This window comes from Candidatus Poribacteria bacterium, from assembly GCA_021295755.1.
GTDB lineage: Bacteria > Poribacteria > WGA-4E > WGA-4E > PCPOR2b > PCPOR2b.
This window is the reverse complement of sequence record JAGWBT010000069.1, coordinates 1-42465: the sequence shown is the minus strand read 5'-3', so window position 1 is coordinate 42465 and position 42465 is coordinate 1. Positions and strand designations below refer to the sequence as shown.

The window sequence follows — 42465 nt, the reverse complement described above, 5'->3', positions numbered from 1 at the left end:
TCAGAATTATTTAGACACTCCCAATGCACAGCCAACCCCCTAAATCCCCCTTATCAGGGGGACTTATGAACGCGCTGCGCAAGTCCTATTATTAAAAGATTAACAGGATTATCCTATGAAACTGACCATAACACTAATGAAGCGAATCAGTATGGCTATTACATTCCACACCACTACGATTCAGCAGTTTGGCAGGGCCCTGTCAGGTCCCAGAAAAAATTTCAACCCCATATCGGGGGTTCATCTTTGGTGGATGTCTCTTTGAACCCTGATGAGGCGTAGCTTCAGGGCGTTTGTAGATTTGTACCACGCAACAGAAGGGGCGTGTAGACGGCTTGCTGACCTGACATATACGCAGCATTTATGAACCGCTTTTCACTTAAATAGCAACATAACCTCGCCAAATGTCAGGGATTTGTCAGGGCACTGACAGGTCAAAACTCTGGCGTATGTCCCGCAGAATTTAACCTGCGGCTTCTTCTTGATCTGCGTGTTCTTCCTGTTCGGCTCTAGCTTCAGCCATCGCTTCCTCATTATTTTCCAAGTCTGTTTTGGTGAAGAGTTTCTTCAGGAAGGGCACACTTGTTCGTTTTGCAACTGTCTGCGTTTTAATTTTTTCCTGCAGCTTCATCAAGCCTTCAAGCACAGCCTCCGGACGGGGCGGGCAACCGGGAACATAAACATCAACGGGAATAATTCTGTCTACGCCTTTGAGGACATGATAGCCGTGCTGCCAGTATGGGCCACCGCTCGTGGCGCAACTTCCCATGGAGATAACATATTTCGGTTCGGGCATTTGTTCATAAAGGCGTTTAATTCGAGTCGCCATTTTTAACGTTACTGTGCCCGAGACAATGATCAGATCAGACTGACGCGGGGTCGCACGCGGGACTCCTGCGCCGAAGCGGTCTAAATCATAATTTGAGGCGGCGGTAGCCATAAACTCAATCGCACAACAAGCGAGCCCAAAGGTCATGGGCCATAAAGAAGACGCACGCGCCCAGTTGGCGACAGCATCAATAGAGGTGACGATAATATTCTTGTCCAGTTTCTCCTCGATTATCATTGTTCAATTTCCTCCCTTACAGACTGAATCGAGCGGATCCATTGGAGGTCCCCTTTCACCCAGACATAGGCAAGGCCGACCAGCAGTATGAAGATGAAAATCAGCATTTCGACAAATGCGAGCAGCCCGATTTCACGGAAAACGACACCCCATGGAAATAGGAACACAATCTCAACATCGAAGATTAAGAAAATAAGCGCAATGACGTAGAAGCGGGCGTTAAACTTAATGCGGGTATCACCAATCGGATCCTCACCGCACTCATAGGGCATATACTTTTCGTCGGTGAAAAGTCGGGTCTGGAGCAGGCGAGAGACGACGAGGTTAAGTGTGACAAATAGACACCCAACAACCAAAAAGAGTAGCACGTTCGCGAAATTAAAAAGCATTTATTCCACAGGGCAAATTCCCTTGTATCTTTACTATAGGTCGAAAATTTGCCTCATCCTTTCGAGGGGGCTTGTGAAATTTCTCACAAACTAAAGGCTAAAGAGAATCGTGTCAAACTGTGCAATCAGCGCAATCATAAGTTAATAACGATCTTCAGAGCATAATTATATATCAGATCCAGATTATTTGCAACAAAAAACCTGACGGACGGTTGCCTGTATGGCATGTAACCTTTTTCCGCCTCAGTCCCCGCCAACACTGGGATTGAACAACATCGGCGAATCAATCGGTCAATTCTAAATTTGAAATAGTCACGGAATTCCGTAACCTAATTGAGTTCAGTGTATGCCCATCTCCCCTTGATTACATGAACACAACGTTAAAGGTTCGCTAAGAACCTTTGGTGCTAGTTAGTGAGCAAGTCGTTTGCACATTGTTCAAGTCGCTTTGGATCCCGATTTACCGGGGAGCTCAGTGAATTCAAAAAAATAAATAGACACTTTCGCTCCCCGTGTTGGGTAGGCGCTGTTTCCAACTGCGCCGATGCGGTGCGGTTAAAAACCGCACCTACCGGGGTCGTAGCGCGGATTTTTCCATCCCCGGTAGGCGAGGTTTCCTAACCTCGCCGATTTGCAGTGTCTAATTAATTCTAAAATCTACCATAACTAAGAAAATCGGTTCTGACAGCCAAAGTGAGAGTTATGGCATGTTTTCTATCCGTAAGGATTTTCTAACGAAAGAATAGATTTCTTTTCAAAGATAGGTTATAATAGCAGTTTCTGAAGTTATAAATTAAAAAGGTAAGCATTGTCAGCTGCCACTAACTTGCATTAACACTAAGGAGAACACACTTATGAAAGGTGGAGATATTCTTATTGAGTGTTTGAAAGCGCAGGGGGTACGCTGTGTTTTCGGTATGCCTGGAACACAGAACATACAGATCTACGATTCACTCCTTCGTCATGGAGCAGGCGCGATTGATCACTATCTCGTCCGCCATGAATATGCTTCGACGCAGATGGCGGATGGTTATGCACGTTCTACCGGGGAGGTCGGTGTTGCGTTGACGGTCCCGGGTCCCGGCGCAAGTAATGCATCGACAGGGATTGTGGAGGCATTCACAGATTGCGTGCCGGTGCTGTTGATTACTGGTCAAAGCGACTCCGAATTTTATGCCAGAGATCCAAGCAAGATGTTTCACGGCTTGGATCAGATGAGTTTCTTTGAATCTGTCACCAAGTATTGTGCCATCGCACAGACGATAGAGGAAATCCCAACGGTTGTCGAGAATGCGTTCTGCGCTATGCGATCAGGGCGTCCCGGACCTGTTGTACTAGAATTTCCGATGGATGTGGTTACCGGTGAGGGAGAAGTTGCCATCCCACCCCGCGTTGAACGACAGCCGGCCATTGCTCCCAATCCTGCTGATCTAAAATCCGCAGCGGAAGCCCTAAGAAACGCAGAGAGGCCGGTCCTGTTTGCAGGTTCCGCGGTCATCCATTCCGATGCACGTGAGGAATTGCAGCAACTCGCTGAGAGACTCAACGCCCCGGTTGTTGTGGCGCGATGCGCAAAGGGTGTTCTGCCCGAAGATCACCCACTCGCCTTGCAGATTGTTTACGGTTATCCGGGTTATCAAGCGATGCAGATTGCGGATTGTACAGTTGCCATTGGTCCCCGTTTCACATCAATTGACACACGAACTTGGAGTCTCCAACCGCCACGTCCACTAATTCAATTGGATGAGGACGCGCAGGAAATAGGGCGAGAGTATCCGTGCGACGTGGGTGTTGTCGGTGATCTTAAATTGACGTTGCAAGCATTAATCGAAGAGGTTGATGGAGGCAAAGACTCATGGACGCAGCCGTTGGCACGGATTCGCGAGAGATTTGCTGCGCAACCGCCCTTGCCCCTGTTGCCGGAGATTCGAGAAGTGCTTCCAGACGATGGAATCCTCTCCGTCGATGTTCATGGCATTGGCTACGCTTCGTTCGCTGAATACCCGGTGTTGGATCCGAAAACTTTCCTTTATCCAAACATCGGTGTTGCGCTCGGCTACGCGTTCCCTGCAGCACTCGGCGCGAAGGTTGCGAATCCGGACAAGCCAGTTGTGTGCTTCAGCGGAGATGGCGGGTTCATGATGGGCTCCCCTGAGTTAGCCACTGCAATGATGTACGGTATCAATGTCGTAACAATCGTTGTAAACGACGGTGCATTGAGCGCGATAAAGGGGTCTCAGCAAAAGGGATGTAATGGGCGTACTATTGATACGGACTTGAGTAACCCGGATTTCATTCAGTTTGCCAAATCCTTCGGCGCTTACGCCGTGCGGGTTGATGAAGTAGCAGACTTCAAGGGTGTGCTACAAGACGCACTCGCCGCAGACAGCCCCGCTCTCATCGAGGTGTCAATGGAGGGTCGGCAGGAAGAGATCATTGGTATGATTGGCTGGCTTCAGACGGATCCATTGCGAAGAGGATGAGACTCATGTTAAGAAGGCAGCCAACAGAAACCGAGTTTTTGACAAAAACTCGGTTTCTCTTTGCGTCTCAGGCTACGCGAAATGCTTACCTTTATGAGGGTTTGATTGATCATGAACATTCGTGCCTTGTTGTTCGACTTTGGCGGCACACTCGATGGAAACGGAGTTCATTGGCGAGACCGAACATACCGGTTCCTCCAGCAGGCGTACCCGGAGATTGATCGAGAGACGTTTGATCGGGTGGATCGTGCCGCTGTCTATAGACTTATTGACAGTAGAAGTGCTCCCCAGCTTACGCTGCGCGAAACGATGGATGTCATCGCCACCGGCATCTACGAAGCACTCGGTTTAGATTCTGACGTTAAGGACCGGTATGTAGACTTTTTCTGCGAGGGAGCGAAGGAATGTCTTGGCCGTAACCGACAGTGGCTCGCAACGCTTCGAGATCGATACCGGCTCGGCGTTATCAGCAACAATTTTGGAAACACGCGAGGCTGGTGTGACGAATACAACCTCTCACCTCTGCTTGATATCGTGGTAGATTCAACGGTTGTCGGTGTGTCGAAGCCGGAGGCGGGCATATTTCATGCAGCATTGACAGGAATAAGTATCGTCCCTGAAGCAGCAATCTATGTCGGAGATACATATTCGGACGATGTGGTTGGTGCAAAAGGCGTGGGGATGCGGGCTGCTTGGTTAGTCGGCGAGGAAGACAAGGAGTGTCCCGACGCGTCAATCGTCGATGTTCAACTTACAACCCTTCAGGAACTTAATAGTTTTTTGGAGTTAGAAAATTGAACTTAAAATATGAGTGAAATTGAATCCTGTAGGGGTTACGCAGTTGAACGCTCAACGCCTCCGTCCCGATCACGATTCTCGTAGACTCCGATCCTATCAGAGGAGTCTTGAATTTGTCGTTCGGCGATTTATCGCCGATGGACACGATTGTTAATGTCCGATGAATCGGGCAACTACAACAGAAGTCTCATCAAGGGGTTCGTAGTGAACAACGATCGTTGTTCACTACTGAAGTGCGTAAGTCCTATTCTTGTTAACATAGTCTTAAGAAAGGCTTACAGTTATTGGATCTCTAAACCTCACCTATCCCTCTGCGTCTACCTATGCACACAACGAATTCCCAGCAAAAAACTGGGAGGATGAAGGGGTATCCAAAAAATGCGCAATGCGGTGGGGAAGTCACTAGTACAACTGATACTGGATTCAAATTTAATCTCCGATGATGAGCATCAACAGGTTCTTGAAGAAATTGAAACAACAGGTGTTACCCATACTCAAGCCCTCTCAAAGTTTGTGGACTCCAAGTCTCTCGCACTCGCTGAACAGGCTCTAGAGTACGGAGTGCTGTGCACATTGCTTGAAGATGTTATTCCGGAGGCTGAAGTAACTGAGCGGGTTTCAGCGAGTTTTGCTTATCGGAGCAAGGTCTTGCCAATTCGCCTGAGCGAAGGAACACTTATGGTCGCTATGGCGGATGTGCTGGATATCCGGTTAATTGATGAGATGCGGTTGGTTACGGAATGCGAGATTGAACCGGTGCTTGCGGACGAAGGGGACATCGAAGCGGCCATTATCCGTGCCTATGGAAAGACCGCCGCTGCCATTCTCAGCGAAGGAATCAAGGGCCCCGTTGGTGCCGTCGCCACGCTTGAGCGTGAAACGATTGACGATTTTGGCATCAGCGAGCAGGACTTAAGCCAAGATCCGACAGTCATCAACGCTGTAGATCAGATTATCATTGACGCTGTCCGCCTCGGTGCCAGTGATATCCATATAGAACCGTTCCCCGGTGAACTCAAAATCCGTTACCGCATTGACGGTGTTTTGGAAGACCAGCCCAACCCCCCTCCCCATCTCCAGTCTGCAATTACCTCCCGTGTCAAGATCATGGCAAGCATGAACGTAGCAGAACGGCGTCGTCCTTTGGACGGAAAGATCGGCGTGACCGTTCAGAGCGTTGGCAACCGCCAGATTGACCTACGTGTTTCGACCGTGCCCACAGTGCATGGCGAAAGTGTCGTCCTGCGAATCCTTGACAGGCAATCCATCTCGTTCGGTCTAGAACAACTTGGCTTGCTAGAGGACAATTTGGATCAGTTTTTTCGAATGATCCAGAAACCACACGGCATTATCTTGGCAACGGGCCCAACGGGCAGCGGTAAAACGACAACACTGTATGCCTGTCTGAAAGAGATCAATACCCCGGAGGTCAAAATTATTACGATAGAAGATCCGGTTGAGTATGAATTGGAAGGGATAAACCAGATTCAGGTGAATCCGGAGATAAATGTGACCTTTGCAGCGGGATTGAGGCACATCCTCCGCCAAGACCCGGATAAAGTGCTAGTCGGTGAAATCCGAGACTATGAAACAGCAGAAATGGGGATCCATACCTCTTTGACCGGGCACCTTGTCTTTAGCTCACTGCATACCAACGACGCATCAAGTGCGGTTACTCGCTTGGTGGATATGGGCGTAGAACCGTACTTAGTTGCCTCAACGCTGGAGGGCATTATTGCCCAACGGCTTGCGCGTCGGGTTTGCCCACATTGTTATGAGATGTACACCCCGGAACCAGAGCGCGTCCAAGACCTGCTCGGCAGCCAAACTGGGATAATCACCGCTGATCTGCTTATCCCTCGTGCGGTCGGTTGCAAGGAGTGTCGTGGTCGTGGTTATAAGGGACGCATTGGACTCTTTGAGGTCATCCTAATAAGTGAGGAATTGCGCGAGATGACCATCCAAAGAGCGTCGGCAAGCCAACTGAAACGCGCCGCAATGCGACTGGGGATGAAAACGTTGCGGGAGGATGGTTGGAGAAAAGTGGTTGCCGGTTACACGACCATCGAGGAAGTTGTACGACTCACACAAGAGGATGAGTTTGACATCGGCGAAGTCGTATGAAAGGTGAAGCGTAACGCGTAAAAGTGTTGCGTATTGCAGGAAAGGACTCCTGATGCCAAGATTCCGTTACGAAGCTCTGACGACCACTGGAACGGTGGTCACCAATACACAAGAAGCGAGCAGTAAGGCTGAACTTGTGTCGAAACTGAAGGTGATGGGATATTGGCCCACAAGCATCGTTGAGGATAGTGCAGAAACTCAAGATCGAAAAGGGATTCATATTCCTTTCTTACCTACTCGGATTAAGGCGACAGAGGTTGAGTTTTTCACCTATCAGATGGCGACGTTGATTAACGCCCACGTTCCGTTATCTCGCGCTTTGGGGGTGACGCTAGAACAGATTACGAGCGTCGAGCTCAAGCGGGTCGTTGAGCAGGTCAAATATGATGTCGAACACGGCTCACCGCTTAACGATGCACTTGCACAGCATCCGAGGGTATTTTCCGAGTTGTATGTCAATATGGTAAGAGCGGGCGAAGCGGGTGGGGTTCTCGGTGTCGTGTTGGAACGGCTCGCTGAGTTTGCCGAAAGACAACGGCTTCTCAAAACTGAAGTGACCTCTGCCTTGTTCTACCCCGCCATTTTGCTGGCGTTAAGCGTCGGTGCGGTGGCGGTTTTGATGACATTTGTTATCCCTAAATTCACCGGTATGTTCGCAGAGTTGGATGTTGCATTGCCCGGTCCGACACGATTTCTTATTGGCGTTACTAATTTCTTAAGTGTTTACTGGTGGATCATTTTAATTGCGATAATTGGCGGCGTCGTGGGACTCAGACAGTATATTCGCACGGAAAGCGGACAGCTGGCTTTTGATCGAGTGAAACTCAAACTCCCGATTATTGGGATAATCTTCAGTAACTTTGCACTGGTACGGTTTACGCGAACAATGGCAACGCTGCTTGAAAATGGCGTGATACTGCTGCCGGCACTTCGCGTTGTCAAGGATACCATCGGCAATTTGGTTTACGGGAACGCGGTCGCAAGTGCGGAACAAGAAATCGAGCGCGGATCGACTTTGTCACGAGAATTGGAGCGAAGTGCTGTCTTCCCGCCGCTACTGACCCACATGGTTGCGATTGGTGAGGAATCCGGCGATCCTGAACAGATGCTGACGAAACTATCAACATATTACGATCTGGAAATCAAGAAAAATCTAGAACGACTTACCAACTCAATTGGTCCCGTGGTGATTCTATTAATGGGGTTACTGATTGGATTTATTGCAGTTGCGATGATCCTTCCGATCTTTGAAGCCAGCACCTCGATCAGTGGATAGCCATTATCTGATAACCTTTGGTGCTAGTTAGTGAGAAAGCCGTTTCCGCATTGTTCAAGTCGCTTTGAATCCCGATTTATCGGTGAGTTCATTGATTCATTAGTCGGTTGGTTCATTTATTTTTCTGACGTTCCACCCTTCGGATACACATGTCGCCCCGCTAGGGCTAGATGAACCGCTGAACTGATGGTTTTGACGTTTCACGCATCATATTATCAATAACTGCAGGCTAGCACCATTGGTTTATAGATATCCACACGGGAGGTAGAAAATGTTCAAACAGTTAAAATCAGATGAATCGGGGCTGACGCTTATTGAAATTACGATTGTTATTGTTATTCTCGGTCTGTTGGCGAGCTTTATTGCACCGCGGGTCTTGAATGCGCCGGATAAGGCAAAGGTCGCCAAAGCCAAGATGGAGATTAGCGCTTTGGAAAACGCGTTAGAGATGTATGCGATCGAAATCGGAGACTATCCAACGGTAGAACAAAATCTACAGGCACTGTGGCAAATGCCCAATCCGCAACCCGAAAATTGGAGTGGTCCTTATATTAACAAACCAGTTTTCACAGATCCATGGGGCAACAATTACATCTATGTCTATCCCGGCCTTCATGAAGGTTACAGTTACGACCTCTATTCGTTTGGTAAGGATGGCAGGGAAGGAGGTACAGACTTCAACGCTGACATCACAAACTGGATTCAGGAGATAGATCAATAAGGCAGATTGGCACACACTGTCGTTCTTTATTGAACCGAACATTTGTCTCACTCCTTAAAGGTAAAGACATGCACTTACCCAACCGGATTTTGCGTTCAGAAAGGGGTTCAACCCGATGCAACAGTTGTTCCCTACATGGTAAGGAGGAGTTATATCCGCTCATCCCAAATGGCTTTACGCTGATTGAGATCATGATCGTGCTTGCGTTGATCGCAATTCTCTCCTCTATTGCGATGCCATCTCTACGTGGATTCGCCGCATCAACGCGCTTGAAATCCACCGCCCACGCCATCCGAGATATGCTCAACTTTGCGCGTGATATGGCAATTACTGAGCGGGCAGCTTACCTCGTTGTGTTTGATTTGACGACAAACCGCTACTGGCTTGCCTCCAACGAAACTTTCAATCTCGGAGACCCGTCCACGCCTCTAACCGCGAGTTCTTCAAGTTTGCGACCCGCCCAACAACCAACCGCAGATCAAGGCAACACAACATTGCAGCAAATGTCTCCTTCACGAACAAACGCAATCCTCGGAATACCACAGAAACCGGGGCATAACGTGAGTTTAGCACGCATGATCACGAATCATAATTTTCAGACTATTCAAATAAATACCGGTGTGGATTATATCTACTTTTCTCCAACAGGCTCGTCGGAGGACACCGTCCTATATATTCAAGATCAGCGCAGTAAAACAATGTCTATAACAGTCGAAAACGCAACGGGACGGGTGCGTCTTGAAAAAATTAACTCGCAGCAACTTGAAACGTTGGAGTTGACAGATGAATCCTCTGAATAATCTAATCTCACTTTTCCGCCGATCTGGGGACGACAAAAACGGCTTTACCCTAATCGAAATCGTCGTCACATTAGCCATTTTGTCACTAGCCCTGCCGACGTTACTCCGTTCCTTTACGGAAGCGGCCAAAGGGCAAGCACTGGCGGAAAACAGAACAACCGCCTTGTATCTCCTTAAATTTCGGTTGGCGGCGGTTGAGGCCGAGGGTTATCCGGATATCGGCGAAGAGAATGGTGAATTTGGAGAGGATTCACGGTTCCGTTGGCATTCAGATGTTCAAGATGTGGAATTGGATGAGATTGAAGGGCTACGCTCAGTTACCGTTACCGTCACATGGCAGGAGCGTGGCAGAGAAAGGCTAGTTTCAGCGAGCACCTATCTCGCAGACCGTCAGATACCACAGGATCAGGCACAGGGTGGTCAACAGGGACAAGGGAGCGGCGGATGAGATCTCACATTTCACGGCTTACGCTCCACGCCGACGGTTTTACCTTACTTGAATTGCTCGTCGCTGTCAGTATCCTAATCATTATTGGAGGTGCCTCCTACACGGCGTTTAATGTTGCCTTGGATGTTTATCAAAAATCTGAATCACGGATTGTAATGACACAGAAATGTCGAATAGCGTTGGAGCGCGTTGCCACAGACTTGAGCAATCTGCAAGCTGTACAAGGCGATGAGTCTCTTGTCATTGTGTCGCAGGATAATCCGATCGAGGAAGGGATTAATCGGGATTTAATCAGTTTTGTGACGTTGATTCATATCGATCCCGACCCGTTTCTCGCTGAATTGAATGCAGCAAACCAAACGGTGGTAGCAGATGAGGATCTCAATCAGGATAACTTTGTAAGCGATGTCCAGCGAATCGCTTACTATATTGGAGAAGATACCGCTCGACAGATTGGGAGCGAACAAGAAAATAGGACAGAGGTGGGTGGTGAGTTTTTGACAGCAGATAGTGAAGTGGAGAGTGGATTAGCCCTTTACCGACTTTCGACGACGGCGTTGGAGGTGGAAACCGTTATTCAACCGCTGCTTGATTCGCAGAGCCTCCCCACCGAGGATGAAGCGGGGAATCCAATCTATGTGAATATTGTTCCAATCATCGATCAGATTACTTCCTTCGATGTGCGATACTACGATGGCGAAGAGTGGTATGAGTCGTGGGACGACACCGAGATGATTCCGACATCTGTTGTTGTTTGGATAACTGTTGGGGGTGGAAACAGTCAGCAGAGCGAGAATACCAGCAGCAGTACAATAACCCAATCGACAATGGTTTATCTTCCAATGAGCGTGAACTTCAGTGAACAACCGCCCGGTGGAGCCGCCGCTGGACCAGGTGGATGAGGGCATAAAGAATGGAAAGCAGGAAAGGCGCACCATTTCATCTCAGATGCAAATCGCCGCTACACACCTGCGAGTGTGGACTTTCTCTTATTTCGACGCTCTGGCTGCTGACAGTTCTCTCCGTCCTTGCAACCCATTTTTTATATTCAATTCGTTTGGAGCAGCGGGCGCAGGCAAATTTCGCAGATCGAATAAAGCTCCATTACGCAGCAAAAGCGGGATTTGAAAGGGCAATTGTGATGCTGCGTGGGGATGAAACCCCTTACGATTCACTCGGCGAAAATTGGGCGGACGGGCTAGAGGAACAGATCGGAGATGCCGTCGCCTCCGTAAATGCTCTTACTTACCGTGTTAGAATCACTGACGAAGGTGCCAAGATCAACATCAACACCGTAGATGTCAGTATGATTGAAGGTCTATTGACTCTCATGGGTTATCAACAACCGGAGATAACAGAACAACCACTTTCTCAGGCGATTGAAGAGGGAAGACCCTACCGCACCGTGCGAGACCTAGCGCGAGTCCCAGGCGTGACACCAGATCTGTTATACGGAGCTGCAGGTCCCAGTGCAACCGAGGCTGTAGGTAGCGGGATAGCGGCGGAGGCAGCTGGGACCCAACAGAGCGTTCCCGGATTGGTCGATCTGGTAACAGTATATTCAATCGACAAAAATACCGATGCCAACGGCAATCCACGCGTTAATATTAACAATGCGGATGGACAACAGTTGACACAGATTCGAGGGAACAACAATCAGCTCGTCTTCTCTCAAGGGGAAAAGGACGCATTGGTCCAACAGCGTGAGTTCGATAGTATCAGCGATCTGATTGATGCAACAGCGGTCACGGAGCAGGTTTTTAACAACATTCGTGAACAGATTAGTGTGGAAAGCAATGAAGAAGAGGAGAATATCGTCAACATCAACACCGCCGATGCCGGGCGGTTGGAGACGTTAGACGGTATTGATGAGGGTATCGCCGATCGGATTATCGACCACCGTAACAGCCAAGGCAACTTCCAAAATGTTGATCAACTCAAAGAAGTTAAACTGATAACGGAGGAAGAGTTTAGCAGCATTGTGGATCAGATTACCACAAAGGATGAGGCAGTAGTCAGCGGTTTCATCAACATCAACACGGCACCGCAAGAGATATTACAACTGTTGCCCGGCATGGACGCGGACAAAGCGGGTGCAATTATCAGCCGTCGTGAATCGGAACCTGAAGACAGTGAGCGGGCAGAGACATTGGCGGAAGCAGGGACTGAGGGGAATCCTTTTGAGAGCATCAGTCAACTCCTTGAGGTCGAGGGGATTGATATGGACACTTTCCGTCAGATTGCAGAGTTAGTTACCTATCGCTCGCACGGTTTTCTCATTGAAACTGAAGGGATTGACAATCTCGGCAAAACAGTTGCCTCTTGCGCTGGTGCCCTTGATCGCACCGGGGAACAGATTGTGACTAAGTATTGGAGACAGAACTAGAGTGGAGATCGCTATGGAGAAGGCACCACGAAACCGAACAATAACACTATCAGATCAGGAAAGAGCGGACTACCGGCAGCATTTATTAAAAATCGCCGGTCCTGCTTCAGCGAATAGCATCTTGAACAGAGTCATCAACCAAGATCTTCACCATATCCTCAATTGGCTACCCTCACATTTTATCGATCTCCTCTTTCTCGATCCGCCGTATAATTTGACCAAGGATTTTAACACCTATTCTTTTAAGCAGCAGTCAGTCGAGGGTTATATGGAATGGATGGAGTCTTGGCTACCCAAACTGATCCGGTTGTTAAAGCCGGGTGCGTCGGTTTATATCTGTGGGGATTGGCGATCTTCCACAGCAATTCAGTTCGTTTGCGATAAGTATCTGATTGTCAGAAACAGAATCACTTTTGAGAGGGAAAAAGGACGCGGGGCAAAAAAGAATTGGAAGAATAATTCTGAGGATATTTGGTTTTGTACAGTTTCAAACGATTACTATTTTGATGCAGATGTTGTGAAATTAAAGCGACAAGCGATTGCGCCTTATCGGGAAGATGGAAAGCCAAAAGATTGGACAGAAGAGGCAGATGGAAACTTTCGACTCACTGCACCATCAAACATCTGGACAGATCTTACAATTCCTTTCTGGTCAATGCCGGAAAACACTCTCCATCCAACGCAAAAACCTGAAAAGCTGTTAGCGAAACTGATTCTTGCAAGTTCCAGAAGAGGAGACATCGTTTTCGATCCCTTCGCGGGGAGCGGAACAGCAGGAGTCGTGTCGAAGAAATTAGGGCGAAGTTTCGTCATGGTTGAAATTGACGAAGAATATTGTTTTTACACTCAGAAAAGATTGCAGATGGCTGAAACTGATACAACTATTCAAGGATATGCCGACGGGGTTTTCTGGGAGCGAAACACATTGCAGGATATGAAGAAGAAGGAACAAGGAAAGTCAAAGAGCGAGGCAACGCTTGAACTATTTCCAAACAACTAGATGAAGAATTCATCACTTTAAGCAAGTCAGAGAACAATGGGTAGAAAAAGTGGATATTTGGGAATAATGACGAAACCCGGCTGGTTACAACGCTATAAATTCACCCTATAAGTTCACAGAGTCCATTGAGAAAAAAACATGGCAAAAAACCAAATCGTGTCCATCGATATTGGCACAAGCGCAATTAAGTTGGTGCAGCTAGAGCAGACTGCAGCCGGAATTCGCCTCGTCAACGTAGGGATAGAAGCGTATCCCTACACAGCCCCTACGACAGAAGTTCCGATTGAGGTGATCTCCGAGGCCTTGCAGCGTGTGTGGCGAGGTGTTGGCGGACGTAGTACTTCGGTGGCGTTATCAATTCCCCGCTTGTTAGTCACATCGCGTCGATTGACAAACCTGCCCGCTGCGGCAACAGATGACCAACTCTCTAACCTAGTTGCTATACAGGCCGAAACGGAACTCCCTTTCCGGGTGGAAGGTGCTATCTACGACCACCATGACGTGCATCGTTCGGAGGATGGCATCTCCGTCGAGCTAATTGCCGCAAGACGTGAAGCGGTACAACAGCAGATAGATTATCTGAAACCACTCGGTATTACACCTAGAGGTGTGATGCCTTCTACCCTCGCAACGAGTGCGTTGGCGGGAATCGCAAATCACAAAGACGATTCGTCAACTGGAATGACGATGGTTGTGGATATTGGTGCGGGCCGGACAGACCTGTGCTTGCTCGCTGAAGAGGCGCTACGGTTCTCACGGAGTTTTCCTATTGGCGGCAATCATCTGACCCATCTATATCAGCAAGAGATGGGGAGCGATTTTGAGATCGCTGAGCGGCGAAAAATTATGGATGCTGCGCTGAATCAGCACCTTCAAGCCTCTAATCCCTCGTACGAATGGGCGGATGGACTAGTCGTAGAGTTGAAACGCTCTATAAACGGGGCAAAACGAGACCTTAACCTTGATGGTGATAGGATCGTCAGTAAAATCTGGTTGTGCGGTGGGGGAGCGCGGGTTTCTGGCCTGGCAGACTATATCGCGGATCGCTTAGAAGTACCAGTTCTGCTTTGGAATCCACTTGATGCTTTCAAGGAGGTCTGGGACGAACAACGCTCCGACTCCCAATCTGTAGACAGCTTTAGCGATACACTCGCTGTTGCCTTGGGGCTAGGTGTTAATGCGTTAACCTCCCAGATCTCTTTGGATCTCCTTCCCTCAGAAGAAAAGGTCAAATTGACACAGGCTCAGCAGCGGAAGCGGACGCTAATGGCTGTTGCAGCTGGATTGGTGCTGCTAGTAGGACTTGGGTTGGGTGCGCTGACGCAGAGCAGAATCCATCAGGCAAAAATTGTTGCTCTGGATGGAGCGATCAGAAACATCAGCCAAGCCGAATCCAACGCGAAAAGAACATTGACCAAAGATTTAGCAATCGTGAATCTTTTAGCACCTCGTGTTTCTCCGCTCGATATCGTGCGTGAGTTGAGCGTACGGTTTTCTGATCGCACAAAGGTCGCTTGGACGGGGCTTAACATTACCAGATTAGATGACCTTGAAAGAGCGAAGATTACTTTCAACATTGAAGCCCAATCGCACCCAGATGTGAGCCAGACAATAAGCACTATGGCACAATCGGGGGCATTTACAAATATCAAATCTGGTCAGGTCACAAGCATTGAACGCGATAAGAAGCCAATTTTTCAGGCGCAGATCACCTGTAATCTATCAAAAGATGCGATACATCAGTTCGCCCAAACTCGCGATCTTAATCACAATCTGTCTCGGAAAACCGAAAGCAGTAGTCAGAAAAGCGCTTTTCTAGAAAAAAAGAAGGTCGGCAAATGAGAAAACTCACACGACGTGAAATCATTTTACTTGCTGTTGTTGGCATTGTGCTCTTAATTTTTCTCGTCGAGCCGTTAATTCGACAGGGGTTCCCGGGCGATGAACTTACCGCCAAACAACAGAAACTGGAAACGGCACAGAACTTGGTTCAACTTGCTCAAGTCACGCAGCAAATTGACCGAGATATTCAAGCACAAGTCGGTTTAGAAGGGCAGATCATCTCTGACTCTCTGTTTGAAGAAATTGCAAATCGGGTTGACTTAAAAGCCCTCAACCGAGCAAACCGCGCAGCCGCATTAGCGACGTTGCACCCTGCTCTTGAAAATAAGGCAGATTCACTGCTCGCCTATAAGAAACATTACGGTGAATTTCAGAGTTTAGACAAACTAAAGGAGATACGGGGACCTATCTTTGAGGGTGAGCAGGCGCAAGCGGTCATTTCAAGACGAATCTCCGATCTCGCAAGAAAAGCTGGGCTGCGCCCTAATTATCAGCTCAATATTAGACCGATGCCGGGGGCAAAATCTGAAAATCTCCCGCCGCAAACGAAGAAAAATCTAGTGTATTATCTCTATTTGGGCGAACTAGCGAATGAACTCCAACAGTTAGAATCACAACAGAATGCCATAATGGAGGAGGAGGAAGAACAGCAAATCGAAACTGAAGAAGTGGCGATGGAGGCAATGTTCGATGCTTGGTGGGGGAAAGATGATGCGCAAGATGAGAGTCAGGAAGGCGTAGTAGAAATCAAATCGGAAGCGCTGCCAATCGATGATGATACAGTTGAAGGGCCCGAGTCAGACATTGATTCCGCACCTGTACTCGATAAGCCATCACCGCCGAAATCGGTGAATCAGGAAGCTAATCGCCAATTCGTATCGCTGCCCGAGATCATCCCTTTAACACTGCGTATTGAACTGCTCCAGTTCCTTCAATCAAACCTGAAACAGCAACTAGCTGGAGCAGTTGAATTTAGGAGGGGATTTCTGGCAGCTCAAATCGCCGCAGAGACTAACGAAGCGAGGGGTGGATTTTTAGGGATTGGCAGCACGAAACAAACGACATCTATTAAGTTCAAGCCTAACAGTGTTCTGCTGTCGAAATTTGAAAAATTAATCAACCGCTATGAAACGGATTACGGAGAAGATACTGAGAAGGCGTTGGATTATGATCAACAACTCCGTGCGTTCACTAAATATGTTGATAAGATTCTGGAACAGGAAGACCAACTTCACACTTGGCTTGTAGGCGTTCCTTCCACCTATCAACCTGAGACGTACATCGTTGATATGCGCTTCAGCAATAGAATTGAGCGGGTGGTCCGGTTAATATACGCGATTGAATCTAGCTCGAAATGGTTACGGGTCAAAGATCTGCAAATCACGATAGCGGACAAGAAGGAAACGACCATCAGCACAAACCTCTCAATGATTGCACGAGTTCTCTAACGAAACGTGAAGCGTAAAACGAGATAAAGTGCGAAGTTGCGAGGGTTCCATTTTTTACATCGCTGCGTCCTTGTGTCCTAGGGTTCCATTTTCTTCAGATGTTTATAAGGAAGGTTTTGACAATGTGTTTTCAGCAACCGAGATGTTATAAATACCTGACCAGCAATTCTGGTGGATCGCGGAAGGTAGGTGTCCAATCAACTTCGGAGCACCAGAATACAATGGACAGTGCTCACCCCACCGTTCGGGTACTTATCCGCTTCATACTGTCGATATTCATTGGGTGGGCCACAGGACCTTTTACTGTGTCAGTGTTGGCACAGGAAGCCGATCAGAGAGGGATGGAGGTTACTGAGCGCGACGAAGCCGGTCAAGCGATTCGATTTAACTTTGATTTTCCAAGCGGGAATCTGCAAAGCTTAATTAAATTCATCAGCGCAGAGACGAACCTGACGATTATTGCCTCCGAAAACGAAATCAAGGACAAGAAGTTTGCACTGACTAACCTCAAGAATGTAACAATCGACGAAACACTAGAAGAAATTAAAACGGTTCTCGCTCAATACGATCTGACCATGATTCGGACGAATAACACCTTGCTGATTACGACATTCGAGAAGGCAGTCAGAATGAAAGTGCCAGTGAAGCGAATTACGGCAGATCCAAGTCTGATTGAACAGACCGACGAGATCCAGACATATATGATTCAACTGAACAGCGCTGTCGCATCGGAGCTAGTGAGTAGTCTCAAACCACTGTTGAGCAAAGCGGCGAATATTTTCGCGGATGGCAATAGTAACTCGTTAATTATTACCGACGTCGCTTCCAATATTCATCGAATTGCAACTATTTTGCAGGTAGCGGATGAGGCACCGGACACCCCGCTCAAAGTGGAGATCATTCCGCTGCAGAACGCCACCGCGGCATCACTTGCCCAGACCCTAAATGACGTGTTCCAACAGGAAGGCGAAGTTGCGAACCTCCTGCGAAAGATGGGTTCAACGAGCAAGCCCGAAGAGATGCAGGAGATGATGGAGCGTGCGAGAGAGGAAGGCGGCGGCATCGACATGATTCGTGGGCGGATCCAGATTTCCGCCGACGAGAGTTCAAACTCGTTGGTTGTAAAAGCCTCCGAAGCTAACCTTGTTGTGTTGAGAGATTTGATTAGACAACTTGACACAGCACCGAGCATTCAAACGGAGATCAGAATCTTTCGGCTAAATTACGCAATTGCCCAAGAGGTGGCACAAGTGCTTGAAGAGTTAATAACGGGCGTGAGCGCCGGCAGGCGTCCCGGGAGAAATGCAGAATGGTGGGAACGGCGCGAGTGGGAGCGGACGCGACGCGATTTGATGCGGCGTCGAGCCGAGGATGGGGGAGAGTATCAGAGTATAGTTGGGGCTGTAAATATCTCATCAAGCGATCGTCTGAACGCTGTGCTGATCTCCTCCGATCCGCGAAACTTTCCCATTATTGAGAAAATTATTGCGCAACTGGATCAAGCCGATCCGCAAGAAGAGATCCGAATCTACTTCCTGAAGTTTGCTGAGTCGCAAAGCCTATCCGATAACCTACGCGATCTCTTTGAAGGTGGTGATTCCGGTCAGGATGAAGACCTCCCGTGGTGGTGGCGTCGTCGGGAAGAGCAACGGGGCGATAGTGCCGGCGGATTTGGGGTTCAGGGGGAGGTTCACCTTGTGCCGGATACCCGCTTAAACGCCCTGCTAGTCTCGACAGCTTCCCAAAACTTTGAGACGATTGACAGTCTGATTAACCGTCTCGATGTCAATATGCCCGATCAGGAGTGGGGAACTCGCATTTATAAGCTACAATATGCGGACGCGGAAAATGTCGCCAATATTATTAACAACGTCTATCAAGGCTCGAACAATAGAAGCGGCGGTTTCTTCTTTTTCGTCCCCGGACGGGCGCGGAATCAGAACCAGGGATCCCTCGCTGGAAATGTAACTGCCGAGGCTTATCCAACGCTCAATGCCATAATCATCTCCACCGCAACACAACGAAATTTCACACTCATCACACAGTTCGTTGAAGAACTCGATACACCGACCCCTGTAGGACAGCGGGAGGTTACGAAATTAATCCGCCTTGAATACGCAAACGCTGAAGACACCGAAGATCTGCTCGAAGATGTATGGGGCGAAGACGCAGAAGGCGACCGTGGGTTCAACTTTGGGCGTTTCATCGCACGCGGTGGAACGCCTGAACAGAATGACATCAATTCACTACGTGGCCAAGTTCAGGTAGAAGCGGACAATCAGACCAATTCGGTACTCGTAACGACCGCGCAGCGGTACATGGAGCAGGTAGAAGCCATGATCCGTGAACTTGACTTTGTGAGGGGACAGGTTTGGATTGATATACAGATCCTCGAAGTGACTCTCGATGAAAGCACGAAACTCGGCGTGGAGTTGACAGCGCGAGAACGCGGCTTGTTCGGCGCAGAGGTTCGGAATGGCAACCCATTGGTAGGGGAATTTGGTGCGGAACTTGGATTGAATCAGGAGATCAGCGGCTTTAACATCAGTTTGGCAACAAAGGAATATATGGCTTTGCTCCACACCTTGATACGTGAAAACAAGGTGCAGACCATATCAACACCGGCACTGCTCACTCGTGATAACCGTGAAGCCACATGGAGTTCTGGCAGACGCGTCCCGTATCTACAAAGTGCAGATGTTACGAGTTTGGCTGATAATCTGACGCAGCCGCTGTTCAACTACGACTTCATTGACCCACCGGTTGGAGTCACTATCACACTTACGCCGCATATCGCGAAATCGCAGACGGAGGATAGTAAAAAACGCACTATCGGCTTAGATATCTCAACGATCACCTTGAGTAATTTTGTCGAGTTCACCGATTTCAACGCACCTATTACTGAGGATAGCTCAATTAGTGCCTTCATTGATGTAGAAGATGGACAACAGATTGTGGTGGGTGGAATGATCAAGGAGAAACGTCAGCAAATCGAAAGCAAAGTGCCCATTCTAGGAGATATTCCGCTTATCGGTGGTCTCTTCAAAAAGACAGAAACCGTAGCGGAAAACTCTGAGGTTGTCATCATCATCACACCGCATATTATTGATATTCAGAATCCGGAAGATTACGGGAGACTAGAGCGGCAATCTGAGGAGTGGCGTTTAAATGGCCAGAATCAGGAAAACGAAAAACAGCCATCGGAGAAATAGTGTAACTTCCCCTCCGCTTCACCTAGATAGCAACTTGGGTTGCGATGAGGCAAATACGGAACCGATGAAAAAAAAAGATGCAACTAAAAACGAAAGTTATGATGTAATCGTCGTCGGTGGTGGACCTGGGGGTAGCACTACTGCAACACTGGTAGCAGAAAAAGGTCATCGGGTGCTGCTTTTGGAGCGCGATAAGTCTCCTCAGTTTAAGGTGGGCGAATCGCTGATGCCAGCGACTTACTGGACATTTAAGCGATTGGGGGTTATCAAAAAACTGAAAGCCAGCCATTTTCCCGAAAAGTATAGTGTTCAGTTTTATGCCAGTTCTGGTAAAGCGTCTGCACCCTTCTATTTTTTTCGCAACGATCCCCACGAGTCTTCTATGACTTGGCAGGTGTTACGCAGCGAGTTTGACCAGATGCTGCTCGAAAACGCGCAGGAAAAAGGGGTGGAAGTTCAGCGCGGTGTCAGTGTGCACGAGGTGTTGTTTGAAGGGGAAAAAGCTGTTGGTGTCCGAGCAAAACTTGGGGATGGACGGATAGCCGAACTCCCAGCTAAGGTGGTTGTGGATTCGACAGGTCAAAGCGCCCTAATTTCGCGGAAGTTGAAGATAAACACCATAGAACCAACGCTGAAAAAAGCGTCAATCTTCACCCATTTTGAGGGCGGGATTCGGGACGAGGGAATTGACGAAGGCGCGACGCTAATTCTCCACACAGAGAGCAAGGATTCATGGTTCTGGTCTATTCCGCTCCCGCACGATCGAGTGAGTATAGGGGTTGTGGGTGATTTGGACTATCTCCTGCAAGACCGAAGGGGGAGTGATGGCACTCTTTCCCATCAAGCGATTTTTGACGAAGAACTCGCGAAGTGCCCTGCCTTGAAGCCACGTCTTGCTGATGCCAAGCAACTGTTCCCGGTCAAGGTCACAAAGGACTTTTCATATCGCGCCAACCGTATGGCTGGAGATGGATGGGTGTTAGTGGGGGATGCCTTTGGGTTTCTGGATCCCGTTTACTCCTCTGGATTATTTCTCGCACTTAAATCCGGCGAAATGGCAGCGGACACCATTAATGAAGCATTGGAAAAGGAGGATTTTTCAGCGGAGCAGTTGGGAAGGTTCGGCACAGAATTTGTTGCGGGAATGGAGGCAATCCGTAAGTTGGTTTACGCCTTCTATACAAAAGACTTCAGTTTTGCAAGATTTTTGGGACGGTTTCCAGAATGTCAGCAGGGCATTGTTGACATCCTCAGCGGAAATGTATATCGAAAGGATGTCACAGGAATTTTCGGTCCCATGGCGGAGATGTGTGACTTGCCGGAGGATATGCGTTTGTGATATGTGATGCGTGATACGTAAAGAATAAAATCGGCTTGGGTTTTACTGCTTGGCTCATGTTCAGAAATGGTGCAACAGAAACCGAGTTCTTTCGGCAAAACTCGGTTTCTGTTCGCGTTTTGCACTTTCTTTTTGTATGAGCCTTACTGCTTTAGTTTAGCCTTGACTGGTTTGAGGCGAAGTTGTACACGATGATGGTGATTCGGATTGGGATTGGTTTTGATGAATTCCTCCCATAACGCTACGGCATCATCCGCGAATCCTTGTGACAGGTAGTATTCACCAAGCGAAAGAGGTACGATATCCGAATGCGGATCTTTCTTCATAGAGGCGTTAAAGGCAGCAAGTGCGATATCTACCTCTCCTTTTAGCATAGCAAGCTGCCCGTGCCCGTATAGTATCAGCGAGTGTTCTGGATACTCGGTAGTGAGCGTATCTATCATCACTTGCGCTTCATCTTCTCCTCCACTCTTGTACGCAGCCATCGCAGCATGAACCATCGCGTAAATGCTCTGGTTCTTGAGTATTCGCTCTTTGACTTTGCTAGTAGCACTTCTTTTTGCGCGTTGCGCGATTCGCACAGCAGCTGCGTATTTCAATTTTGCGCGGGGGTAGTTGCCATACTTGTAACAGATATCCGCCAGTGCTTTTTCGCCGGCATAGGTTGTTTCGATGGAGAGGGTATTATGGCCTTGTGCATCAACAAGACTTTGGAAGATTTCGGCGTTCGCTGTATCGTTCAGCCGATAGTGAAGTACTTCAGCAAGGCTTTGAAGCGCATCGGTGTAGTCCGTATCAGCGGCGATAGCGCGTTCAAAGTATTCTCGTTCCTTTTCCACTTCCCCCATCTTCTGGTAAACCAAGCCAAGTCTCCAGTAAAGCCCCGGCGTTTTGTTAGAACTCAGTCCTAAGATAGAACTATAGATCTCAATTGCTTTTTTGTACTCCCCCTTGACATAGTGGTTCGAACCCGATACGATGATGGAATCAAGAATCCTTTTGTCTTTTTTTAACGCTTCTTTCAACACTTGACGTGCACGCTGATGCAATCCAATCTTGCGGTAGCAGACGGACAGGGACACGTAGTGATATGGATCTACCCTTGCCTCATTCTGAGCTGCGATCTTGATTCCTCGGTGGTATAATGCCCCTGCCTCCTGATAATTCTCGGCTTGGAACATACCGGTAGCCATCATCAGCATGGCATTATAATGCGCACCCTGCTCATCCAATCGAATTGGTCCTACACCTTGCATGACTTCTTGAAGACTTACGTCAAAACCGGATTCTATAGCTAAGTTTGCATCATCCATTACCGGACTAAGGGTAACTCTATTCTTCAGACGGTCTTGTTCACGACGTTCTTTTCGCTTTTCTGACAGGCGTTCATACTTTGTCGTTAACAGCGAATCCGGTTCAGGGATACTTGCCCCCATTGATCGGAGTTCCTGCTTTGCCTGTTGAATTGCTTCTCCAGCGTCTGCGATTCTTCCGTAGCGTTTGACCAGAAATTGATACGTTCGCTTGGCGTCGTCCGTATCCTTTAGAAAGTCTTTCTGAATACGGGCTTTATTGATGAGTGCTTGACTTGCACGCTTCGTATTGGGATGGCGATATGCGACATTGTCGTAGATCTCCACTGCTTTCTCAAAGTTTTGCGCATTTTCGTGGCTCTTTGCAAGCATCAGTTGTGCGTTCTGGCTGCGCTCAAGGTGTGGAAATTGGTTGACAATAGCGTCAAAGGATTTCTGTGCCGATTCATAGTCCATCGCTTTGAAATAGTAAAATCCCAAACGATAGTATGCTTCTACAGTCTCCTCACTGTCAGGTGTAGAGGCGATCAGATCTTGATACAGCCTCACTCCCACCTCTGGTTGATCTATTTTATCAATGTGTAATTCGGCAATGGCTAGTTGTGCTTTGCGTGCGTCTGATGTGCTCGGCTTGCTGTTAATTATCGCTTGGTAGATGTCAATCGCACCTTGATAGTCCCTCTCATGGACGCGCTGTTCCGCTAATTTGTAGGTGTTTGTTGAAAGGCAAGCGGACTGCGTAATTCCTATAGCTATAACTAAAGCAAGTATTTCAAGTCTCTGGCACAGTATAACTTGAGTTGGGTGAGTAGTGCTGTTCACCCAACTCACACTCAGGGACTTAAACCGGATGGATTTCATACGATACGCCCCCTCCTTCAGGAGATTTGATACAATGACGCATTAGACTTAATCGACGTTCCCCCACCGACTTGGGTTTACACCGGCACCGTCGCGCCCGAACATGTCCTCTGGACGATGGTCAAGCTCCCAGCTCCAACCTTTGGTGTTGAGCGGCTGGAGGAAACGACGTGCAATATCGGGAGTTTTCGCTAAATCCTCTGGATCCCATTCGTCCACAGGTTGGACAGGCGACGCCCACGCGGGACGATAGCCGTAAAGCAACACTCGACGTATGCCAGTTGCTCCCTTGTACGGATGGGCACCATGGAAGATTCGGGGACCAAAAAACACCGCGTCGCCCGCCTTCGCTGGGAGCGCGACCTCTTCGGGATGGGCGTCGTACCGGATATAAGGTTGTGCATCGGGATGAAGACAGAGATGTGAGCGTGGAAGGAGGCGGAAAGGACCGTTCTCCGGGGTCAGATCATCCAGATAGTATGAAACGCGGACAATCACTGGGGCTGTCCAGAGGTAACCGCCGAGGTTTGAGCCGTACGGATAGCCGTCGGTGTGCATAGCGACACCAATTGCGCCCGGTTCGTAGTATCGGTAGCCGCCACTGAAGAAGATGATATCCTGTCCAATTACACGCTCCAAAAAATCGATAACCGGTGGATTGGCGATCAGTTCGCCCAAAGCACGTCCATGCCACTGGGGTTGACAGGTAGCGTTACCCTGTCGGTCATGGTAGCTGCTGTGCTCAGTGGGGAGTTGCGCGGTCTCCTCTCGGAGTTGCTCAAGCTGCTCTGGCGTTAGCGCATCAGGGAGCACCACATAGCCTTCGACCTCAAGGTGACGAATCTGTTCAGGCGGCGATAGCGTTCGCCAGTCGGTTGTGACGATATTCATCGGTTCCCCCTTTCTAACAATTGTGCCTTCAATGTCTCACGGCGAGATTATACAAACCGGTTGCTTTTTTCGACTTCTGATTACAGCGGTAGCGATATGGCTTTGCCGCTCGTCATACTGCGCGTAACGGCTTCGGTAAATTCCATATATTTTACGCCATCTTCAAAGTTCGTATGGGTGATGACTTCATTTCCACGGATTGCGCTGACAAACTCTTCTTCTACTCGCCATCCACCTTCCTCTTCAGCAGGGATGGGAATCTCCGTAAGTGCGTCGTCACCGTTCTGTCCACCGTATAGATTGTTATTGGCAAACCGCAAGGTGCCTGTACTGCCAAAGATGTACGCTTCGGGACCATCAACCAAACCTGCGATATTGGAAACCTGTACGTGCAGCTGTGCACCACACGCCATGTCCGCAACGATGTCGATATGCTGTGGAATCCTAATAGGACGCATGATACCGTCATCATCCTTGCGCATTCTGACATAGGTTTTCCCCATCGCCATGATCTCGGTCGCCTCACCGACCCAACGCAACAACGCCTCGTACCAGATTCCCATGCTCATGATATTGAACCCACTCAGGTTAAAGTCATCGCGCCAGTGCATGGGTGCGTCAGGTTCCAAGAACGTGCCACCAGCACGAACTTCAACCGCATAAACATCACCAATATAACCGTCAGCGAGGAGGCGTCTGATAGTGTTGTCCACACGCAGCGAGAACGGTGACGGGACGATCTGCGTGACCAGATGCGTGTTTTCACGGGCGGCGTTGCGCATCGCGTGCGCTTCCTGTGCGTTCATCGCCATTCGTGCTTCACACATCACATGTTTGTTTGCTGCTAACCCGGCCAATGTGACACGACAGTGCATATAGGGCCAAGTGCCGATAACGATCGCATTTGTATCGGACGCCGCGACCAACTCCTGCCAATTTTCGTAGATTGTCGGGATACCGAATTCCTGCGCGACCCTTTCGGAAGATTCCCGGCTACGGTTGCAGACACTGATAACCTCGACGCCGTCAATGGCTTGGAGTTTTGGAATATGGTGTGTTCTTGTGTTTGCGCCAGCGCCGACAACACCTACACGAATTGTATCGTTGCTCATCTGTATGCTCCTTTGTTGTGGAACGGGGCACGCCCGTTTTTCAAAATAAACAAACCTTAATTAATGGATAATCCATCGTCTCATTCTACATCGGATTGAGTGGTGAGTCAACGTCTTTTTTCCGAGGCCTGCCCAAAAAAGGATTTGACAGATGCGGTGCTTTTTAGTATGATGACGACAGGGGCAAAACGTCTATCATTATTAACCTTTGGTGCTAGTTAGCGAGAAAGTCGTTTCCACATTGTTCAAGAGTTTATTGGTTCATTAGTTGGTTGGTTCACTCATTCTTCTTACGTTCTCCCCCTCGGATACACATGTCGCCCCGCTGAGGCTAAATAAAACAACGAACCCATACTTTTCACGTCCCGACCCGTTCCCGATTATTGGGAGAACGGCATTTCAGGTATCACGTTTCAGGTTATCAAGAGCTGCAAACTAGCACCATTGGTTTATTGCTTACACTTCAGTTGCAACTATGTTCGGTATTGGAAGGAGAAAGATGAACGAACGCGAAAAATTCTTATTTGATTTACAGGGTTTTCTTGTGGTGAAAGATGTTCTGACATCAGAGGAAGTTGATGCTCTCAACGCCGCTGTTGACGCGAATCTCGATAAACAGGTTGAAGACGATAACTCAGCTGTGGGTGAGTCCAAAACACTCGCCGGAACGCACAAACGCGGTATGTTTACTGGCATGTTGTCATGGCCCAAGCCGTGGTGCCAACCATTTCGAGATATCATCGTCCATAAGAAGGCAATTCCCTACCTAGACGCAATCCACGGACGAGGCTGGCGGTTGGATCATTCCCCCTTTATCCTGACTTCTGACCCCGGCACCGAAGGCTTGCTTCTTCACGGCGCAACTAATCATCACTTTTTTGGTGCGGCATACTACATCTACACCAACGGACAGATGCGTTGCGGGATGGTGGTGCTCCAGTATCAGCTTGCAGATGTCGAGGAGGGAGACGGAGGACTCTGTGTCGTGCCGGGAAGTCACAAGGCAAATTTCCCCTGCCCGAAGGAGATCAGGGAGTGGGAAGCCAATCAGGAGATTGTCTATAACGTTCCGGCCAAAGCAGGCGACATGATTATCTTTAACGAGGCAACGATTCATGGAACGCTGCCTTGGAAGAACCATGAGCACGAACGCCGTTCGTTGCTCGTTCGATACTCGCCGAAGTACCTACATTATGCCGGTGGTTACTATGATGTAACGTTCCCCGAATGGGCTGATGAGTTGACCGAGGCGCAGCGTGCACTGCTGGAGCCGCCCTACATCTACAATCGCCCCTTGCTCGAAGAGGATGGAGAGACGGTCGTCCGTCCACGCGTTGAGTATTAACCCAACCGTGAGTATCTCACTCGAATGCGCGATACCACGCTAATTTCTGCGTCGATTCCAGACGGCTGAAATTGTAGCGGTCATCGGAATGGTCAGGACGAGTCCGAGTGTGCCGGCGAGCAAGCGCACAATTTCGGAGGACGCAATGCCGACGCTCAAAAGCTCTATTGTAGGGGATTGGAAGAGGTCAAGATTGGGTGTCGCGACTGCCATGATAAACAGGAACTCCACACCCAGATAAGCAAAAACCAATGTATTAACCATGGTCCCAAGGATATCGGTGCCGACGTTCATCCCAGACGTGATTAATCTCCAAGTCGGCATGTTTGGATTTGCTCGGCGAATTTCCTCCATTGAGGAGGCGACCTCAATCGCACCATCAACAGCAACACCGAGCACCCCCATTAACATCCCCGCGAGCAGCACCTGTCGGAAATCGAAAGGCGGTGTGCGAGTGGCTTCTATGATATCCGCCGAGACCGCATTTTCCAAGCCTGAAAAACGGAGGTAGTTTTGGGCGAACATGACAAGCAGCCCAGCGACAAGGATACCTCCCATCGTGCCAAGCACAGCAGAAAAGGTCTTTCGACTAGGACCAATCACGAATACGAGGGATACAAAAGCAATCATGCCGGAGGTCAACGTGACAATCAACACGGCGTTTTCACCACGTGAGATCAGGGGGATCATGAAGAAGTAAAGGATTAAACCTGAACCGATCATCGCACAGGCGGTACGTACCCCCTCGTTCCGTCCCACAATGATAATCACCACTAACATCAACCCAAACATCCAAATTAGAAATCGATCGCGCCCATACTCCTGAACGAGATTGACCAAACTGACCTGATCCGGCGCCCCTCCCATGCGGCATAAGATAATATCTCCCGGTTCGGCGGGGATACTCAGCAGATCGACTTTATGGTTGAGGATGTTCCGCATGATAATCGTTTGTCCTTCGTAGAGCCCCGATAGCATTTCGACTTTCAGGATGTGATGTTCTGTCGTCGCGTCGTAAACGTTGAGTTTGCCTTCCGCCTCGCCAACAGAAAAGGTGACCTCGTTCTTTTCATCCCTGATGAGCCATTTGGTATCCCTCCACCCTTTGATTGAAACAGTGAGGTCTTGTGATAGTGGCACGTTATGGCGCTCAAATTCTCGCCGTAGATTTTCGGAAATCTGCCGACGCTCCAAACTATCTTTCTCTGTTCCGTCCACAGTAAACAGGAGGGGAGCGTTTGATTCAAGGAGGCTAATCACCTTGCCTTTGGCATATTCCGATCTAGTGGTGAGATTACCGTTTGCGTCATGATGCTCGACAATCACCGCTGATGCGCGGTTGATTCGATGGTAGAAGTATTGTGTGCCTACAAGGACAACAATCAGTGCTATCGGCACGGCCAAACGCGCTTTGCTTTTTGGGTCATCAGTGCGAAAAAGCTCTTCAAGTTCCTCCTCTGAGGGCAGGTCTTCATATATTTGGTCAGGACACCGGCGATGACCGCAGCGATTGGAACAGTCAAAACTAACCCGATGGTTCCGACGATTGCTTGTGTGATAGCAACGGCGGCTGTTTCATCATTCGCTAAACGGAGAAATGGGTAGAGGTATCCGACTTCGGGAAACTCAATACGGGGAAGTAGCATGGTGATCATGTACGCGCCCAGATATGCAAAAATTAGGGTATCCGCCATTGTCCCCATGATGTCTCTGCCCACGTTCAATCCGGCACGGATAGCTTGCCGTACGGTGACATTTGGGTTGACCTGCTTGACTTCATAGACAGACGAAGAGATGGACATACCGACATCCATCATGGCACCGACAGCCCCCAGAATCATCCCCGCTGCGAGGATCCCCTTGAAATCCCAACCGTGCGAAACTGGTGTTCGCCAGAGAGCGATACCGAGTTCAAGAAATCCAAATTCCTGCGCCAATCCGGTGAAGAGCATTGCCTTTTGGCTGATTACTGATAGGAAGCCAACAGCGACCAATCCACCGAGGGTGCCTAGCACACCGGGAACCACCTTAAAACTGAACCCAGCAATCAGCACAAAGGTTGAGACGGTCAGTAAAGCTGCGACACACAAGGCAGCGGCAATCGGATTGAAGCCGTTGAGCGTTAAGGGAACTAGGATGTATAAGATACCAAAGGCAGTGACGAACAACGTCAAGATTGCGCGTATACCTTTCATACCAGCGACCATAATGATTAGGATGCCCAACATCCCCGCAAGATAGAGTAGAAAAGGTGTTCGGAAATATTCAAGCATTCGCACGTTGTCACGTATTTCGCTCAGAGTCGTTTTAGCTTGGCGTCTGAGGGGCATCTCAAGGAAGAGCACGTCCTTTTGTCGTATCACCCGATCCCCGAATGCGCGTCCCGTCCAGATGTTGTTTACCTGAACAGTTTCTCCTCGAAATTTCCCGGAAATAATGCGGAAGGTTATAATCTGATCAACATCTTCGCTCGTATCTATTTTTGTCACTCGTCCGAGACAGACCAATGTTTGCAAGGCACCGTGTTGAACAATCTCATTAAATTGGAACAGTTTGATGTGTAACACCAAGACGATGACGAGAACTGCCAGTATTCCGAGGATCTTTACATTTCTTTCACTCATTCAGCTTCCCTTTCCTTCATTACAATATAATGTCTACAACGTAAAAAAAAACAGAAAGTTTATTCATTTTTCTTGATTTACCTCTATATCGTGGTTTCCTGTTCCTATTGTAAGCAGATGTGTATAAAACAATATGTGAAGCGAAACTGCCATGGTGAGTGCGAACAGGTGGCTTTTCACTGTTCCCTCTCCCTGAAAGTGGGAATTGCACTACTCGGTACACTTTGATTGCCCATCTCGGTGCGGCGGCGCAAAGTGCAGCAAATCCAACGTGAACCTTTATCCCTAATTGAGCGGCAATCTTTCCAGCTAAATTAAGGATACACTCGAATAAGCGCAATTTTCATACCTGATAACAGATTGACAGAAGCAAATGTTTGCGATTGGGTGCTTTATGGTTTATTGCGTTGATATGTCTCTCGTTTGATCCTCCCGTTCCCTCAAGTGTTTGTGAATAGTTACTGCGACACCGTGGGTTATCCCTTTCACAGCTAGTAGCTCATCAAGGCTGGCTTGACGTATCTTTTCAATAGCCCCAAAATGTTGAAGCAATGCTTGCTTTCGTTTGGCACCAACGTTCGGAATTTCATCGAGAACTGAATGGCTGAGTGCACGGCTGCGGCGTTTTCGGTGATAAGTGATAGCGAATCTATGCGCTTCGTCGCGCAACCGTTGAATGAGGTGGAGTGTCGGATTGTCGCGCCGAAGCACGATTGGATCAGATCTGCCGGGGAGAAAGATATGCTCGAATCGTTTGGCAAGCCCAATAATCGGTAGGTGGCTCAAATCAAGCGTTTCCAACGCTTCACACGCAGCACTCAATTGCCCCTTGCCTCCATCTATTAATATCAGATCTGGGAAACGATTTTCCTCGATAGCACGACGAAACCGACGGGTGACAACTTCCTGCATCATGGCATAGTCATTTTGCCCTTCAACGGTGCGAATCTTGAAACGTCGATACTCAGATTTTGCGGGTGCCGCATCTTCCATCACCACCATTGAGGCAACAGGAAATCGATCTCCCAGATTGGAAATATCGAACCCTTCGATCCGGGCAGGGGGGTGAGGAAGGTTCAACAACTCCTGTAATTCCATCAAGGCGGGGTTGTCATCGGCTTTGAAAACGACGTTCTGTTCCTTCTGCTCAAGTATGATACTCGCATTCTTCGCTGCCATCTCTACCAACTGGCGTTTACGCCCTCTCTGTGGAAAATACAGCGTTACCTGACTACCGCGCTTCTGGGACAGCCAACGTTGGATGGCTTCTGACATCTCAATGTCATCAGGTAACAAAATGGTTTTCGGAATAAACGACGCATCCTGATAGTATTGCTGGACAAATGCGGTCAGCGTCTCGACACTAGCGTTGGATGAGTTTCTCAGAAAGTAGTGTTCGCGCTCAATTAGCTTTCCATCACGTATCATCAGCACCTGCACACACGCCTCATCGCCCGCCTGCGCCACGCCGATTACATCCTCGTTTTCCGCGGACGGGTTGTCAAGGTTCTGCTTGGCAATGGCATCTTCGACATTCTCAATCTGGTCTCGATATTTCGCGGCACTTTCAAAATCGAGTGCGGCTGCAGCGGCCTGCATCTTTGTCCTCAGATCTTTTAGAACCGTCGCTTTGTCCCCGCTCAAAAATCGGCGGACATTGTCCACAATCTGATTGTATTCCTTAACGCTAGTCAGATCCGCACAGGGGCCGGGACAACGCTGAATGTGATAATCTAAGCACACACGGTGGGGATTTCCTGATGCCTTCAATTCCAAATTACACGTGCGGATAGGGAAGACCTTTGTCAGCTGCTTGATGGTCTGGCGTGTTGCCCGGGTACGTACAAAGGGCCCAAAATATTTCGCACCATCGCTCTCTTTTTGACGGGTAATGTAAAGCCCCGGAAACGGTTCGTTGACTGTCACCTTCAGATACGGATAGCGTTTGTCATCTTTGAGCCTAATATTGTAGCGAGGTTGATGTTCTTTAATTAGGTTGTTTTCAAGGATTAACGCCTCAACATCGCTTGCAGTAAGGATGGTGTCGATATCGTGGACATAACGCAGCATCGGCTTGGTCAAGGCGTGTGGGGTGGCAGCATTTTGAAAGTAGGATCTGACCCGTTGGCGCAGGGAGGTTGCCTTGCCGACGTACAGCACTTTTTCCGCTGCGTCTTTCATCAGATAGACACCGGGACCGGCAGGTAGGTTTGAGAGTTTATCGCTAATCTTTTGGTTCATTTTCTGGCACTTTAATTAGGATCACAAAATTGGTTGCTTAACGGGTATTTGATCGTCTATCAAAAACAACTGTAAATGTTTCAGCAACCTTATCTTCAATGAATTTAGGTTCAGGGAGATCGGCTTTGCGACATTCCTCAATCATTCGGGGAACTCCAGAACCTAAACCGCGATAAGGGATTCCTATCTTCGGGACAAATGAGATCAACACCGGATTCCTCACAATCTGTATTCCGGCTCGGATCGACTCGACCGTCGCCGTATTAGGCAGCTTGCCGGGGCTGATGATTTCGATACAATTATCGAAGATAAAAACGCGGATGCTACTGCTAATCAGGTAGTCACGGTGAACAAGCGCGTTGACGACTGCTTCTTCCAAGGCAATTTCGGGAACTTCCAGAATACCGGGAAAATTAAAATTCTGACCGTTTTGTTGCTTTCGTAGATTACGCTTGAGAAATCCCATTGTCCCCTTGAACTGTTCGGCTAAGGTTGATCCGATGTCCTCGCTGTCCAGATATTCCGTTCCCTCCAAGCGGTTGCCGATAAATGCGACCGCTTTGACCATCAACTGTGGTCGAAGCCCTGCTAACGTCAGATGGGGTGATTTGAGGAGTTTTAGGTTTGATAGGCTGCGCTCGGTGAAAGCGTTAAGCTGATCAATTTCCTGATTGTATTGCTGTTTGTAGAAATCTCTAAATCGCAACAGATCCAATTCATCCCAGCTTGTATGAGCGAGTGGCATCTCGTCGGCATACAATGTGCCCGATGCCTGCATCAACCGTCGGAGTTCTTCCCGCGTTGCCCGGCGTTTATCAGCCCCCACTTTCACCCAAAACGCCGTTTTATTGACGGCATAAGGCTTGTCGGTGCCCAAGGGAACGTTGATAACAACAACCAATTTATCATCGATGCCCAGATTTTCCGTCGTTACGCTTACAGGGGGCTCGATCTTTTGAGAGCAGGCGTTTGAAATCCATTGGTTGAGTTGGCGAATGTTTGCAACGCCGCAAACCTCTCCCGAATCTGACACACCAACGATAAGCAGCCCACCCTCGGAATTAAGCATCGCCGCAATCTCTGTAGCTAACGCATCAATGCTGTTGAATTGGCGTTTGAGCTGTGTTTTGGAGTCTTCGCCCCGGCTGATGATTTCGTGGAGTTCAGAAGGCGTCATCGTAATACCCCTATCCTATTCGCATAACGTAGATTGACCTAGGGTGTTTGGGTAAGTTATACACTGCTAAACACATTGCGCTCCGCCCCGATCCCGATTTCATCAAGGATGCTCGAAACGGCATAAATCGGGATTTAAAATTGTGGCTAAATGCGCCCATAAATACCTGAAAGTTCAAGCTGGAAGCTGTATCTGATTTAACACTGTTTTCAATTCTTCACTGAGGAAAGTCCATCTTTCAACTGTAAGAGTTGCGTTTCTGAAAGGTTTGTGATCTCAGAAATGAGTGTTATCTCCATTCCCTTGGCAAGCATCGCCTTTGCGGTTTCAATTCTGCCTCTCTGCTCACCCTCACGCAGCCCTTCCTGTTTGCCTTCCTGCCTGCCTTCACGCAAACCGTTTTGAAAAAATCGCTGCCTGTCTCTCTCTAATGCTGTCACTAACATCGTCTTCACCTCCTCTTCGTTTCGGTAAATGTACTCTAGTGCCTGATAATCTGCGGGTTCAATCCGTCCGTGGACAGCCAACTGCTTAAACCAGTTTAAGAACAGACTGACAGCCTGTTTGTCCTCCGCCGACGAATACAGATTTAGCAGCTCTACCTCTAGCATCTCTACATCGTAATGGGATTCTGCCAGAAACAACATTGATACGATGTTCCGGATGTTTAACAACGCCTCCTGACTGTATTGGTTCTCAGCAATCAGGAAATACTCAAAATCTAATGCAAATCTACCCAGCGGTGGGTTCTGCTCAATTAACGCCGAAAGATTCACCGGTGCTGTCCAAGGCGCGCTTCCATTGTATAACACGATTGGAAAGACCGCCGGTAGTTTTTTGACACCCCTATTATTGACGAGAAAATCCATGTAAAAGTTGGTAATGTAGTTCAGAACGCGTAACGCCATAAACGGATCTACAGTAGATTGAAACTCAATCAGGATGTAAATATAGACCTCACGGTCATGAAACTGGACTTTGTAGATTAAATCGCTCTCGGTTTCTTTGTAGTGTTCGGAGATAAAGGATTTATCAAGGGATTCACAGTTGTCGAAATTGAGGGAATGGACCCATTCTTGGTTAACAAAGGTTTCAAGAAGTTGTCGAAAGATGGTTCGATTTGAGAATAGCTTCTTATATCCGCTGTCGTGAATGTTCATCCTTAGCACCTTTTGAGCCAATGGGTTATACAGAACGGGCCTTGTGGAATTACGGTAGATTTTAGAATTAATGGAGGGGTGCTCATAAATAGCCTTAGTTGCGAGTCGTTGAAAATTTATTGATTGGACGGTATCGTTGATTTATTCGGTAATACGTCTGGTGTATCCTCGGCATAATCTGTGCCATCAGTTTAATCCGCAATTCAGATAACAATTATGACCACCCGTCATTACGTTTTACGGATTACGGCACTACGTTTTGCGGTTTGCCCTCCAAGAAGGCGATAACGTTATCAACAACGCCTTCGTTGAGCAAATCAACACCCTCTGGCGTCATGTCCGCACAATGGGGCGAAAGGATAACCTGTTCGCAGTCGAGGAGTGGATGGTCGGCCGGCGGTGGTTCCTCATCGTAGACATCGATTGCGGCACCGCCGAGATGCCCGGAATTCAGCACCTCAATGAGCGCGTTCGTATTTACGATATCGCCGCGTGCGACATTAATCAGCAGAGCGTTGGACTTCATCAGTTCGAGTTCCCGTTTTCCAATCATTTCGCGGCTATCATCGGTTAGCTTGACATGGAGACTGACAACATCTGCCTTTTGCAATAGCTCATCCAATTCGACGTACTGGACTCCCAGTTGCGCCGCCCGTTTGGGTGAAGGGTTGAAAGTCCAGGCGATCACGTTCATCCCGACAGCTCGACCGAGCCTTGCCATCTCCGCTCCGATGTGTCCTGTACCGATAATCCCGAGCGTTTTGCCCTGCAAGTAGATGTTGTCCATTCGGGGCCAACCACCGTCTTTCACTGCTGCTGTCATGAACGCGGCGCGTTTGGCTGCAGCGAACATCAATCCAAACCCGTGTTCAGCGACAACGGGAGCTGTCCGACCGGGTTGATTGCAGATAACAATGCCGAGTTCCCTTGCTGTGTCCAAATCAAGCATGTCTGTGCCGATTGAGCACGTTGCAATCATGCGTAGTTTCGGGACTTGGTGCAAGGCTTCGGCGTACCATGTTACGATGCCACGCGTGTTCATGATAATATCTGCGTCTTTTGTGCGGTCAATCTGTTCCTCAAGTGACTCTGGACGATCTGTGTACAAAGTGACATCGCCGTAGGGCTCGAGTCGCTCTAGATGTGGGGAACCTTGTATCTGCGGTGGATTGTCGCCGGGAACAACAATTTTGGCTCGGTCTAAGCTCTCTGTCGGCATATAGCTTTCTCCCTTCGTGTTGAAAATATTGTGCCGTTTATGTTTGAACCATATTATAGTGGACCTTAGAATTAATGAGACACTCCAAACCGGTGCGGTTACAAACCGCACCTACCGGGGGGCGAAAGTGTCTATTTATTTTTAGAATTCACCATAATTTACATTGCGCTCCTCTGGAGCGCAGGTATTGGACATCTCGCCGCGCTATAGACATCTCGCTCCTCTGGAGCGAAAGGCAAACATCTTCAGTTTTAACCGACAACCGATGAATTTTCAATATCTATAGGACTCACGCAGTTGAACGCTCAAAATCCTGTAGTTCGGGGATTAAGAAACGGGCAACTACAGCAGGGGCACCATCAAGGATTCCGCAGTGAACAACGATCGTTGTTCACTACTGAAGTGCGTAACTCCTAATCTAGCAACTTGGGTTATTCTAGTAGGTCGAGATTCAGATCTTGACGCTAGAATGGTGATTTTGGAAAATCGACTTACTAGAAAAAAAGGGGTTCGGCTCGTTTATTCGTCTGTTTCTTGTTCGTGCTTTTGCAGCTGCCCCGCCAAACGGACGGGATCAGCAATAAAGAGGCCAAGAATTCCTAGCAGAAGCGGAATGGCCGCCGAAATCATTAACGCAAGATTATAACTTCCCAACAAGTCTCGACCAATTCCCAAGGGCATCGGTCCCAGCGCAGAGCCGATAATCGTAACCATTGAGGTGAACCCCGTTATACTCCCTAGGTGATGCCGTCCGAAGTACATCGCCCAGATCACGCTGCCCAAGATACGAATGAGCCCGCTGGAAATTCCGAGGACAACGCCAAACACCAATGCAAGGGTAATGTCGGAAAGCGAGCATGCCATCAATAGTGACAGCGCCTGGAAGAACAAACCAGTGGCCAGCAATATACGCACCGGGACTCGGTCTACGAGAAGACCGCTGCCCCAATTAACGACCGCAGTGGTCACAGCGATAGGCACAAAAACTGCTGCGGCGAGATTGCGTGTCAATCCATTATCGGTAAAGATGCTGACCATATGGAAAAATAGACCAGTGGATAGCATACTGATCGCAGAAAGACTTGCCACCAAAATCCAGAAGACGGATGTGCGCATCGCCTCTCCTAGCGTCCAGTTCACCTCCGTTAATCTCGTGGTCACCTGTTTTCTTTTGCGAAACCTGAATGTACTTGATTCCCCTCCATCTGGTTGGAGTCCATAATCCTCTGGATGGTTACGAAAAAATATAAACGCCACGGGCGCTATCACAAACGTGAGTATTATCCCAAGGAGTATATAAGTAGACCTCCAACCATAGGTAGGAATTAACCAGTTGACAAGGTTTGGAAAACCTCCCAAACTAATAAGGGAGCCTGCCATACCGGAAATCCCCATCACCATGCCCCGCCGGCGCACCCACCACTGATTAATGATATTCGTGCAGACCAATCCCAAACTTCCTTGACCGAGCATGCGGAGTGCGATGAAGCCTAAACCGAGCATGAAGGCATTCTGCACGTAGCCCATGTAGACGCAAGCAAATCCGAAAAGCGCGGTAATCAGCACCACTATCAACCGGGCACCATGCCGATCGATTTGGTATCCCACAATCGGCAAGACGAAACTTCCCACAAGTGTGCCCAGTGTGTAGAGCGTACTGACAAGCGACCGGCTAATCCCTAGGTCTGTGATGAAGGACTCAATAAAGATCGATACTACATAGGTCTGACCGGGACTGCTCATAATCATTCCTAGTGTCCCGATCAACATAATAATCCAGCCGTAGAAAATCGGCGATCTACTAACAAGGCGACTATGCGATACTTCCATTTCTTACGGCACAATCCTCCCACAGGTTAAGGAGATAATCTACCCGAGGTACTCAACCCTTCGGACAGTTTTTATATTACAGGACTTACGCAAGTTTAGCACACGGTGCGAGATTCTTTTATTTTTAACCCCCTAAATCCCCCTTATCAGGGGGACTTATGAACCAACTGTGTAAGTCCCATACAATAATAGCACAAAGGCAAATACAACAACTTCATTTCACGTATCACGTCTCAATTCATCACGAATAGGATTTTTCCTTTCCGAGCGCTCTGACACGCATGGGCTAGAGCCGCCTTGACATCGGTGAGTGGATATGTTTGCTCAACTGGTACTGTCAATTTCCCTGACGTTATGAGAGGGATTAATTGATTGAACATATCATGAATGTCCCTAGTATCAGCGTGTTTATACCAAGCATTAATCCAAAAGCCGCGGAAACAGAGGTCTTTGAAGATTAACAGGCTATTGCTCATCTGTAGTGGCTGGAGTCCCATCGCACCGTAGGTGACCAATGTGCCGCGATCGCTGAGTGATTTGGCTATCTCCCGTGCATTCTCCCCACCGACAGCATTCAATCCAAGTGGTACATCAGCGTTGCCTGTCAAGTCCCGAATTTGTTTTGACAGTGGAATCTCATCGGTGACGACGATATCGGCGCCTTCCGCTTCAAGTTCGGGGATCAGATCCTCCCGGCGCACGACATTAATGGTTCTCAAGCCGCGTAAACGTGCGATCTGGATCACAGCCCGTCCGACCCCAGAGTTGGCGGCGTTCTGAATCACCCAATCACCGGGTTTGAGGTCAGCGAACCCTTCAAGCATCCGCCAAGCGGTTGGCGGATTGACTGATAGCATCGCTGCTTGCTTGAGAGGGATATCATCTGGCAGGGGAATCAGGCTTTTCGCGTCTGATACATACGCATCGCACCAGTGGCCCACTCGATCTAGTGAGATAACGGGTTGACCGACGCGCAGATTGGCGACCGCGCTGCCTGTTTCTGCAATGATACCAACGCCTTCGTTTCCCGCAATCGCAGGTAGCGGGGAGCGAATTGGATACTTCCCCTCAAGCCTGTTGATGTCGGCGGGATTAATCGGTGAAGCTTTCATCTCAACTAGAACTTGGTTGGGAGCGATGGCGGGGGTGTCCCACGATTCGACTTGGGCTACTTCTTCGGGAATGCCGTGCTCGTGATGGCAAACAACTGTTACTGTTTTTTTCATTTGAGCCTCTTTCTACGCAATGTCTATGAATGATGTTCGTCAGGCAAGCCTAACTTTATAACGCTTGAGCAGCTCTTAAGAAATGATGTCTAGGGACCTATAGCACTGTCGGTGACGCTCGGATGGAAGGACAAAAAAATCCCATATAACGTCCCCCTATCTGCTTTAAGGGGATAGATGATGCTCCCGAGCAAACTCATAGTTGGCGATAGGTCAACCTCTAAGCCGATCTGTCCTGAAAATGCGCCGCCACGTGACGTTTCCTCCCCCAATGTCCACCAACTCATGTCATAAAAAGCGAGTGCGTACGGTGCAACGGACAGCACCGAATCTCCGACAATTTTATGGAAGAATCCGAATCCAATGGAAAACCCTAGCGTACTGTTCTCGGCACCTGTTCTCTCCTCCGCAAAACTTCCGAAGAAACTCGCACTCGCCAAACACTCCCAATCGCTTCTGATCAGCGGTTGGATCGAACTAAGCCCTGAATAAAAGAACGAAATTGGTGACTGCGTGGTTGAGCGCTCGTCATCAAAATGGAGTTGTCCCGCCTTCAGAAATCCTTCAATACCGGGTAGCAAGCCGTATTCAAGGTCGCCAACCGCCGCGACCCGTTCGTTAACATACTCTGCCCCTGCCGCGATGCTTGCCTGCCCCATCTTTAATTGATGGAGGTTGAAAGGGTGTTCGTAGAGCTGGGCTCGCGCCTTCACTATACCGGTTATCAACAGCAGAATCGTAACAGTTGCTGCCACTTTTTTCATATCTATCGGCTACCTGAACGTGTCCCTCGCAGCCTACCGGAAACCCTCACGGCGTTAGCACTACTTTCCCAATCGAACCCCGTTCCTCGATCAGACGGTGTGCCTCAGATGCGTCTGCGAATCGGTATACATGCCGCACCACCGGTCTGAGTTTACCCTCCTGGGCTAGGGTAATCAGTTCCTCCATAATCTCCGGAGCGCGAGACTGTGTATTGCTCACACCGCCCCATCCAATCAGCTTTAGGTTCTTCATCCAGAATGGCCAGAAATCGACTTGCCCCATCCCCGTGAAAGAGTTTGAGCCAAAACTCACCATTCGCCCGGCTTCTGCCATACAATCGAGGTTTCGTGTGAAGACCTCACCGCCGATTGATTCCCACACGACATCAACACCACGCCCATCAGTGGCTTCTAACGCCATTGCCACGAAATCATCCGTTCGGTAGTTAATCACCACATCGGCACCAAGTTCTCGCACCAATTGAAGTTTCGCTTCACTGCCCGCCGTTGCGATTACCTGTGCACCAAAGTATTTGGCGAGTTGGACAGCAAGGACGCCCGTGCCGCCGGCAGCAGCGTGAATGAGGACAGTTTCTCGCGCCTGTAAGCCGGCAGCGACTTTCAATGTATGATACGCAACCGGAGCGTAGTCAAAGGCGGCTGCCTGCTCTGGTGTGAATGCGGAAGGATAAGCTGTCGGGTTGGGTCTTCCGTCCGGGCGAGGTTGTAAACCTTTTGCATCAACCACACCGTATTCGACGTATGACCCCGGTCGCAGCCCACCGACTAGATGGCGTGTACCAATTTCGATGCCTTCGGTATTGGGACCAAGTGCCACCACTTCCACACACGCCATGCCACCGGGAATATGTGGCGGATCTTTGATGCCGTAGTGTGATTCTTGCGAGGACCCGATGCGACCACTACCACCGTGTCGGATATGGAGTTGGATGTAATCAATGGCGACAGCAAGCACCTTGACGAGCACTTCGCCTTTTGCCGGCTCAGGCGTGGGCATATCTTCGTAGCGCAGCACCTCGGGTCCGCCAAATTCTCGGTACACACTGGCTTTCATCGTTGAGGGAACTTGGATTTGAGGAAGATTTTTATGGTGCATAGCTGATGTCACCTCTGTACAGGACTTACGCAAATTTAACACGCAGCACGAGATTTTTTATTTTTAACCCCCTAAATCCCCCTTATCAGGGGGACTTATAAACCAACTGCGTAAGTCCTATTATTGTCTGAATCATCGAAACTTTCAATCGTCCATGCGTTTCAGTGTAACACCAAGTTGACTCAAAATCAAGGGTTAGTTGGCGCTATGAGTATTGTGTAAATCACGTATGCCCTGTATAGCGCGTCAAATGTGAAGCGTTCTAGAAATCTTTCCGCAAGCCTTTACAATCATCAAGAAAATATGCCCTTGGGTGGTTCATTCCACGCTCTGCGACGCTCACTTCTGAACTTCTCCCGTGCTCCTTCGATGTCTATCGCTGGGAATTCCGATTCGATTAGCAAAAACGTCTCTTCAATGAGGTGTTGCAATTCATCAACCGCCCTGACTGGGGTCAATCGGAACATCCTCTTGAATCAGGAACCGAAATTCGGAGGCGCGATCTCTAATGCTTCAATGAGCGGGTTGAGTCGGTTGCCGTATTTGGGCACGTACACCCGATTGAGACTCATCAAGATCTTCAACATTTCCTGAGTCTGATAGGTAAACAACCCACGAAAAAATAGGGATCCATCGCGATGGGCGTAAATCTCCACACGATTGCTCCATGCCCACTTAAAGTCAGAAAGAATCTGGTTCACAGTTGACTGTATCAACTCATCGGGATATAAAGCGGATTTCTTTTGCCATTGCTGGATCAGATTTTCATTATGCAAAGGAATCCCGTGCACTAGTGTTGCTATCACCGCCTGTTTGCTCATGCTTGGGTCAAATTGGTTAAGAACTGATGTCAATATACTCGTTATCTGTCCAATTGTTACATGTTGGACATCAACGTTCACACCAGAAACGCTGTAATTGTCTCTTCCACCTTCCTGCTTAGGGGCGAATGGTTCGATGGAGTTCAGCGTCCCACGGACAGCCTGGATTGCCTGTCCTCTCTCTGTTTCGGAAGGAGCATCTGCCCAAAAAACTGTGAACTCAAGATCGCCGTAGTCGCCGCTGGCATACTGCCGAGAGGTAAGTCCACTGATACGCCGCTGAGAAGCGAGTCCACTGAGCATCATTGCCTTGACATTAGGATTGGAAACATAGGCTTGTTTAACCTTTTGTAGCAATTCGTGCTGCCAACTTTCTAAATTTGTCAGGTCTACCTTAGATCGAATGACCCATTTGGGGGTTCTCTTAAACGCTTTCTGCCGCCGTGATTCAACGCCGATTCCTGGTAAATGTAGCTTCACTAAATCGAATGTCTCTTCAATCAGTTGGCGGAGTTGTTGGGCTGCAACTTGGGATGGCTGTCCAAATATTTGTTTCGCCCGGTGTATAAGATTCGACGGAGAAATTTTCAACTGCTCGATCGACCAGTCAGTCCATTTGATTTCCAGCAGGTAGACACGATTAAGTACAGCAAGCACCGAGATTACTGTTGTCAAGCGGTCGCTAAATTGCTCCTGTACAAGGATCATCTCCTCTTCCTTAGCAAATTGCTCGCAAAGCCACCATTGCTCAAACCGCAGTAAAGTATGGACAATCTTTTGTGCAAGCTCGGTTGGATATATCGCAACTTTCCTACGCCACTGTTCAGCCAATGACTGACCGTATAACGGAATTGAATGAGATAGGACTTCAGCGAGTCGGTTGTCATGGGGTTGACAATGATCAAACATCTCTACCAAGTACTGTTCCACTGCTGCAATCGTCTTGTGCTTGATATCGACATTGAAGCCACTATCTTTGTCTCCGCCGACGTAGATGTCCTCATCAGCTTCTTCTTCACCCGGCTGGCGGGGGTCAAATTCATAGGGGCTCATTTGCTCTCTATAAACGGCACCAACCCGTTCTGCCAACGTCTTGCGCTCTGCTTCAGAAGGTGGTTCAGTCCAGAAAACGCCGATTTCAACATCCGAATAGCAGTCGGCAATTCCGCGGCCTACCGAACCACCGACAATCACTACTTTAACCTTCGGATGGTTTGCGTAGACTGGCATGATTCTCTGTGCCAGAGCGATTCGCCACTCACTTGCTTTTGTCATCACATCCTCAGGTTGCATTCCAACCCCTCAGGTTTCTATGAGTCCAAAATGTGCGTCCTGCTGCTGTCTTAGCGACCATAGCAGCGAATCTGCTGGCGGGTCAATCATCTCTTGGGTGATCACTGTTTCCGCAGCTACATCTTTGGATAAACGATTG

Annotated in this window: 32 protein-coding genes; 15 read left to right on the top strand and 17 right to left on the bottom strand. The window is 48.7% G+C overall.

Annotated elements, in window-relative coordinates:
- Positions 1 to 463 precede the first annotated feature (463 nt).
- Both J4G02_11495 and J4G02_11490 read right to left on the bottom strand, forming a co-directional pair.
- Positions 464 to 1066: an NADH-quinone oxidoreductase subunit B gene (locus J4G02_11495; protein ID MCE2395201.1), complete on the bottom strand. Its 603-nt coding sequence runs from the start codon at positions 1064 to 1066 to the stop codon at positions 464 to 466.
- Entirely contained in the window at positions 1063 to 1455 is a 393-nt protein-coding gene (locus tag J4G02_11490) for an NADH-quinone oxidoreductase subunit A (protein MCE2395200.1), read from the bottom strand. Before J4G02_11490 ends, J4G02_11495 begins: the two co-directional genes overlap by 4 nt.
- 854 nt (positions 1456 to 2309) lie before the next feature.
- Between J4G02_11490 and J4G02_11485 the strand changes: the two genes are divergently transcribed.
- The 14 genes from J4G02_11485 (at position 2310) to J4G02_11420 (ending at position 21332) form a co-directional block, all read left to right on the top strand.
- Positions 2310 to 3938 (top strand): thiamine pyrophosphate-binding protein, encoded by a 1629-nt coding sequence (locus tag J4G02_11485; protein ID MCE2395199.1) that lies wholly within the window; start codon positions 2310 to 2312, stop codon positions 3936 to 3938.
- A 111-nt stretch (positions 3939 to 4049) separates the two neighbouring features.
- Positions 4050 to 4736: an HAD family hydrolase gene (locus tag J4G02_11480; GenBank protein MCE2395198.1), complete on the top strand. Its 687-nt coding sequence runs from the start codon at positions 4050 to 4052 to the stop codon at positions 4734 to 4736.
- Positions 4737 to 5114: 378 nt separating this feature from the next.
- The gene (gene tadA / locus J4G02_11475) at positions 5115 to 6860 is read left to right on the top strand and encodes a Flp pilus assembly complex ATPase component TadA (GenBank protein MCE2395197.1); all 1746 of its coding nucleotides are present in this window, start codon (positions 5115 to 5117) and stop codon (positions 6858 to 6860) included.
- A gap of 52 nt (positions 6861 to 6912) precedes the next feature.
- Positions 6913 to 8136 carry a type II secretion system F family protein gene (locus tag J4G02_11470; GenBank protein MCE2395196.1) on the top strand — a complete coding sequence of 408 codons (1224 nt, stop codon included), beginning with the start codon at positions 6913 to 6915 and terminating at the stop codon, positions 8134 to 8136.
- 271 nt (positions 8137 to 8407) lie between these two features.
- Positions 8408 to 8857, top strand: coding sequence for a type II secretion system major pseudopilin GspG (gspG, locus tag J4G02_11465; protein ID MCE2395195.1), 450 nt, complete (start codon positions 8408 to 8410; stop codon positions 8855 to 8857).
- 68 nt (positions 8858 to 8925) lie between these two features.
- Positions 8926 to 9657, top strand: a complete 732-nt coding sequence (locus J4G02_11460; protein MCE2395194.1) for a prepilin-type N-terminal cleavage/methylation domain-containing protein — start codon at positions 8926 to 8928, stop codon at positions 9655 to 9657.
- On the top strand, positions 9641 to 10105 hold the full coding sequence (locus J4G02_11455) for a prepilin-type N-terminal cleavage/methylation domain-containing protein (protein MCE2395193.1): 465 nt from the start codon (positions 9641 to 9643) through the stop codon (positions 10103 to 10105). The genes J4G02_11460 and J4G02_11455 overlap by 17 nt, the downstream gene beginning before the upstream one ends.
- Entirely contained in the window at positions 10102 to 11007 is a 906-nt protein-coding gene (locus J4G02_11450; protein MCE2395192.1) for a prepilin-type N-terminal cleavage/methylation domain-containing protein, read from the top strand. Before J4G02_11455 ends, J4G02_11450 begins: the two co-directional genes overlap by 4 nt.
- An 11-nt stretch (positions 11008 to 11018) precedes the next feature.
- Entirely contained in the window at positions 11019 to 12491 is a 1473-nt protein-coding gene (locus J4G02_11445) for a helix-hairpin-helix domain-containing protein (GenBank protein MCE2395191.1), read from the top strand.
- A 13-nt stretch (positions 12492 to 12504) separates the two neighbouring features.
- On the top strand, positions 12505 to 13491 hold the full coding sequence (locus J4G02_11440) for a site-specific DNA-methyltransferase (protein MCE2395190.1): 987 nt from the start codon (positions 12505 to 12507) through the stop codon (positions 13489 to 13491).
- 138 nt (positions 13492 to 13629) lie between these two features.
- Positions 13630 to 15333: a type IV pilus assembly protein PilM gene (gene pilM, locus J4G02_11435; protein ID MCE2395189.1), complete on the top strand. Its 1704-nt coding sequence runs from the start codon at positions 13630 to 13632 to the stop codon at positions 15331 to 15333.
- Entirely contained in the window at positions 15330 to 16781 is a 1452-nt protein-coding gene (locus J4G02_11430) for a hypothetical protein (GenBank protein ID MCE2395188.1), read from the top strand. Before pilM ends, J4G02_11430 begins: the two co-directional genes overlap by 4 nt.
- 305 nt (positions 16782 to 17086) lie before the next feature.
- On the top strand, positions 17087 to 19993 hold the full coding sequence (locus J4G02_11425; protein ID MCE2395187.1) for a hypothetical protein: 2907 nt from the start codon (positions 17087 to 17089) through the stop codon (positions 19991 to 19993).
- A 64-nt stretch (positions 19994 to 20057) separates the two neighbouring features.
- Complete coding sequence (locus tag J4G02_11420) at positions 20058 to 21332, top strand: tryptophan 7-halogenase (GenBank protein MCE2395186.1); 1275 nt, start codon at positions 20058 to 20060, stop codon at positions 21330 to 21332.
- Between the two features lie 143 nt (positions 21333 to 21475).
- Here the strand turns inward: J4G02_11420 and J4G02_11415 are convergent, their stop codons facing one another.
- The 3 genes from J4G02_11415 to J4G02_11405 all read right to left on the bottom strand — a co-directional run bounded on the left by J4G02_11415 (position 21476) and on the right by J4G02_11405 (position 25509).
- Positions 21476 to 23506 carry a tetratricopeptide repeat protein gene (locus J4G02_11415; protein MCE2395185.1) on the bottom strand — a complete coding sequence of 677 codons (2031 nt, stop codon included), beginning with the start codon at positions 23504 to 23506 and terminating at the stop codon, positions 21476 to 21478.
- Positions 23507 to 23554: 48 nt separating this feature from the next.
- Positions 23555 to 24397: a phytanoyl-CoA dioxygenase family protein gene (locus J4G02_11410; GenBank protein MCE2395184.1), complete on the bottom strand. Its 843-nt coding sequence runs from the start codon at positions 24395 to 24397 to the stop codon at positions 23555 to 23557.
- Between the two features lie 80 nt (positions 24398 to 24477).
- Positions 24478 to 25509 (bottom strand): Gfo/Idh/MocA family oxidoreductase, encoded by a 1032-nt coding sequence (locus J4G02_11405; protein MCE2395183.1) that lies wholly within the window; start codon positions 25507 to 25509, stop codon positions 24478 to 24480.
- A 499-nt stretch (positions 25510 to 26008) separates the two neighbouring features.
- On the opposite strand from J4G02_11405, the gene J4G02_11400 reads away from it, so the two are divergent.
- Positions 26009 to 26854 (top strand): phytanoyl-CoA dioxygenase family protein, encoded by an 846-nt coding sequence (locus J4G02_11400; GenBank protein ID MCE2395182.1) that lies wholly within the window; start codon positions 26009 to 26011, stop codon positions 26852 to 26854.
- 39 nt (positions 26855 to 26893) lie between these two features.
- On the opposite strand, the gene J4G02_11395 is transcribed toward J4G02_11400, so the two are convergent.
- From J4G02_11395 to J4G02_11340, 12 genes are all read right to left on the bottom strand, one after another.
- Positions 26894 to 28258, bottom strand: coding sequence for a YibE/F family protein (locus J4G02_11395; protein ID MCE2395181.1), 1365 nt, complete (start codon positions 28256 to 28258; stop codon positions 26894 to 26896).
- Positions 28243 to 29478, bottom strand: coding sequence for a YibE/F family protein (locus J4G02_11390; protein ID MCE2395180.1), 1236 nt, complete (start codon positions 29476 to 29478; stop codon positions 28243 to 28245). The genes J4G02_11395 and J4G02_11390 overlap by 16 nt, the downstream gene beginning before the upstream one ends.
- Positions 29479 to 29877: 399 nt before the next feature.
- Complete coding sequence (uvrC, locus tag J4G02_11385) at positions 29878 to 31719, bottom strand: excinuclease ABC subunit UvrC (GenBank protein ID MCE2395179.1); 1842 nt, start codon at positions 31717 to 31719, stop codon at positions 29878 to 29880.
- Between the two features lie 37 nt (positions 31720 to 31756).
- Positions 31757 to 32896, bottom strand: a complete 1140-nt coding sequence (locus J4G02_11380; protein MCE2395178.1) for a putative DNA binding domain-containing protein — start codon at positions 32894 to 32896, stop codon at positions 31757 to 31759.
- Between the two features lie 209 nt (positions 32897 to 33105).
- Positions 33106 to 34056, bottom strand: a complete 951-nt coding sequence (locus tag J4G02_11375; protein ID MCE2395177.1) for an Rpn family recombination-promoting nuclease/putative transposase — start codon at positions 34054 to 34056, stop codon at positions 33106 to 33108.
- Positions 34057 to 34300: 244 nt separating this feature from the next.
- Complete coding sequence (locus J4G02_11370; GenBank protein ID MCE2395176.1) at positions 34301 to 35275, bottom strand: glycerate dehydrogenase; 975 nt, start codon at positions 35273 to 35275, stop codon at positions 34301 to 34303.
- 519 nt (positions 35276 to 35794) lie between these two features.
- On the bottom strand, positions 35795 to 37018 hold the full coding sequence (locus tag J4G02_11365; GenBank protein ID MCE2395175.1) for an MFS transporter: 1224 nt from the start codon (positions 37016 to 37018) through the stop codon (positions 35795 to 35797).
- Positions 37019 to 37338: 320 nt separating this feature from the next.
- Positions 37339 to 38331 carry a 2-enoyl thioester reductase domain-containing protein gene (locus J4G02_11360; protein MCE2395174.1) on the bottom strand — a complete coding sequence of 331 codons (993 nt, stop codon included), beginning with the start codon at positions 38329 to 38331 and terminating at the stop codon, positions 37339 to 37341.
- A gap of 89 nt (positions 38332 to 38420) precedes the next feature.
- A complete protein-coding gene (locus J4G02_11355; protein ID MCE2395173.1) occupies positions 38421 to 39095 on the bottom strand; it encodes a hypothetical protein in 675 nt (224 codons plus the stop codon).
- A gap of 46 nt (positions 39096 to 39141) precedes the next feature.
- Positions 39142 to 40212 (bottom strand): NADPH:quinone oxidoreductase family protein, encoded by a 1071-nt coding sequence (locus J4G02_11350; GenBank protein MCE2395172.1) that lies wholly within the window; start codon positions 40210 to 40212, stop codon positions 39142 to 39144.
- A 293-nt stretch (positions 40213 to 40505) separates the two neighbouring features.
- Positions 40506 to 40670 carry a hypothetical protein gene (locus tag J4G02_11345; protein ID MCE2395171.1) on the bottom strand — a complete coding sequence of 55 codons (165 nt, stop codon included), beginning with the start codon at positions 40668 to 40670 and terminating at the stop codon, positions 40506 to 40508.
- An 18-nt stretch (positions 40671 to 40688) separates the two neighbouring features.
- Positions 40689 to 42308, bottom strand: a complete 1620-nt coding sequence (locus J4G02_11340) for a hypothetical protein (protein ID MCE2395170.1) — start codon at positions 42306 to 42308, stop codon at positions 40689 to 40691.
- Positions 42309 to 42465: the final 157 nt, after the last annotated feature.

What these genes read in the sequence shown, in the direction of transcription:
- J4G02_11450 (MCE2395192.1), top strand. Translation starts at nt 10,102, where the DNA reads ATGAGATCTCACATTTCACGGCTTACGCTCCACGCCGACGGTTTTACC.
- pilM (MCE2395189.1), top strand. Translation starts at nt 13,630, where the DNA reads ATGGCAAAAAACCAAATCGTGTCCATCGATATTGGCACAAGCGCAATT.
- J4G02_11340 (MCE2395170.1), bottom strand. Translation starts at nt 42,308, where the DNA reads ATGACAAAAGCAAGTGAGTGGCGAATCGCTCTGGCACAGAGAATCATG.
- J4G02_11480 (MCE2395198.1), top strand. Translation starts at nt 4,050, where the DNA reads ATGAACATTCGTGCCTTGTTGTTCGACTTTGGCGGCACACTCGATGGA.
- J4G02_11380 (MCE2395178.1), bottom strand. Translation starts at nt 32,896, where the DNA reads ATGACGCCTTCTGAACTCCACGAAATCATCAGCCGGGGCGAAGACTCC.
- J4G02_11440 (MCE2395190.1), top strand. Translation starts at nt 12,505, where the DNA reads ATGGAGAAGGCACCACGAAACCGAACAATAACACTATCAGATCAGGAA.
- gspG (MCE2395195.1), top strand. Translation starts at nt 8,408, where the DNA reads ATGTTCAAACAGTTAAAATCAGATGAATCGGGGCTGACGCTTATTGAA.
- J4G02_11400 (MCE2395182.1), top strand. Translation starts at nt 26,009, where the DNA reads ATGAACGAACGCGAAAAATTCTTATTTGATTTACAGGGTTTTCTTGTG.
- J4G02_11350 (MCE2395172.1), bottom strand. Translation starts at nt 40,212, where the DNA reads ATGCACCATAAAAATCTTCCTCAAATCCAAGTTCCCTCAACGATGAAA.
- J4G02_11375 (MCE2395177.1), bottom strand. Translation starts at nt 34,056, where the DNA reads ATGAACATTCACGACAGCGGATATAAGAAGCTATTCTCAAATCGAACC.
- J4G02_11390 (MCE2395180.1), bottom strand. Translation starts at nt 29,478, where the DNA reads ATGAGTGAAAGAAATGTAAAGATCCTCGGAATACTGGCAGTTCTCGTC.
- J4G02_11485 (MCE2395199.1), top strand. Translation starts at nt 2,310, where the DNA reads ATGAAAGGTGGAGATATTCTTATTGAGTGTTTGAAAGCGCAGGGGGTA.
- J4G02_11360 (MCE2395174.1), bottom strand. Translation starts at nt 38,331, where the DNA reads ATGAAAAAAACAGTAACAGTTGTTTGCCATCACGAGCACGGCATTCCC.
- J4G02_11445 (MCE2395191.1), top strand. Translation starts at nt 11,019, where the DNA reads ATGGAAAGCAGGAAAGGCGCACCATTTCATCTCAGATGCAAATCGCCG.
- J4G02_11410 (MCE2395184.1), bottom strand. Translation starts at nt 24,397, where the DNA reads ATGAATATCGTCACAACCGACTGGCGAACGCTATCGCCGCCTGAACAG.
- J4G02_11370 (MCE2395176.1), bottom strand. Translation starts at nt 35,275, where the DNA reads ATGCCGACAGAGAGCTTAGACCGAGCCAAAATTGTTGTTCCCGGCGAC.
- J4G02_11470 (MCE2395196.1), top strand. Translation starts at nt 6,913, where the DNA reads ATGCCAAGATTCCGTTACGAAGCTCTGACGACCACTGGAACGGTGGTC.
- J4G02_11495 (MCE2395201.1), bottom strand. Translation starts at nt 1,066, where the DNA reads ATGATAATCGAGGAGAAACTGGACAAGAATATTATCGTCACCTCTATT.
- J4G02_11490 (MCE2395200.1), bottom strand. Translation starts at nt 1,455, where the DNA reads ATGCTTTTTAATTTCGCGAACGTGCTACTCTTTTTGGTTGTTGGGTGT.
- J4G02_11430 (MCE2395188.1), top strand. Translation starts at nt 15,330, where the DNA reads ATGAGAAAACTCACACGACGTGAAATCATTTTACTTGCTGTTGTTGGC.
- J4G02_11355 (MCE2395173.1), bottom strand. Translation starts at nt 39,095, where the DNA reads ATGAAAAAAGTGGCAGCAACTGTTACGATTCTGCTGTTGATAACCGGT.
- J4G02_11415 (MCE2395185.1), bottom strand. Translation starts at nt 23,506, where the DNA reads ATGAAATCCATCCGGTTTAAGTCCCTGAGTGTGAGTTGGGTGAACAGC.
- uvrC (MCE2395179.1), bottom strand. Translation starts at nt 31,719, where the DNA reads ATGAACCAAAAGATTAGCGATAAACTCTCAAACCTACCTGCCGGTCCC.
- J4G02_11405 (MCE2395183.1), bottom strand. Translation starts at nt 25,509, where the DNA reads ATGAGCAACGATACAATTCGTGTAGGTGTTGTCGGCGCTGGCGCAAAC.
- J4G02_11455 (MCE2395193.1), top strand. Translation starts at nt 9,641, where the DNA reads ATGAATCCTCTGAATAATCTAATCTCACTTTTCCGCCGATCTGGGGAC.
- J4G02_11365 (MCE2395175.1), bottom strand. Translation starts at nt 37,018, where the DNA reads ATGAGCAGTCCCGGTCAGACCTATGTAGTATCGATCTTTATTGAGTCC.
- J4G02_11420 (MCE2395186.1), top strand. Translation starts at nt 20,058, where the DNA reads ATGAAAAAAAAAGATGCAACTAAAAACGAAAGTTATGATGTAATCGTC.
- J4G02_11460 (MCE2395194.1), top strand. Translation starts at nt 8,926, where the DNA reads ATGCACTTACCCAACCGGATTTTGCGTTCAGAAAGGGGTTCAACCCGA.
- tadA (MCE2395197.1), top strand. Translation starts at nt 5,115, where the DNA reads ATGCGCAATGCGGTGGGGAAGTCACTAGTACAACTGATACTGGATTCA.